At 61.0% G+C, this 56,527-nt stretch carries 55 protein-coding genes, 1 pseudogene and 1 riboswitch (1 of these 57 cut by a window edge); of the genes and pseudogenes, 39 read left to right on the forward strand and 17 right to left on the reverse strand.

Annotation, left to right across the window (positions count from 1 at the left end; all coding sequences use genetic code 11):
- Window positions 1-795 (reverse strand): annotated as a pseudogene (locus ASD31_RS20220) (helix-turn-helix domain-containing protein); the annotation flags it as partial.
- Between the two features lie 133 nt (window positions 796-928).
- Here ASD31_RS20220 and ASD31_RS27125 point away from each other — a divergent pair.
- Window positions 929-1,150, forward strand: a complete 222-nt coding sequence (locus ASD31_RS27125; protein ID WP_413813828.1) for an FCD domain-containing protein — start codon at window positions 929-931, stop codon at window positions 1,148-1,150.
- Window positions 1,151-1,319: 169 nt separating this feature from the next.
- On the opposite strand, the gene ASD31_RS20230 is transcribed toward ASD31_RS27125, so the two are convergent.
- Window positions 1,320-2,009, reverse strand: coding sequence for a FadR/GntR family transcriptional regulator (locus tag ASD31_RS20230; RefSeq protein ID WP_056338301.1), 690 nt, complete (start codon window positions 2,007-2,009; stop codon window positions 1,320-1,322).
- A 156-nt stretch (window positions 2,010-2,165) separates the two neighbouring features.
- On the opposite strand from ASD31_RS20230, the gene ASD31_RS20235 reads away from it, so the two are divergent.
- Genes ASD31_RS20235 through hydA form a run of 5 tightly spaced genes read left to right on the forward strand, consistent with a single transcriptional unit; the run spans window position 2,166 to window position 7,148 of the window.
- A complete protein-coding gene (locus tag ASD31_RS20235; protein WP_056339094.1) occupies window positions 2,166-2,963 on the forward strand; it encodes an ABC transporter substrate-binding protein in 798 nt (265 codons plus the stop codon).
- 55 nt (window positions 2,964-3,018) lie between these two features.
- Window positions 3,019-3,690, forward strand: coding sequence for an amino acid ABC transporter permease (locus tag ASD31_RS20240; RefSeq protein ID WP_056338304.1), 672 nt, complete (start codon window positions 3,019-3,021; stop codon window positions 3,688-3,690).
- Entirely contained in the window at window positions 3,690-4,427 is a 738-nt protein-coding gene (locus tag ASD31_RS20245) for an amino acid ABC transporter ATP-binding protein (protein WP_056338307.1), read from the forward strand. The genes ASD31_RS20240 and ASD31_RS20245 overlap by 1 nt, the downstream gene beginning before the upstream one ends.
- Window positions 4,428-4,452: 25 nt before the next feature.
- A complete protein-coding gene (locus ASD31_RS20250; RefSeq protein WP_056338310.1) occupies window positions 4,453-5,727 on the forward strand; it encodes a cysteine desulfurase-like protein in 1,275 nt (424 codons plus the stop codon).
- 11 nt (window positions 5,728-5,738) lie between these two features.
- Window positions 5,739-7,148 (forward strand): dihydropyrimidinase, encoded by a 1,410-nt coding sequence (gene hydA, locus ASD31_RS20255; protein WP_056338311.1) that lies wholly within the window; start codon window positions 5,739-5,741, stop codon window positions 7,146-7,148.
- A gap of 246 nt (window positions 7,149-7,394) precedes the next feature.
- Here hydA and ASD31_RS20260 read toward each other — a convergent pair whose 3' ends face one another.
- The 3 genes from ASD31_RS20260 to ASD31_RS20270 form a co-directional block, all read right to left on the reverse strand.
- Entirely contained in the window at window positions 7,395-8,603 is a 1,209-nt protein-coding gene (locus ASD31_RS20260; RefSeq protein ID WP_056338314.1) for an MFS transporter, read from the reverse strand.
- Between the two features lie 58 nt (window positions 8,604-8,661).
- A complete protein-coding gene (locus ASD31_RS20265) occupies window positions 8,662-9,651 on the reverse strand; it encodes an AraC family transcriptional regulator (protein WP_056338317.1) in 990 nt (329 codons plus the stop codon).
- Between the two features lie 375 nt (window positions 9,652-10,026).
- Window positions 10,027-10,980, reverse strand: coding sequence for a LysR family transcriptional regulator (locus ASD31_RS20270; RefSeq protein WP_056338320.1), 954 nt, complete (start codon window positions 10,978-10,980; stop codon window positions 10,027-10,029).
- 150 nt (window positions 10,981-11,130) lie between these two features.
- Between ASD31_RS20270 and ASD31_RS20275 the strand changes: the two genes are divergently transcribed.
- From ASD31_RS20275 to ASD31_RS20290, 4 genes are all read left to right on the forward strand, one after another.
- Window positions 11,131-11,733 (forward strand): NADPH-dependent F420 reductase, encoded by a 603-nt coding sequence (locus ASD31_RS20275; RefSeq protein WP_056338323.1) that lies wholly within the window; start codon window positions 11,131-11,133, stop codon window positions 11,731-11,733.
- Window positions 11,734-11,736: 3 nt separating this feature from the next.
- Window positions 11,737-12,312, forward strand: coding sequence for an SRPBCC domain-containing protein (locus ASD31_RS20280; protein WP_082520645.1), 576 nt, complete (start codon window positions 11,737-11,739; stop codon window positions 12,310-12,312).
- Window positions 12,309-13,103 (forward strand): SDR family NAD(P)-dependent oxidoreductase, encoded by a 795-nt coding sequence (locus tag ASD31_RS20285; protein ID WP_056338326.1) that lies wholly within the window; start codon window positions 12,309-12,311, stop codon window positions 13,101-13,103. Before ASD31_RS20280 ends, ASD31_RS20285 begins: the two co-directional genes overlap by 4 nt.
- A gap of 83 nt (window positions 13,104-13,186) precedes the next feature.
- Window positions 13,187-13,684, forward strand: a complete 498-nt coding sequence (locus ASD31_RS20290; protein ID WP_056338329.1) for an SRPBCC domain-containing protein — start codon at window positions 13,187-13,189, stop codon at window positions 13,682-13,684.
- 94 nt (window positions 13,685-13,778) lie between these two features.
- Here the strand turns inward: ASD31_RS20290 and ASD31_RS20295 are convergent, their stop codons facing one another.
- Together ASD31_RS20295 and ASD31_RS20300 are read right to left on the reverse strand one after the other, a co-directional pair.
- Complete coding sequence (locus ASD31_RS20295) at window positions 13,779-14,138, reverse strand: putative quinol monooxygenase (protein ID WP_244483912.1); 360 nt, start codon at window positions 14,136-14,138, stop codon at window positions 13,779-13,781.
- A gap of 7 nt (window positions 14,139-14,145) precedes the next feature.
- Window positions 14,146-15,162, reverse strand: coding sequence for an NADP-dependent oxidoreductase (locus ASD31_RS20300; RefSeq protein WP_056338332.1), 1,017 nt, complete (start codon window positions 15,160-15,162; stop codon window positions 14,146-14,148).
- Window positions 15,163-15,253: 91 nt separating this feature from the next.
- On the opposite strand from ASD31_RS20300, the gene ASD31_RS20305 reads away from it, so the two are divergent.
- Entirely contained in the window at window positions 15,254-16,156 is a 903-nt protein-coding gene (locus tag ASD31_RS20305; RefSeq protein WP_056338335.1) for a LysR family transcriptional regulator, read from the forward strand.
- 286 nt (window positions 16,157-16,442) lie between these two features.
- Here the strand turns inward: ASD31_RS20305 and ASD31_RS20310 are convergent, their stop codons facing one another.
- Window positions 16,443-17,426 carry a LysR family transcriptional regulator gene (locus tag ASD31_RS20310; RefSeq protein WP_056338338.1) on the reverse strand — a complete coding sequence of 328 codons (984 nt, stop codon included), beginning with the start codon at window positions 17,424-17,426 and terminating at the stop codon, window positions 16,443-16,445.
- A 120-nt stretch (window positions 17,427-17,546) separates the two neighbouring features.
- On the opposite strand from ASD31_RS20310, the gene ASD31_RS20315 reads away from it, so the two are divergent.
- The 8 genes from ASD31_RS20315 (at window position 17,547) to ASD31_RS20350 (ending at window position 26,746) form a co-directional block, all read left to right on the forward strand.
- A complete protein-coding gene (locus tag ASD31_RS20315) occupies window positions 17,547-18,176 on the forward strand; it encodes an FMN-dependent NADH-azoreductase (protein ID WP_056338340.1) in 630 nt (209 codons plus the stop codon).
- A gap of 146 nt (window positions 18,177-18,322) precedes the next feature.
- On the forward strand, window positions 18,323-18,943 hold the full coding sequence (locus ASD31_RS20320) for an NADPH-dependent F420 reductase (protein ID WP_056338342.1): 621 nt from the start codon (window positions 18,323-18,325) through the stop codon (window positions 18,941-18,943).
- A gap of 568 nt (window positions 18,944-19,511) precedes the next feature.
- The gene (locus ASD31_RS20325) at window positions 19,512-21,035 is read left to right on the forward strand and encodes an FAD-dependent monooxygenase (protein ID WP_056338345.1); all 1,524 of its coding nucleotides are present in this window, start codon (window positions 19,512-19,514) and stop codon (window positions 21,033-21,035) included.
- A gap of 577 nt (window positions 21,036-21,612) precedes the next feature.
- Window positions 21,613-21,844: riboswitch (cobalamin riboswitch) on the forward strand.
- Between the two features lie 178 nt (window positions 21,845-22,022).
- Window positions 22,023-23,054 (forward strand): ABC transporter substrate-binding protein, encoded by a 1,032-nt coding sequence (locus tag ASD31_RS20330; protein WP_056339097.1) that lies wholly within the window; start codon window positions 22,023-22,025, stop codon window positions 23,052-23,054.
- Window positions 23,051-24,079: a FecCD family ABC transporter permease gene (locus ASD31_RS20335; protein WP_056338348.1), complete on the forward strand. Its 1,029-nt coding sequence runs from the start codon at window positions 23,051-23,053 to the stop codon at window positions 24,077-24,079. Before ASD31_RS20330 ends, ASD31_RS20335 begins: the two co-directional genes overlap by 4 nt.
- A complete protein-coding gene (locus ASD31_RS20340) occupies window positions 24,076-24,894 on the forward strand; it encodes an ABC transporter ATP-binding protein (RefSeq protein ID WP_056338352.1) in 819 nt (272 codons plus the stop codon). The genes ASD31_RS20335 and ASD31_RS20340 overlap by 4 nt, the downstream gene beginning before the upstream one ends.
- A gap of 2 nt (window positions 24,895-24,896) precedes the next feature.
- A complete protein-coding gene (locus ASD31_RS20345; RefSeq protein ID WP_056338356.1) occupies window positions 24,897-25,727 on the forward strand; it encodes a class I SAM-dependent methyltransferase in 831 nt (276 codons plus the stop codon).
- 44 nt (window positions 25,728-25,771) lie between these two features.
- Complete coding sequence (locus ASD31_RS20350) at window positions 25,772-26,746, forward strand: ABC transporter substrate-binding protein (protein WP_056339099.1); 975 nt, start codon at window positions 25,772-25,774, stop codon at window positions 26,744-26,746.
- Between the two features lie 735 nt (window positions 26,747-27,481).
- On the opposite strand, the gene ASD31_RS20355 is transcribed toward ASD31_RS20350, so the two are convergent.
- Window positions 27,482-28,594 carry a LacI family DNA-binding transcriptional regulator gene (locus tag ASD31_RS20355; protein WP_162251173.1) on the reverse strand — a complete coding sequence of 371 codons (1,113 nt, stop codon included), beginning with the start codon at window positions 28,592-28,594 and terminating at the stop codon, window positions 27,482-27,484.
- A 318-nt stretch (window positions 28,595-28,912) separates the two neighbouring features.
- Here ASD31_RS20355 and ASD31_RS20360 point away from each other — a divergent pair, with 318 nt between their 5' ends.
- From ASD31_RS20360 to ASD31_RS20410, 11 genes are read left to right on the forward strand one after another with little or no spacing between them, the layout of a single operon-like run.
- Window positions 28,913-30,037, forward strand: coding sequence for an ABC transporter substrate-binding protein (locus tag ASD31_RS20360; protein ID WP_082520647.1), 1,125 nt, complete (start codon window positions 28,913-28,915; stop codon window positions 30,035-30,037).
- A gap of 28 nt (window positions 30,038-30,065) precedes the next feature.
- A complete protein-coding gene (locus ASD31_RS20365; RefSeq protein WP_056338366.1) occupies window positions 30,066-30,941 on the forward strand; it encodes a branched-chain amino acid ABC transporter permease in 876 nt (291 codons plus the stop codon).
- Between the two features lie 15 nt (window positions 30,942-30,956).
- Complete coding sequence (locus tag ASD31_RS20370; RefSeq protein WP_056338369.1) at window positions 30,957-31,817, forward strand: branched-chain amino acid ABC transporter permease; 861 nt, start codon at window positions 30,957-30,959, stop codon at window positions 31,815-31,817.
- 3 nt (window positions 31,818-31,820) lie between these two features.
- Entirely contained in the window at window positions 31,821-32,582 is a 762-nt protein-coding gene (locus ASD31_RS20375; RefSeq protein WP_056338373.1) for an ABC transporter ATP-binding protein, read from the forward strand.
- A gap of 1 nt (window position 32,583) precedes the next feature.
- Window positions 32,584-33,282: an ATP-binding cassette domain-containing protein gene (locus ASD31_RS20380; protein WP_056338375.1), complete on the forward strand. Its 699-nt coding sequence runs from the start codon at window positions 32,584-32,586 to the stop codon at window positions 33,280-33,282.
- A gap of 33 nt (window positions 33,283-33,315) precedes the next feature.
- Window positions 33,316-34,131 carry an alpha/beta fold hydrolase gene (locus tag ASD31_RS20385; RefSeq protein ID WP_162251174.1) on the forward strand — a complete coding sequence of 272 codons (816 nt, stop codon included), beginning with the start codon at window positions 33,316-33,318 and terminating at the stop codon, window positions 34,129-34,131.
- Window positions 34,128-34,769 (forward strand): glutathione S-transferase family protein, encoded by a 642-nt coding sequence (locus ASD31_RS20390; protein ID WP_056338381.1) that lies wholly within the window; start codon window positions 34,128-34,130, stop codon window positions 34,767-34,769. The genes ASD31_RS20385 and ASD31_RS20390 overlap by 4 nt, the downstream gene beginning before the upstream one ends.
- 19 nt (window positions 34,770-34,788) lie before the next feature.
- A complete protein-coding gene (locus tag ASD31_RS20395; RefSeq protein WP_056338384.1) occupies window positions 34,789-35,682 on the forward strand; it encodes an MBL fold metallo-hydrolase in 894 nt (297 codons plus the stop codon).
- A 31-nt stretch (window positions 35,683-35,713) separates the two neighbouring features.
- Window positions 35,714-36,625 carry a 3-keto-5-aminohexanoate cleavage protein gene (locus ASD31_RS20400; RefSeq protein ID WP_056338387.1) on the forward strand — a complete coding sequence of 304 codons (912 nt, stop codon included), beginning with the start codon at window positions 35,714-35,716 and terminating at the stop codon, window positions 36,623-36,625.
- A 32-nt stretch (window positions 36,626-36,657) separates the two neighbouring features.
- Window positions 36,658-37,818 carry an iron-containing alcohol dehydrogenase gene (locus ASD31_RS20405; RefSeq protein WP_200952239.1) on the forward strand — a complete coding sequence of 387 codons (1,161 nt, stop codon included), beginning with the start codon at window positions 36,658-36,660 and terminating at the stop codon, window positions 37,816-37,818.
- A 27-nt stretch (window positions 37,819-37,845) separates the two neighbouring features.
- Window positions 37,846-39,543: a dihydroxyacetone kinase family protein gene (locus tag ASD31_RS20410; protein WP_056338390.1), complete on the forward strand. Its 1,698-nt coding sequence runs from the start codon at window positions 37,846-37,848 to the stop codon at window positions 39,541-39,543.
- A 183-nt stretch (window positions 39,544-39,726) separates the two neighbouring features.
- Here the strand turns inward: ASD31_RS20410 and ASD31_RS20415 are convergent, their stop codons facing one another.
- The 3 genes from ASD31_RS20415 to ASD31_RS20425 all read right to left on the reverse strand — a co-directional run bounded on the left by ASD31_RS20415 (window position 39,727) and on the right by ASD31_RS20425 (window position 43,250).
- The gene (locus ASD31_RS20415; protein ID WP_056338394.1) at window positions 39,727-40,332 is read right to left on the reverse strand and encodes a carbonic anhydrase; all 606 of its coding nucleotides are present in this window, start codon (window positions 40,330-40,332) and stop codon (window positions 39,727-39,729) included.
- Between the two features lie 159 nt (window positions 40,333-40,491).
- Window positions 40,492-41,739: an MFS transporter gene (locus tag ASD31_RS20420; protein ID WP_056338396.1), complete on the reverse strand. Its 1,248-nt coding sequence runs from the start codon at window positions 41,737-41,739 to the stop codon at window positions 40,492-40,494.
- Window positions 41,736-43,250 carry an FAD-dependent oxidoreductase gene (locus ASD31_RS20425; RefSeq protein ID WP_056338399.1) on the reverse strand — a complete coding sequence of 505 codons (1,515 nt, stop codon included), beginning with the start codon at window positions 43,248-43,250 and terminating at the stop codon, window positions 41,736-41,738. The genes ASD31_RS20420 and ASD31_RS20425 overlap by 4 nt, the downstream gene beginning before the upstream one ends.
- Window positions 43,251-43,294: 44 nt before the next feature.
- On the opposite strand from ASD31_RS20425, the gene ASD31_RS20430 reads away from it, so the two are divergent.
- A complete protein-coding gene (locus ASD31_RS20430) occupies window positions 43,295-43,792 on the forward strand; it encodes a MarR family winged helix-turn-helix transcriptional regulator (RefSeq protein WP_056338401.1) in 498 nt (165 codons plus the stop codon).
- A 61-nt stretch (window positions 43,793-43,853) separates the two neighbouring features.
- On the opposite strand, the gene ASD31_RS20435 is transcribed toward ASD31_RS20430, so the two are convergent.
- From ASD31_RS20435 to ASD31_RS20455, 5 genes are read right to left on the reverse strand one after another with little or no spacing between them, the layout of a single operon-like run.
- Window positions 43,854-44,918, reverse strand: a complete 1,065-nt coding sequence (locus ASD31_RS20435; protein WP_056338404.1) for an AbrB family transcriptional regulator — start codon at window positions 44,916-44,918, stop codon at window positions 43,854-43,856.
- A gap of 14 nt (window positions 44,919-44,932) precedes the next feature.
- Window positions 44,933-45,229, reverse strand: coding sequence for an antibiotic biosynthesis monooxygenase family protein (locus ASD31_RS20440; protein ID WP_056338407.1), 297 nt, complete (start codon window positions 45,227-45,229; stop codon window positions 44,933-44,935).
- A 10-nt stretch (window positions 45,230-45,239) separates the two neighbouring features.
- Window positions 45,240-45,653, reverse strand: a complete 414-nt coding sequence (locus tag ASD31_RS20445; protein ID WP_056338411.1) for a cupin domain-containing protein — start codon at window positions 45,651-45,653, stop codon at window positions 45,240-45,242.
- A 9-nt stretch (window positions 45,654-45,662) separates the two neighbouring features.
- Entirely contained in the window at window positions 45,663-47,042 is a 1,380-nt protein-coding gene (locus ASD31_RS20450) for an NAD-dependent succinate-semialdehyde dehydrogenase (protein WP_056338413.1), read from the reverse strand.
- Window positions 47,042-47,869, reverse strand: coding sequence for a hydroxypyruvate isomerase family protein (locus ASD31_RS20455; protein WP_056338416.1), 828 nt, complete (start codon window positions 47,867-47,869; stop codon window positions 47,042-47,044). Before ASD31_RS20455 ends, ASD31_RS20450 begins: the two co-directional genes overlap by 1 nt.
- A gap of 185 nt (window positions 47,870-48,054) precedes the next feature.
- On the opposite strand from ASD31_RS20455, the gene tam reads away from it, so the two are divergent.
- The 8 genes from tam to otnK all read left to right on the forward strand — a co-directional run.
- The gene (gene tam, locus ASD31_RS20460; protein WP_056338419.1) at window positions 48,055-48,828 is read left to right on the forward strand and encodes a trans-aconitate 2-methyltransferase; all 774 of its coding nucleotides are present in this window, start codon (window positions 48,055-48,057) and stop codon (window positions 48,826-48,828) included.
- 121 nt (window positions 48,829-48,949) lie between these two features.
- Window positions 48,950-49,870, forward strand: coding sequence for a GntR family transcriptional regulator (locus ASD31_RS20465; RefSeq protein WP_056338422.1), 921 nt, complete (start codon window positions 48,950-48,952; stop codon window positions 49,868-49,870).
- A 90-nt stretch (window positions 49,871-49,960) separates the two neighbouring features.
- Complete coding sequence (locus tag ASD31_RS20470; protein ID WP_056338425.1) at window positions 49,961-51,052, forward strand: isocitrate/isopropylmalate dehydrogenase family protein; 1,092 nt, start codon at window positions 49,961-49,963, stop codon at window positions 51,050-51,052.
- 127 nt (window positions 51,053-51,179) lie between these two features.
- Window positions 51,180-52,277: an ABC transporter substrate-binding protein gene (locus ASD31_RS20475; protein WP_056338428.1), complete on the forward strand. Its 1,098-nt coding sequence runs from the start codon at window positions 51,180-51,182 to the stop codon at window positions 52,275-52,277.
- Between the two features lie 100 nt (window positions 52,278-52,377).
- Window positions 52,378-54,102, forward strand: coding sequence for an ABC transporter permease (locus ASD31_RS20480; protein WP_244483914.1), 1,725 nt, complete (start codon window positions 52,378-52,380; stop codon window positions 54,100-54,102).
- Window positions 54,095-55,171, forward strand: a complete 1,077-nt coding sequence (locus tag ASD31_RS20485) for an ABC transporter ATP-binding protein (protein ID WP_056338433.1) — start codon at window positions 54,095-54,097, stop codon at window positions 55,169-55,171. The genes ASD31_RS20480 and ASD31_RS20485 overlap by 8 nt, the downstream gene beginning before the upstream one ends.
- Window positions 55,172-55,232: 61 nt before the next feature.
- A complete protein-coding gene (locus tag ASD31_RS20490) occupies window positions 55,233-55,898 on the forward strand; it encodes an aspartate/glutamate racemase family protein (protein ID WP_056338437.1) in 666 nt (221 codons plus the stop codon).
- 2 nt (window positions 55,899-55,900) lie between these two features.
- Window positions 55,901-56,527, forward strand: partial view of a 3-oxo-tetronate kinase gene (gene otnK / locus ASD31_RS20495; protein ID WP_056338440.1) — the beginning only. 645 nt of this gene lie beyond the right edge of the window; the window shows 627 of its 1,272 coding nt (coding positions 1-627); the start codon lies at window positions 55,901-55,903; its stop codon lies beyond the right edge, outside the window.

The following is a 56,527-nucleotide window of genomic DNA, read 5'->3' on the forward strand; positions in this document are numbered from 1 at the left end:
CCTGGTCGCCTCTTTCTTCAGCGTCAGGTGCATGCGCTCATGCCGGCCATTCTCTTGCGGATGGCCCGGCCTGATGCGCTCGAGCGCGATGCCGAGCCGTAGCCACCAGACTGACAGCTTCGACAGATTGTAGAGGCCGTTGGGGCTGGCGAACGGCAGGCCGTTGTCACTGCGGATCGCGCTTGGCAGGCCATGTTCGGCAAACAATCGGCGGAACGCCTCGAACACACCCACCTCCTTTGTCGATTCGAAGGCTTCACAGCCAAGCAGGTAGCGTGACGCCTGATCGGTGACCGTCAGCGGGTAACAGTAACGGCCATCGCCGAGCTTGAATTCGCCCTTGAAGTCGGCACACCACAGATCGTTCGGCAGCAATGCCTGAGACAAGGCGGTTCCTTCGGCGCGATGGCGTTGCCGTTTGCGGGCATGGGCGACCAGCCCGTGCCGGTCGAGAACGGCATGCACCGTGCTCTTCGACGGCACGCGCACATCACCGGCCAGACGCTTCACCAGCAGTTCTCTGATCTTCCTGGCACCTCAATGCTGCTTCTCCTTCTTGAGCCGCACGATCATTGCCTCGACCGGCTCGGGCAACTGGTTGGCGTAGCGCACCGGCCGGCGCGACCGATCCGTCAGCGCCTCCACACCCTCTTGCCTGTATCGGCTGAAGATCTTGTATCCGGTCTTGCGGGAGATGCCGAACTCCCGACACACATCGCTCATGCCTTCGCCCTCCAGCAGCCGGGCGACAAAACGCAGACGTTCCTCCATCACCGAAGTCTCTCTCCACGGCATCAACACCTCCCGCAAAAAGCGAAAAGTGTTACCGATGTCTCCGGTACAAAACGTCACCTATCTCTCAGGTCGGACANCCGAAGTCTCTCTCCACGGCATCAACACCTCCCGCAAAAAGCGAAAAGTGTTACCGATGTCTCCGGTACAAAACGTCACCTATCTCTCAGGTCGGACAGTGATAAGTCTATCTGGTCGCCATTTGCACCACCACTGCGTATCGGTGCTGAAGGCCAACCGTGATTTTCACACGGCAATCGCGCAAGGATCAGGCAATCCGCGGTTGGCGGCGATGGTTTCGAATATCTCGACGAATGTGCCAAGCTGTTTTATCTTGGCACTCGCAGCCGGGACGTGAATCCGGAGACCGATAACGACCACAGGCGTATCGTCAAGGAACTGCGGTTCAGGGACAGCGAAAAGGCGCGGGCGGCAGTGGTGGAACACAACGAGCATACCCGCCTGGGCGTACTGAAGGCGCTTATTTCGAGCATGTCAGCGGACTGATGGTCTAGCGGCCGCGGCCCTCACGGGGCAAGTCCTGCGCATTGTGCGGTGTTGCGGATATGGGTCTCCATCTCCGCCTTGGCTCGACCTCCGTCATTTGCCGCAAGTGCCGCGATGATGCGCCTATGTTCCGCGATTGAAGCCTTCATCCGATCGGGATCCGTCATGGGGATCGGTTGGCGCTGCGTCTCGGTGACCTGGGCGCGAACGGTCTCATAGAGGGCACGCAGCATGGCATTGGCACAGGCGGAAACGATCGTGCCGTGGAACTCGAGGTCGGCCTCGACATTGGCCAGGCGATCCTGATGCGCCCAGCATTCCTCCATGGTTCGCGTGGCATTTCCCATTCGTTCAAGCTGCAACTGCGTGAGGCGACCGGCCGAGAGACGGGCGATTTCCCCCTCAAGCAGAATGCGGGTTTGAAACACGTCGAAGACCGAATAGCTGTCGGAATAGCGCCATGGCGCCATATGGCCCGACGGAGCTTCCGGATTGCCGACCACGAACGTGCCGCGGCCGGGCTCCGTCTTGAGCAGGCCCAGCGTCTCGAGCGTCAGCAGCGCCTCGCGCAATGAAGCCCGGCTGATGCCGAATTTCTGTGAAAACTCCCGCTGGGAGGGGATTTTCTCGCCCGTCTTCAGGCTGCCATCGGTGATCATGGTCTGGATTTCTCGCGCCACCGATTGGGGGACGAGCGTCCTGGTGAGCATTGCTTTTTCTCCTTGGGCACCGAATGTCCCCGAGTTATTTTTTATTGCCCCTCTTGCAAAGTGGCAAGGCGCGTGATTGTCTGGCCGAACTGGTCAGACCGGTTAGACCGCCAGGTCAGGATTAGTGAAGTCATGCCAAAAAAGCAAGGGGAACTCATGACACGCGCATCCATATTCAAAACAACATTTCTCTCCGCCGTTTTCGCCTCTGTCGGCACATTCACCGCTCATGCCGCCGATCTGAATGTCGGCGCCAATATCGGCAATGTTCCCTGGGAGTTCCAGGATGCCGAAGGCAAGATCGTTGGCTTCGAAGTCGATCTGGTCAACGAGGTGGCGAAAAGGCTCGGAAAATCGGTCGAATTCGTCAACACGCCATTCAACGGCTTGTTTTCGGCCGTCCAGTCCGGGCGGATCAACATCGCGATTTCCTCCATCACGATCACGGACAAACGGCTGGAATCGGTTACCTTCGCGCAGCCCTACTACGATAGCGATCAGTCGCTGACCGTCACCGCCGCTTCGGGCATAACCGGCCTGAAGGACATGGAGGGCAAGGTCGTCGGGGTCGATACCGGTTCGACCGGCGATATGTGGGCGGAAAGCAACAAGGGCAGCCTCAACTTTGGCGAGATCCGCCGCTTTGAGGGCCTTTCCCCCGCCATGCTCGATCTCGTCGCCGGCCGGGTGGATGGTTATATCAGCGACATTCCCGCCTTGCTCTACTACGTCAAGGACAAGCCCCAGCTCAAGGTCGTCGAACGCATCCCGACAGGCGAGAAATACTCGATGATGTTCAACAAGGGCGACCCGCTGGCAAAGGAAGTCAATGACGTCATCACGACATTGAAGGGCGAAGGGTTCATCGCCAAGCTGCACGAGAGCTGGTTCGGCGCCAAGGCCGAGGACACGACATCGTCCGTCGTCGTGCTCGACATGCCCGCCGCTAAGTAACCTCACGCTCCGGCGAGGTGAATAGCCTCGCCGGATCACCAGGAGCCGTCTCGGCATGAATCTCATAAACACGTTCTTCAATGTCGGGGTGCTGCTCGACAGCTTGCCGCAACTTCTCTGGGGGCTCGTCGTAACTCTCCAGATCGGCCTGACGAGCATTGTCTGCGGGCTTGCCGGCGGGCTGTTCCTGGCCATCGCCCGACTTTACGCCCCGGCTTTCTTCCAGATACTCCTTCGCATCTACGTCGATATCTTCCGGTCGATCCCGCTGCTCGTGCTGCTGATTATCGTCTACTACGCGCTTCCCTTCGTCGGAATTCGTCTATCGCCGTTTCTCTCGGCGGTGACGGCGCTCAGCCTTGTTTCGGCGGCCTACACGGCGGAGATTTTCAGGGCGGGAATAGAGGCTATTCCTCGCGGGCAGTTCGAGGCATCGGCGGCATTGGGGCTTTCGAACAGGCACACAATGATCGACGTCATCCTGCCTCAGGCGATCCGTATCGTTATTCCGCCGCTCACCAATAATTGCATCAATGTCTTGAAGGACACCGCGCTCGCCTCGGTCGTCGCCATGCCGGATCTCTTGAAGCAGGCGACGCAGGCGCAGGCGCTTTCGGCGAACCCGACGCCGCTGATCGGGGCTGCTATCATCTACATAATCCTGCTCTGGCCCATGGTCACCGTCGTCGCGAAACTCGAGAGGCATTTCAGCCGGGGAGATCGCTGATGGCGGCCCTGATTTCCATTCGCGGGCTCAAGAAAGCCTTCGGCAGCTTTACCGTGCTGCACGATATCGATCTGGATATAGCCGAAGGCGAGGTCGTCTGCGTGATCGGACCCTCGGGCTCCGGCAAGTCCACCCTCATTCGCTGCATCAATCGGCTCGAAGCTTTCGATCCCGAAAGCACCATCACGGTCGGCGGCATCAAGGTCGAGCAAGGCGCTGCGCTTGCCAAGGTCAGGGCAGAGGTGGGCATGGTGTTCCAGTCCTTCAATCTCTTCCCGCACATGACGGTGCTGCGAAACGTGATGCTCGCGCCGATGCGTGTCCGGGGAACGACTGCGGCCGCAGCCGAGATCAAGGCGCGTGACCTTCTTGCCCGTGTCGGGATTTTGGAACAGGCCGAAAAATTTCCGGGCCAGCTCTCAGGCGGCCAGCAACAGCGCGTCGCAATCGCCCGCGCCCTGGCGATGGAGCCAAAAGTCCTTCTGTTCGATGAGCCGACATCCTCTCTCGATCCGGAGATGGTCGGTGAAGTCCTCGATGTCATGCGCAAGCTGGCAGGGACCGGTGTGACGATGCTCGTCGTCACCCATGAAATGGGCTTTGCCCGCCAGGTCGCCGACCGCGTCATCTTCATGGACGGCGGGCGCATCCTCGAGGCCGGCACGCCGGCACAGATATTCGACAGCCCTCAGGAAGACCGGACGCGCGGCTTCCTGCGCGCCGTACTCAATCATTGATCACGGGTAATCAGAGGACAGCAACATGGCCAATTCACGATTGGACCTCGACTTCGCACGCAGCCAGTTTCCGGGCCTCAAGAGGGGTTGGACCTTCTTCGACAATGCCGGTGGCTCGCAGATCGTCAAAGGCGCGCTCGATCGTATCAATACGTTCCTGATTGAGAAAAACGTGCAGATCGGCGGCTCCTATGCCGTTTCCCAGGATGCGGCAAAGGCGCTTTGGGAGGCCCGGACGGCAGCCATGCATCTCGTCAATGCAAGCCGGCCGGAAGAAATCGTGTTCGGGAACTCAACGACCGCGCTTCTCCAAAATCTGGCGCGCGCCATGGCAAGTCAGCTGACCGCGGGCGACGAGATCGTCGTGACCGTCAGCGACCACGAATCCAATATCGGGCCATGGGACAGGTTGCAGCAAGCGGGCATCGTTCTCAAAATCTGGCCGCTCAACAGGCAAACCCTGACGCTGGACCTTTGCGACCTTGAACCTCTGGTCAGCGATCGCACCAAAATGGTCTGCGTCACCCATGCCTCTAACATTCTGGGCACCGTCAATCCGATCCGCGAAATTGCCGACTTCGTCCATGCGCGCGGCATCAAGCTTTGCGTCGATGCCGTTGCCTATGCGCCGCATCGTGCAGTCGATGTTCAGGCCTTCGACGCCGATTATTACGTCTTCAGCCTCTATAAAACCTACGGGCCTCATTACGCGTTGATGTACGGCAAGTACGATCTGCTCCTCGAACTCGATACGCTCTATCACTATTTTTACGGCAAGGACAAAGTGCCAGGCAAGCTCGAGCCCGGCAATCCGAACTACGAGCTCGCCTACGCGACCTGCGGCATCGTCGATTATCTCTGCGAGCACGCCGCCCGCCTGGGCGAGACCGGCAGTGTCCGCCAGAAGATCGAGCGTGCCTTCGAGGCCATTACCGAGCACGAGGACTTGCTGACGGAGCGCCTCCTGTCCTATCTGCGTTCGCGCAATGATTGCCGGATCGTTGGTGAAGCCGTCAACCGCGACAGCAAACGGGTTCCCACCATATCGTTTCGCTTCGACGGGCGCGATGCCGCGCAGATCTGCAAGGCCGTCGACGCGGAAAAGATCGCCATTCGCTTCGGCGATTTCCACTCCCGCCGTCTCGCCGAATATCTGGATCTCACCGACCATAACGGCATGCTGCGGGTATCGATGGTGCACTACAACACGCTGGAGGAAGTGGACCGGCTGACCGCGGCCTTCGATCGGATACTGTCCAGCGATATCGGAACGGCCGCCGCACTTGAGGCCACACAATAGGGGCGGCTCTGATGGGCTTTGACACGATCATCAGGAACGGAACGGTCGTGACTGCCAGCGACACCTTCCAATGCGACGTGGGTATCGTCGGCGGGCGGATAGCTGCGCTTGCGGCGGAATTGACGGATGCCACCGAGGTCATAGATGCAACCGGCCTGTACGTCATGCCGGGCGGGATAGACAGCCACGTCCATCTCGACCAGCCTTCTGGCGACGGCATCGTCATGGCGGATGACTTCGAAAGCGGCACCCGGTCGGCGGCGATTGGAGGCAACAGTACGGTTCTCACCTTTTGCATGCAGGAGAAAGGGCAGAGCCTTCGCGAGGCCCTGAAAATCTATCATGCCAAGGCCGAGGGGCGTTGCCACGTCGATGTTTCCTTCCACCTGGTCGTTACCGACCCGACGCCGGACGTTCTCGGCCAGGAACTGCCGGCCCTGGTGGCCGATGGTTATACGTCGATCAAGGTCTTCATGACCTATGATGGTCTGCGTCTGCGAGACGACGAGATACTCGCCACGCTCGATACCGCCCGAAGAACCGGTGCGCTTGTGATGGTCCATTGCGAGAACGAGGACGCGATCCGCTATCTGATCGGACGCCATGAGGCGGAAGGGCAGGTCGAACCAAAATATCATGCAACGACACGGCCGATCGCCGCGGAGCGCGAAGCGACCCATCGCGCCCTTTCACTGGCGGAGATCGTCGATACTCCCATCGTCATCGTGCATGTCTCTAACCGCGAGGCGATGGAGGAAATTCGCAGGGCGAGGGAACGCGGGCAGAAGATCGCCGGGGAAACATGCCCGCAATATCTGCTGCTGACCGCCGATGACCTGGATGCCGATGCGCTCGAAGGGGCGAAATATGTCTGTTCGCCACCTCCTCGCGACAAACCCAGCCAGGACGCTTGTTGGGAGGGTATAGAACAAGGTGTATTCGACCTGTTTTCGTCGGATCACTGCCCTTTCCGGTTCGATGATCCGGAGGGCAAGCTCAACGAGAAGGGCAAACGGAACTTCCGCTGGATTCCGAACGGCATACCAGGCGTCGCAACCCGCCTTCCCATCCTCTTCTCCGAAGGCGTCGTGAAAGGACGCATCGACCTCAATCGCTTCGTTGCCCTGACATCGACCAATCATGCAAAACTCTATGGGCTCTATCCGCGCAAGGGTACGATCGCCGTAGGCTCCGATGCCGATATCGCTCTCTGGAACCCGGAAAAACGGGTAACATTGACAAACGATCTGCTGCAGCATGGGGCCGACTACACGCCCTATGAAGGGCTTTCTGTCGTCGGTTGGCCGGTGCGGCTTCTCATTCGTGGAAAAACCGTAACACAGGATGGGACGGTTACGGATGAAAGCAACGGCCTGTTCATCCGCCGAGGACCGTCCGCATTGAGTGCGAGCAGACAATAGCAGGAATGGCTGGAGAGGCACCGCTTCCCGCCTGCTTTCGGCGGACAGTGTATTGGCCCGGCCATAGGATATCCTAAAGCGCGTCCCTCGGATTCGCTTCCGGCCCGAAGTGGCGATTTCGGTGGATCGAGGGAGGCGCCCACCCACGGCATGACGTTATCACCGCGGCGGCGGCGCGCCGAGATCTCGGCGCGTCATTGTTCGGGCGCTTGACTGCCGCGTCTGGTGGTGCGGCCGCAAGCAAGATCAGCCGCGGGGCTGCAGCAGCGCCAGGACGACGGTCGATGCGGCAAGGACGGCAGTGAGGATCAAGGGGCCTGTGGCGCCATAACTGTCGACGACATAGCCGCCGACAACCGCCCCGATACTGATAGCGACCTGGAAAGAAACCACCATCAGGCTACCCGCCGCCTCAAGCGCGTCGGGTGCTCCACGGGACAGATTGGTCGGCAGCACCACCGGTGCCATGCCGAAGGCGAAGCCCCAAAGCGTGGCGAAACCGAAGGCAGCTCCGATGTGGGCGCCCCAAAGCACCAGCGCGAGTGCTGCAAATGCCATCAATGCTGCGGTGACTGTCAGTGCCAAACGAATATTGATGTCGGCCATTCGGCCGCCGGCGACATTGCCGACCACGGCGGCGATGCCAAACCCGAGCAGCGCGAGCGCAATTGCCCCGGTAGCAAGGAGAGTCACCTGTTCGAGAAAGGGGCGCACATAGACCGACCCGGCAAAATGCCCCGTCATGAGTAAAAGAATGGCAAGCATTCCCAACTGCACACGCCGCCGCCGCATCAGCTGAAAGACATCGACGAGACTGTTGCTTGCGCTGGCAGGCAGCGTCGGCAAGCTGAGCAACTGGAGCAGCATGGCAAGTGCGGCAAGCCCGGCGGTCATGGCCATGGCGCTGCGCCAGCCCATCCAATCGCTGATCAAGGCGCCCATCGAAGGTGCTGCTATCGTAGCGAACGAGACGCCGAGCGTAACGATGGCCATGCCCCGACCTGTTGCATTGGCGCCGACCAGCCTTGCCACCACGGCGACTGAAAGTGCCCAGAAGGCGCTCAGCGCGATTCCCAGTCCGGCTCGGCCCAGCAGCAACAGCCAAAAATCGGTCGCCAGGGCCGCAAGGATATTGGAGGCGATCGCCAAAGCACTGAGACCGACCAAGACCGTCTTGCGGTTCAATCTGCCGATGAGGACGTTGCTCAACAAGGCTGCTACGGCGCCGACGGAAGCGGTGGCGGTGACGACCTGTCCGGCTGTTCCCTCGCTGACGCCAAGATCGCGGGCCAATGGAGTCAGCAGGCCTGCTGGCAGGAACTCGGCCGACACCAGGGCGAAACTGGTGGCTGCCATCGAAAGAACCGCGAACCAGGTGGATGCGCTCCACGCAGCCGGCTCTGCCGCATCAAGGTCCATCAGTGGAACGTCAAGTTGTGATGTTGTGTCCGTCATCGAGCTATCTCCGTTGTTGGGAGATGTCATAGATGACTATTACAGGATTATATGTGTCTTAAAATCCGATATCCATGTCAATTCGTCCGGAAATCGTGCGGCGCACAACGCCCGGTGAGACATTCGTGATGCGCTTGAAGGCGCGTGCGAAGGACGCCTCGGATTCATAGCCCAACCGGGAGGCGACCTTGGCCACCGACATGCCGTCCTGTCCCAGCAACTCCCGGGCAAGCTGCATACGCAGACGGGCAAGATAGCGGGCGGCGCCTTCTCCCAAAACGGCGCTGAAGCGCTCCGCGAAGATCGAGCGCGACTGGCCTGCCACCCCGGCGAGGCTTTCGAGAGTCCAGTTATGGCCGGGATCTCGGTGCATGGCTGCCAGCGCCCGACCGATATGGGGGTCGCGGATAGCGGCGAGCCAACCGGTGGTCGAGGCTCCGCTGCAATTGACCCAGCAGCGAATGAGCCGCGCGACGAGCAAATCCGCCATCCGCGACAAGACGGTAGCGCTGCCCATCTGCGGCTGTACAGCCTCTGCCGTCATTGCGGCCAGCAGGGGACCGATGATCGGATCGTTGCCGGCGACGTCGCAGCCCTTGATGATCGGCGGCATCATGGCGATCAAGGGACTGAGGGCATAGGCGCTCAATGCCATGGATCCGCAAAACAGGGTGCTGGTCGCACCCTCTCCTTCCTGCACTACCTCGCAGACATTGCCCCCCAACTTTATTATCCGGCAATCCTCAAGCGAATTGCCCACAACATCCGGCGCGCTGGCCAGTCGATGTGAAATGCCCTGCGGCAACAGCACCAGATCGCCATCGTGCAACTCCCGCCATCCCTCGGCTTCGGTATGGACCCAGCATGGGCCCTGGCTGACAAAGTGAAAGCGAAGCAGCGGTTGTTGTTCAAAGGCGATGCTCCACGGATGTCGCAGTTCGCAGCGCCCATAACTCACGCCACTCAAGCGGAAGTCTTGCAGGACCTCGCTGAGGGCATCCATGGGAATAAGCGGTAGCGAGGCTGGCAGGGACGAATTATCAAGCATCTAGCATAATTATATGCTGCGCGTCCGGCATGCAAGCGCAAACAAGAAACATCATGTCCGCAAAACGAACTGGCAAAAGTGTTATCTGCGGACCTTGCCGCTCCGGTGTTTTGGGTTAGTTGTGTCCCGCATGAATGACAAGGAAATGTAATGTCGTTTGGACGAGGGCCGTTGCTGCAGGAGTCGATCTGATACAGGCTCTTTTCGAGGAGGAACTGCGCCAACCAGCAGCGGATAGAGCCAGGGAGGCCTCCAACGATGTCTTGTTTGACGCTTTCAAGATGAAGTCTCGCCAGACACCGTCGGCTTTTCTCGTCAAAGCTTAGTCAGTGCGTTGCCAGCCAGACAGAGTGCGTTTCTGTAAAGCCGAGGCCTTCACGGCCGTGGGACGTGCTTCAGCTCGGCGTCCGATCTCGCTGCGATGATGTCCGCACCGCGCCAGAGTGTCTTCATCCGATCGACAAACCATTTTCCTGCAGGTCCGGGAGGCTGTGAGGGCTGGTGAAATGCTGACATCGTCAGCATGTATCCGGAAGGCGGCATGTCATCGACATCAAGAATCGAAAGTGTGCCGTCGTAAAGGTCCGTTTCGATCATGTGCAGCGGCATTCCGCCCCATCCGACGCCGTCCTTGAGAAAGGCGCGCTTGGTGGACAGGTCCGCCAGCCGCCAGGTCGCAGGCGATGCGACGGCGAAGTCTCGACCAGACGTCAGATCGGATCGATCCGTAAGGACGAGCTGGATATGCTTCGACAGCTCCCGGCGGGGAATGCGGCCATGAAAGAGCGCGAGCGGATGTTGCGGCGAGGCGACCGCGAGCAATGGAAGTTCGCCTAGGCGCTCGCTGACGAGCGACGGAAACGGCTGTGGCAATGGCGGCAGAATTCCAAGGCTGCATCGACCATCCAGCACTGGCTGATACGCAGCACCCAGGCCTTCGACGAACAGGCGAAGAGGCGTCAATGGAAACTGTTTCGCGAAGTCCTTCGCCACGGCGCTTATAATTGTCGTCGGAAAGAAGACGTCGATCACCACTGACAGCTCCGCCTCCACACCCGAGGTCATCGAGCGCGCCCGCGCCTTCAGCGTATCCACCCCGGCGACGATGTTGCGGGCGTCGGCAAGCAGCAGCACCCCCTCTGAGGTGAGGGACGGATACCGGCTCGAGCGATCGAAAAGCAAGACGCCGAGTTGCTCCTCAAGGGTTCCGACCCACCCGCTCACTGCAGATTGTGCCCGATTGAGCTTTCTGGAGGCGGCAGAGAAGCTACCCTCGTCCACCGCCGCGATGAAAGTCCGCAACTGGTCGAGTGAAACCCCGTCGATCATAGCTCATTTATCCATCTTAAAATCAGATACATTCAATCAGAATATATCATCTTATCAGATGACAAACCAAGGCTTACGTTTTGATCAGCAAGCGATGCCGAAGGACGAGAGACTCGTCCGCACCGCAGACCAAGTCTGTGAGGAGTAAATATGACATATTCGATTATCGGAAGCGGCAGCGTCGGCAAAGCTCTCGCCGGCCGATTTGCCCGCAGTGGCGTCACCGTCGGTGTCGCGAACTCTCGGGGGCGGGAAGCCGTTGCTTCAGCGCTGACGGGATATGGCGAGGTGGTTCATCCGTTCAGTCTTAAGGATGCCTTGGCGGCCGACGTCATCATTCTCGCCGTCCCCTTCTGGGCGCATCTCGACGTCGCAAAGGCTGCTGCGGACTGGGAAGGCAAGATCGTCATCGATGTCACCAACGCATACGGCGTGCCGCTGTCCGACCTCGGCAACGAGCCCTCGTCTGCCGTGGTCGCCAGGTCGATGCCCGGCGCGCGTCTTGTCAAAGCGTTCAATCACTTGCCCGCCCACCTGCTCGCACAAGATCCCCGAACGGCCGGAGGTCGCCGGGTGGTCTTTCTATCGGGTGACGACGACCAGGCGGTTTCGGCAGTTTCTGACATCGCTGGCAGACTTGGCTTTGCACCTGTGAGCCTCGGAAGGATTACGGAAGGCGGCCGCCTCGTGCAGGCGCAGGACAAGAGCTGGGCGCCGCTCATCTTCCAAGACCTCTTCAAGAAGGAGGGCTGATCCGTGTACGATCATGTGATCTGGCCGGAACGCCACGATCCGAAGATCTCGGCAATCTACGCGCTCAACGACATCGACGTGAAGGCCCCTGCCGAAGTGGTGTGGAAGCTGCTGATCGACGCCAGGAACTGGTATCGATATTTCCCCGCCGAAGACCAGGTCAACATCCGGTCAGGAGGCTCGGATCTGGCGCTGGGAACCCGATACAGCCGCGTGACGGTCGGCTACCCCATGAGCTTGGTCGTGACGGAGTTCGTCGAAAATCGCAGGCTCGCCTGGGCGACGACGGTCGATGGCGACACGACAGGTTCCACCGCCTACCACGGCTGGGTCATCACGCCCACGCCGGAAGGATGCCATGTCCTGACCCAGGAGACCCAGCAGGGCGAGTGGTTCCTCGACATGCTGGGACGCCGCCACCCAGGCGGCCTCTATCGCTATCATCAGGATTGGGTCGAACGCCTTGCAGCCGCCGCAGAAGCGGCAGTCGCCTGTGCCGACGTCGAAACAACACGAGATAGGTTCGTCGTGTCCGCACACGAACAACCTGAAGACCATACAAAGGAGACGACATCATGAAGATCGAACTGAAAGGCCGCAGGGCCGTCGTCACAGGCTCGACCGCCGGCATTGGCTTCGCGATTGCAGAAGGGCTCGCACGTGCGGGCGCGTCGGTCGTGATCAATGGGCGTGGGGAAGAGCGCGTCGCCGCAGCGTTGAAGGATCTTCGGCTCCGTCTGCCGCAAGCGGAATTTGAGGGCGTTGCCGCCGACCTCTCGACGGCCGAAGGATCATCCAAGCTTGCAAGCCGGATAACAGACACCGATATCCTTGTGAACAATCTGGGCACGGCTCACCTCAATGGTTTCTTCGACCAGTCGGACGACGAATGGCTTGAACTGTTCCAGTTCAACGTCATGAGCGGCGTGCGTGCCGCCCGGCGCTACATGCCAGGCATGGTCGCGCGCGGCTGGGGCCGCGTGGTGTTCATCAGCAGCGAATCCGCAGTCAACATCCCGAAGGAGATGATCGACTACGGAATGACGAAGACCGCGCAGCTTTCCGTGTCCCGTGGCCTGGCGGAGCTCGTCGGCGGGACCGGAGTGACCGTCAACTCGGTTCTGCCTGGTCCGACACGTTCGGAGATTCTTGGTAACTGGATGGCTGCAACGGCGAGCGAGCAAGGGATCACTCAGGACGAGGCCGAACAGAACTTTCTCAAGACGATGCGGCCGACATCGCTCATCAACCGTTTCACGACGACCGAGGAAGTCGCGAACATGGTGGTCTATGTCTGCTCGGAACAGGCGTCGGGCACAAGCGGCGCAGCGTTGCGCGTCGACGGCGGCGTCCTGCGTTCGATCTTCTGACCCGTCAGACAAACCTGGTGCGATCGGCCCTGACCACGTGGCCGATCGGTCCGTGAATTCTCTCTAAAAGCAATGGATATAGAATGTTCGAAGTCATCAACTGGCCGGCGGATATGGCGCCCAGCCGGTCTCCCATCCACTTTACAAACGAGCTCGAAATAGCGGTGTCGCCGACCACGATCTGGTCTCTCCTGACCGATCCACTGGCCTGGCCAAGCTTCTACCCCGGCGTTTCGCATGTCGATCTCCTCGACGGACACGAGACCATGCAGCTTGGCAGTCGCTTCGAGACCAATCTGGCCGGCCAGGACGTCTCGGCGTCGGTCGTCGAGTTCGAGCCGATGACCCGCATCGCCTGGGCGGGCGGCCCCAAGGCGTCGGCGGCCTCCAGAGCTTACCACGCCTGGATCATCACCCCGACCGCTGGGGGATGTCATCTGTGGACTGAAGAGACCATGCAGGGACCGCTTTGGATCGAACTGGCGAAGGAAGCTCCTGACATCTTTTGGAAAACTCATGAAAAGCTGCTTCGCGACCTCGCGGATGTAGCGGTCAAGCGCGAAGTGGTGATGCAGGGTTAGAGCGGAGCAGCTTGCGGACATATCGGTGATGATCGCTGTGGGCGAGGCGGAAGACCCGTTTGACGGGTCCGGCCCAAAGCGGACTTAACTCAACCTAGACCTCTGTCAGGTCGCGTTCGTTAGAGGCGTCATACTTCCGGATTTGGCCCCGCATCCGCTCCTGCCATCGACGGACGAACGCGACGGTGTCGGGGGCATCAAGATGCGCACTAAGGGCGGATTGATCTGACCAACGCTCCGATATGAGCAACCGTCCGGCTTGCGGATCGTCCACCGCAGCGTCATAGGAAATGTTCCCGACACGCTGCCGTGTGGCGGAGGCAAGCACTTGCAGATCGCGTAGAAATTGCGCCAAATCAGCACGCTCGACGTGCATGTACCCTGTGACGATGATCAAAACATATTCCTCCGGCTTGCTGGCCCGACGGCTGTACTGCCAGTCGATCAGGGCCACGGGTGGATCAGGCGACGATGAGAACAATCTTGCCTTGGATGCTGCGTTGGGAAGCCCGCTGATGAGCAGCGGCAGCTTCCGCCAGCGGATAGGTGCTGTCGATTGCGACGCGAATTGTGCCGTTGTCGAGAAGTCCACCAGCATCTGCCAGTTGTCTCCCATTGGACCGGACCTGCGTCGTTGACACGGTGATCCCGCGTCTCGCGGCTTCATCATGGCCCGAGAAGCCCAGGGGGTTAACCAGGAAGAGCGCTCCGCCCTGCTTGATGATATCCAAGAAGCGTTCCATGTGAGGGCCGCCCGCAGCATCGACCACGAGGTCCGCAGCCTGTGCGACCGCCTCAAGAGAGGTCGTGGTGTAGTCGATGAATTGATCAGCCCCAAGGTTGCGCAGGAGGGTCTCGTGCTTGCCTGAGGCCACCGCGATCACGCGTGCCCCTCTCCACTTTGCAATCTGAACCAACAGGTGCCCCACACCGCCGCCTGCGCCATTGACCAGCACCGTCTTGCCGTCGAGCGGGACAGGCGCATGAGGGAACGGCTGGAACGGGTTGGCTACGTCATGGCCAAGTTCGACCAGAAACTGCCAAGCGGTAAGCAGCGACATCGGCGCAGCGGCGGCCTGCGTATGATCGATCCCCGCGGGCTTCAATGCCAGCTCCGACGCGGGGACACGGACATATTCCGCATAAGCGCTGCTGCCTTTCATCAGGTCATCCGGAAACCGCACCATAGCGTAGACTTCGTCACCGACGCTGAATCCCGTGACGTCGTCTCCGACCGCGGAGACAACTCCCGACACATCCGTCCCCAGGATCAGCGGAAAAGTCGCGTCAGGCTGCCATTCCGGCGGCAACGCCCGATAGCCGTCACGCAGATAAAGATCCGGCGGGTTGAGACCGGCCGCGTGCACCCGAACGAGCACTTCGCCATCCGACGCCTCCGGCCGTGGAGCATCTTCGTAACGTAGGACCTCCGGGCCACCGAATTCGTGCAGTCGAACTGCTTTCATCATCTCACTCATCGTAGCCTCGCATGGAAACAAAATTTCTGGGCTAGACATATGAACTTCTGACTGGGTTGATAATCAGGCTACAGTTCGCTTTAATAGTGCCATGAGGGAACAAGTCGGCTTTGAACGTTTAACTGGACTGATCGCGTTTGCTCGCGCTGGCTCTCTCGGCAGCTACACTGCCGCCGCTCGGTCGCTGTCCGTCTCCCCTTCGGCGATCAGCAAAAGCATCCAGAGACTGGAGCGGCGCCTCGGCCTGTCGCTCTTCACCCGAACGACACGCTCGCTCACCCTCACGGCGGAGGGACGCGACCTGCATGAGCGGGCTCTGCGACTGGTGCGCGACGCTGAAGACATCGAACAAGCCGCGAAGAGTGCGCGTGCTGAGCCCGGCGGAAACTTACGAATTGCGGCATCGCTGCCGATCGGCATACATGTCATCGCGCCTGCACTGACTCGGTTTCGTATCCTCCACCCGAAGGTCACGATTGACCTGCGATTGAGCGACCAATTGGTCGATCTCACCAAAGACGGTATCGATCTTGCAGTCCGGATTGGCCATCTTTCGGACTCTCGCCTCCTGTCGCGTCGGCTCTCGCCACATCGGCTGTCTTGCTATGCTTCGCCGGATTATCTTTCCAGATGCGGCACGCCTAAGCATCCGGATGAACTGGTCGCACACGAGACGGTCAATTTACGCTACCAGAACACGGGCCAGATGTTCCGTTGGCCCTTCCACATCGGCAATCGGGACATCGAGATCGTGCCGTCCTCTGGCATCGTCGTCGATGCGAGTGAGGCCGTTATCGCAGCGGTCGCCGCAGGGGCGGGTATCGGGATCGCGGCAGACTTCATGGCTGCCCCTTGGGTCAAGCGCGGCGAGTTGATCCCGGTTTTGGCCGATTTCGCGGTGGAGCGCCATAACATCACCGCAGTCTGGCCTGAAAGCCGCCGAACCAATCCGGCTGTTCGCGCTTTCCTGGACCATTTGATCGAGTTGTTCTAGCCGAACCAGCATGCTCTTGTGACGCATCAGCGTTGTTGTAGGAAGCTTAGCCAGAGAGAGATATTCGGTTCTCCCACACGGCTGCCGTGCCGCCAAAATCAATTTCCGCAGGATGCTGCATGCCGGGCTCGTCTCACCGTGCTGAGATGTGGGCAAGTGTTATGGGCGGATTGCGGTAGCGACATCGTCCATCCTCACGCGTTGCCGTGAGTGGTACTGGCGGACTGGCATTTTGGAATGAGGGTGGCGTGAATTGGACAAACGCACCGCCTGTCGCCTTTTGTGGTCAGCTTCCATCGCGGGAAGCCGCTCCATGCGATGAACGATAGCCCTGAACGATCGGCTCGTCGGAGTGCTGCTTGCACGCCGCCTCCACCTGCAACAGGATAGTCCGGAACCGCTCGATCATCCACGCCGTTGCGGGGCCGGGTGGTCGTGCGACGTGATGCATGGCGACCAGCGCGAATTTTTGTATCGGGTAGTCCTCAAGGTCGAGGAGGATCAGCCGGCCGTCGTGAATGTCCCTGGATACTTTTGCATAGGGCAGACCGCCCCAACCGTGGCCGGCGAGCGTGAGCTCGTGTTTAAGACCCATATCTGTCATACGCCATGTGCGATCCCCGATGACGCCGAAGTCGCGGCCGCGCGTCTGGTCGGTGACGTCGGTGATGACGATCTGTGTATACTGGCGTGCGACCGAGCGTGGGATCGGCGTCTGTGCCAGGGCAAGCGGATGCGATGGCGCCGCCACTGGCACGAGCGACGCGAAACCCATCGGCTGGAGCACGACCCGCCTGTCGCCACGGTTCGGTTCGCCACCGAAGCCGACATGAGCGATCCGCCTGGCGACCTGGTCGTAAACGACACCGATCGAGCCGACATGGAGACGGATGTCAACGGTGGGGAAATTCTCTTCGAACGTCGAAAGCAGCATGGACAGCACCTGCGTCGGCACGGTCGGATCGACCGCTGCAACGATCTCGGCCTCCAGTCCCTGTTGTAGGGCGCGAGTACGGGCCCGAAGTCCATCTAGCCCGGAAAGAATCCTTCGTGCATCCATGAGTAGCGCCGTTCCTGCCTCCGTAAGCCGGGGTTGTCGCGTGCCGTGGCGTTCGAACAACTTGACCTGAAGCTGGTCCTCGAGATTGGCGATCGCATAACTGACGACGGACTGCGAGCGCTTCAGACGGCGCGCAGCTGCTGAAAAGCCGCCGCTGTCGGCGACTTCCGCAAAGATCGTCAGTTGATCAAGCGTAGGATATGCTTCCATCTATTTTCTCGATCGAAACTACCTATATTTTACCTGTTTTACAGATGAGTGTCGAGTGCCATCCTTCGCTCCAGAGAACGTCACGACCCGCGTGGCGGCGATATACGAAGGAGCCATACCATGTCGTCCATCCTTCTCGTCACATCGAGCCCGCGTGCTAGCGCCTCGATATCGACCCGCACAGCCACGAAGCTCGCGGAACGGCTCGCCGCCTCCCGGCCCGGAACGAAGATCGCCCATCGCGATCTCGTTACCGCACCGCTGCCGCATATCGACGGTGACTTCCTCGGCGGGCTCTTTTCTCCCGAAGGTGAGCGCAGTGCCGTCCAGCAGACGCTTGTCGATGCTTCCGACCAGGCCGCGGAGGAACTGCTTGCCGCCGATACGGTCGTGATCGGGGCGGGAATGATAAACTTTTCCATCCCGTCGGCCCTGAAGTCCTGGTTCGACTATGTGGCGCGCGCAGGCAAGACCTTCCGCTATTCCGAGAGCGGACCGGAAGGTTTGGTCAAGGGCAAGAGGGTCTATGTGATCCTTGCCTCGAAGGGCATCTACACCAATGGTGGTCCGGTCGCCCCGATGGACCATGCCCGGCCCTATCTCAAGACCATGCTCGGCTTTCTCGGCATGACCGATGTCGAGTTCATCGACATCGAGGGCGTCGGTCTCGGACTCGAGCCTGACGAAGATATCCTCGATCGTGCCGAGCGCCGCATCGACGTTGCAGCAGATCCAGCATTGGCTGCATGACGCCACGCCCACGGATGAGCGGCCGGTGTCACGCCGGCCGATGCTTTTCCAGGAAGTGCCGATCGGTCGTCATTCGCCGCAAAGGGGAGGCGCTTCCTCCGCTTGGAAACCACCGGCAATACCGCCCACTCAATAGGAGACTGCACATGAGCACTATCAGCATCATCGGCTCAGGAACCATGGCCGCCGCGATCGCGGGCCGTACTGCCAAGGCCGGACACACCGTCGAGGTTGTCAGCCGGGACTCCGCCAAGGCGCGGGCGCTCGCCGACCAACTCGCAGCCGGAGTGACCACAGGGACGTATGGCGCTGCGCCTGCGGGCGACATTGTCATCCTCGCCGTGCCGTACAGCGCTGCAGCGGCGGTCGTGGCCGACTTTGGGAAAGCGCTCGATGGTAAGGTGATCATCGACGTCGCCAACCCGTTTGCGCCCGACCTCTCGGGCCTCATCACGCCCCACGGCAGTTCTGGTGCCGAGGAGACCGCCAAGGGTCTCCCCACTGGGGCGCATGTCGTGAAGGCGTTCAACACGATCTTTGGCCATGTGCTTGTGAAGGGGGGACGGCTCGACGCGTTCATCGCAGCCGACGATGCGGAGGCGAAAGCGCACGTCTCGACGTTCCTCGAAAGTCTCGAGCTGCGTCCGCTCGACGTGGGCGGCCTGCACATGGCTCGGACGCTTGAGTCTCTCGGTTTTATGATGATCGGACTGGCCAAAAACGGCGCCGGCACCTGGGACTTCGCCATGAACGTCGATAAGGGCTGAATCAGGAACCGCAGGCCCTGCTGCGTCTCTTCCGTCAGTACATGACAACCCGCCTCGGTGGGAGCGATAGCCCAATAATGATACGCCGTTACCGGCTTCGTCGCCGTCGCCACCGTCCTCCATGCAAGCCTGTGGCCGGGCGCGCACTCCGTCATGAAGGCTCATTGGAAGTCGGACCGGCCGCCCGACTGTATCCAGTTCTCGGCGTCGGCGAGGAGGACCCACACTACGTCGGGAGGCGTTTTTCACCTCAATATCCTTGAACGCGTAGATCGCTGAAAATTTCGTGCCGAACTGCCATCCTGCATACGGCTGCGGCCCCATCAGAGACCGAGCGACCGACGTGGTCGTTGCGCCGCCATCGCTGCTGGGCTATGGTCTGTATGTCGGAAAAGGCAGACTTGGTTCGGTAAGCCCAAGTCCTTCTGGTAACGGAAGCTCTGGCCTTTGGCTTCGTGCCAGAAGTCCCCACGACGAACAATGAATGCTTTCGGGCATGCACCGTTCGTCCGTGTGGATTTCGAGTTCGAGGAACGCTCCGGTCGAACATCGACCAAGGAGTATCCTCATGCACACATCCCCTGCCAATATCTATGACGTGATCGTCGCCGGCGGTGGCCCGGTTGGCCTGTTTCTCGCCTGCGAACTGCGGCTCGCCGGCTGCTCGGTGCTGGTTCTCGAACGGGCGCAGGACCCGCATTCGCCGTTGAAGAGATTGCCGTTCGGACTGCGCGGCCTTTCCGTAGCAACCGTCGAGAGCTTCGACCGCCGCGGTCTGATGGATCCCCTCAAGCATCTTATGGTCAGCCGTGACGTCCCGGCGGCAGCACATTGGATGAAGCAGCCGCGCCGGCCCGGCGGCCACTTCGCGGGCATCCAGTTTTTCCACGACCAGATTGACAGCGCGAACTGGCCTTGGCGCATACCGGGCCCTGTCAGCAACTTCGCTGCGGACATGACGAGCATCGAGGCCGTCTTCTCCGCGCGAGCAGAGGCCTCGAACGTCGAAATCCGACGCGGCTGCGGTGTCGACGGCCTCGATCAATTGGACGACCAAGTGATCGTTCACGCGGGCGGCGAAGTGTTCCGGGCGCAATGGCTGGTCGGCTGCGATGGTGCGCGCAGCGTCGTGCGAAAGGCGGCCGGGATAGGCTTCACCGGGACCGATCCCGAGTTCACCGGCTATTCGGCAACGGCCGTCTTGGCCAATCCGAACGTCCTGAAGCCCGGCCGTCACTACACCGCGACAGGCATGTTCATCTACACGCCGCCTGGCACGATTGGGATAGTCGACTTCGACCGCGGGGCGTTTCACCGCACGAATCCAATCACGCGTGAGCAATTCGAGGCGACGCTCCGCAGGATCTCCGGCACCGACGTTTCGGTCACGGCGCTCGAACTCGCAACCACTTGGACCGACCGTGCCTTTCAAGCGAGCCAATACCGGAAGGGTCGCGTTCTGCTGGCCGGCGACGCCGCGCACATCCATTCGCCGCTCGGCGGCCAAGGGCTTAACCTTGGCCTGGGTGATGCCATCAACCTCGGCTGGAAGCTCGCCGCCACGATCCGCGGCACGGCGCCGGCTGGTCTCCTCGACAGCTACGAACACGAACGGCATCCGGTCGGTGCGCTGATTCTTGATTGGTCGCGGGCGCAGGTCGTGCTGATGCGACCATCCCGTAGTTCGCGTGCGCTTGAAGCGATCGTCCGCGATCTGATCGAGACGCGCGACGGCGCTACCTATTTTGCCGAGCGCGTCTGGGGTATCGGGCTTCATTATGATTTGGGCGAAGGCCATCCCTTGGTCGGTCGCACCGTGCCGGATTTCAAGTTCGCCGATGGGACGCGGCTAAACGAGTGTTTTCGGACCGGACAAGCGCTGCTCGTCGATTTCGACAGATGCATCGGGTTACAGGCGTTTGCTGACCGATGTGGCGGTCAAATCCGGTACGTTACGGGAGATGCAGAAGAGCGGCTGGGCCTACAAGCCATGCTGGTGCGTCCCGATGGGGTTGTTGCCTGGGCCAGCGATGCGGTTCGCAATGAAAAGGAAGTCGCCGACGCCGTATCGCGCTGGCTCATTGTCGGCTGAGGACGCTCCGAGCGCTGCCTTACCAACGGCCGCTTATGCTCGTGCCGTTGGTAAGGCCACCCGCCCGCTTCCAACATCGAGGCCGAACTGCCCGGCCAGATACAAAACACCTTCGGTCGGGTTCGTCGCATGATCCTGCACAAAGAAGCCGATTGACGAATGTAATAACATTACATATTGAGTCGCTGTCAATTCGGAGGACGCGATGATCGACATTTGTCTGGAACGCCGAAACCCAACACTCGACTACCACGGCCACGCGGCCGTTCATCACCTACCCCGGGTGCGGCGAAGTTCCTTCAGCGGAGGCATTGACGACGCATGGTCGGGCACGCCAACCGTTCGAGATCAAGCAGAAGCTCCCGCACGAATGCGAGGCTTTGCAGATCACCTGCCGAAACCCGTTCCGCCCGTCGATGATGAAAGGCAGGCCTTCCGGATTTGTTGGTCACCCACGACCGGAATCTTGCAGAAAATCTCTGGATGCGGCTTATCGATCTAGGACGCACGCATAAACAAATCGCGTGAAATGGACCGTATTGGCTCCAAGTACGGCCTTGACCGGTTGCCAACTTCTCCCTTAACTGGCCTCGACGGTTCCCCTACCCATGAGGTGGAGGGGAATAATAGGGAACACGGTGCGGACGACCCGCATGGGACCAAAACCGTGGCTGCCCCCGCAACTGTAAGCGGATTGCCGTCCATCCTCGTGGCGCATAGCGCCATGCCACTGTGCGGACAGCACGGGAAGGCAGATGGACAGCGGATATTCGTGAGCCAGGAGACCTGCCGTCACCTATCGATCCATCGTCACGGGCGGGGAAGCCCGGAACAGGAGTATGCAATGAAGATCACCAGCCCCTCGCGGCGTCGACCGACGCTGCCTTTCCCCCAACCTGTCGATTGTTCGATCGTTCGGACGGCCTGACCGTCCTTCGTTCCGCTCTGCCGCCCTGCGCGGCTTTCAATCCGTATTTGGGGCACATCATGACATCACTTTTCAAAACGCCGCTTCGAGCCGGTTTCCTGTTCGCGTCGCTTGTCGCTGGCACCCTTGCTGGTCACGCGCAGGCCGCCGAGACCGGCTATCCGTTGACACTGCGAAATTGCGGTCGACAGATCACGATTAACAAGGCACCAACAAAGACCGTATCGATCGGTCAAAGCAGCACCGAAATTCTCTATATGCTCGGCCTCGCCGACAGGGTCGCAGGCACTGCACTCTGGGTTGGTCCTGTTCTGAAGGGTTATGAGGAGGTCAACGCCGGGATCGATCGCCTCGCCGACAACGATCCGAGCTTCGAAAGTGTGCTTGCCAAGAAACCGGACATCATTGCAGTTCAGTTCCAGTGGCAGGTCGGCCCCGAGGGTGTGGTTGCCAAGCCGGAGCAGTTCGAGGAACTGGGAATCCCGGTCTATACCTCCCCGTCCGATTGCACCGGTAAGGAAAATTCCGCCGCCAGCGATGGCGTGCGCCACCAGGTCTTCACCATGAATCTCGTCTACCAGGAGATCCGCGAACTGGCGCAAATCTACAACGTGCAGGACAAGGGCGAAGAAGTCGTCGCAGAGTTGAAGAAGCGCGAAGATGCGGCCCGAGCCAAGGTCGCGTCCGCCGAGGGCAAGCTGTCGGCCGTGTTCTGGTTCTCCAGTGCCGCCGATGCTGATCCCTATGTCGCGGGAAAGAACGGCGCTCCGGGCTATATCATGTCGGCCCTTGGCATTGAAAACATTATCAAGACAGACGATGAATGGCCGACGGTCGGATGGGAAACGATCGCCAAGGCCGACCCGACAATCATTGTCGCAGGCTCGATGGAACGCCGCCGCTATCCGCTGGACGGCCTTGAAGCCAAGCTCGACTTCTTGAAGACCGATCCCGTCGCCAGCCTCATGTCGGCGGCGAAGAACGGCCATGTCTTCAACATGGACGCCCAGGCCATGAACCCGACCATCCGAACGATCGAGGGCATCGAGGTATTAGCGGACTCAATCGCCGAAGCGGGCCTTGCCAAGTGAGCAGGACGCTGACATCGATCGGGCGAACGGGCGCGGCATTCGCCGCGCTTGCCATCCTGCTGATCGCGCTTTGGCTCGGTGCGGCGATCGGGGAGACGGCTATCCCGTTTTCAACCGTGGCACAGACGGTGGCAAACCGTCTCTGGAACGCTGGTTATCCACTGGAGCCGATCGACGAAGGCATCATCTGGAGCTATCGCCTCAGCCGTGCCGTGGTCGCCGCGTCCTGCGGCGCAGCACTTGCGCTTTCCGGCGCCGTGCTGCAGTCGCTGCTGCGCAATCCATTGGCCGATCCCTATATTCTCGGCATCTCCGCGGGCGCCTCGACCGGTGCGGTCAGCATCGCCATCCTCGGGTTCGGCGCTGGGATGTTGACCATGCCGCTCGGCGCCTTTCTCGGCGCACTCATCGCCTTCCTGCTGGTCAGTGTGCTGGCGGTGAAGGCAGGGCGCGGCACGGCGGCGATCATTCTGGCGGGCGTTGCCGGTTCGCAACTCTTCAATGCGCTGACATCCTTCATCGTCACCAAGGCAGCGACGGCCGAGCAAGCCCGCGGCATCATGTTCTGGCTGCTCGGGAACCTCTCGGGCGTGCGCTGGCCGGATGCCTGGCTGGCGGTGCCAGCAGCACTCGTCGGCCTCGCCGTCTGCCTCTGGCACGCGCGCGCGCTCGACGCTTTCACCTTCGGCTCGGAAGCGGCCGCCTCGCTCGGCATCTCGGTGAGGCGCACCTATCTGGCGCTTGTCGGCGTCTCGGCGATGATGACCGCCGTCATGGTCTCGATCGTGGGGTCGATTGGCTTCGTCGGGCTGGTCATTCCCCATGCCGCGCGGATGCTGGTCGGCGTGCGGCACGGTGTCCTGCTTCCCGCCGCTGCATTGATCGGTGCGGTCTTCATGATCGTCGCTGACATCCTGTCGCGGACACTGATCCCCGGCCAGGTGCTGCCGATCGGTGTGATCACCGCACTCGTCGGCGCGCCTGCCTTCGCACTCATTCTCGGACAAAGGAGGGCGCGGGCATGACGCTTTCAGCTGATCACGTTTCCTGGTCTGCCGGCGGCTCAGACATCCTGAAGGGCGTGTCACTCGCCGTCGAGACGGGCGAATTCCTTGGCATCATCGGCCCGAATGGATCGGGCAAGACGAGCCTGATGTCGCTGCTGGCCGGTATCCGCAAACCGAGGTCGGGCGCGGTCCTCCTGGACGGCACGCCGATCGGGGAGCTTGGTCGACGTACCGTCGCGCAGCGTCTGGCGTTCGTCGAGCAGCAGGCGGACACAGGAGAACGGATCACGGCACGGCAAGCGGTCGAGCTCGGCCGCACCCCCTATCTCGGACCATTGTCGCCGTGGTCGTCGCAGGATGACGGTATAGTCGACGCGGCTCTCGAAAATGTCGATATGGCTCACCTCGCCGGAAGGTTCTGGCACACGCTGTCCGGCGGCGAACGTCAGCGCCTGCACATTGCCCGGGCACTTGCCCAGGAGCCGAGGATCCTGTTGCTCGACGAGCCGACCAATCATCTCGACATCGGTCACCAGATCAGTCTGCTCGATCTGGTTCAGCGCCAAGATCTGACCGTGGTGGCGGCACTCCACGATCTCAACCATGCCGCCATGTTCTGCAACCGGATCGCGGTCATGCAGGGCGGCCGCCTCGTCGCTCTCGGCCAGCCGCGGGACGTGCTGACCGAGGCCCGGATACGCGACGTGTTCGGTGTGGATGTCGACATCGAACAGGATAGCGGCGGCATCTGCCACATCCGCTTCCTGACGCGGCGTTCGCAAGGCAGAACCAACGTCACTCGGCCGGCATCTCTTTCCGTCATGGGGGCTTGAAGATGGACTTGCGCAACCACGACCTCAAGGAAGACATCAGGGAGTACTGGTCGAAGCGGTCGGCGACATTCGATCTGGCATTCGGCCACCGTATCCCGCAGGGTCCGGAACTGGATGCCTGGGCGGCAGCCGTGCGCGACGCGATCGGGCCGGAGCCTCGCCGCGTGCTGGAGCTTGCCTGCGGCACGGGAGAGGTGACGAATGTCCTGCTCTCGCTCGGCCACGAAGTGACGGCGCTCGATTTCTCCGAGGATATGCTTGGGGTCGCCCGAATAAAGCATGCCGGCAATGCGAAAGTTCGGTTCGTTCTTGCCGATGCCGAGCGCACGATGGAACCCGACGAAGCCTACGACGCGGTGATATGCCGGCATCTGGTCTGGACACTGACGGAACCCGAACAGGCGCTGACCGACTGGTTGCGGGTGCTGAAGCCGGGCGGCAGGCTGCTCGTCTTTGATGGCGATTGGACGAAACCGACGCGACTGGGCCGGCTCGCGGGCCTTGCTGTGGGCCTGATCGAACGATTCGTCGGACACGATCCTTACTATGACGGCGCCATGAGCGAGAAGCACGCGAATATCATGACCAGATTGCCGTTCAGCGGCGGATTGACTGCCGAACGCCTCGAACCGATGGTCCAGGAGGCTGGTTTTATTGAAATAACTTTCCCCTCCCACCGGCCGATCGCCGCGGCTCAGCGCAAGAATGCTGATCTCAGGAACAGATTGCGAACCCGGTTTTACCGGCGATTCGTACTAGTGGCGTCCCGCCCCGTCGATGTCGCGTCGCGACAAGTCGGTCGATCAGACAGCTTCAAGGGACCTCAATCGTGAAGAACGGTTTCATAGCATCCCTTTCATGCGCACTCGTCGCCGTCATGTCGATAACGATTCCTTCTGCGGGCATGGCTCAGGAAACACGTTACCCGTTGACGATCGAAAATTGCGGTCGAGCGATCACCTTTGACAATGCGCCCTCGCGTGCCTTTGCCGATGGGCAAAACTCGGCGGAAGTATTCTACCTGCTGGGACTTGGTGACAAGGTCGCCGGCACGGCACTCTGGATCGGGCCGGTGCTCGAAGGCTTTGAAGAGGTTGACGCACGGGTTCCCCGTGTTGCCGAACTTGATCCGAGCTTCGAAGGCATTCTGGCGACAAAACCCGATTTTGTCGCGACGCAGTTCCAGTGGCAGATCGGTCCTGAAGGTATGGTGGCCAAAGTCGAACAATTCGAGGAACTGGGTATCCCGGTCTATACATCACCGGCTGATTGCCATTTGAAGGGCAAGACGGCGGATGGCGACGAGCCGCCAAAGTTTTCAATGGATCTGATCTATCGGGAAATCGACGAGATCGGGCGCATTTTCAATGTTGCCGACCGGGCGAAGACGATCATTGCCGAGATGAAGGCACGGGAGCAGGCAGTGAAAGCGCGGATAACAGCGCTGAAGCGTGATGTCTCCGCGGTCTTTTGGTATTCCAGCGCAAAGCTCAATGCAGACCCGTATGTGGCGGGCGAGGGCGGTGTTCCTGCATATCTCATGTCGGAGCTCGGTGTTCGAAATGTTGTTGAGAGCAACGAGGAGTGGCCAACAGTCGGTTGGGAGACCATCGCGAAATCCAACCCGACAATCATCGTAGCAGGCGATATGGCGAGACGGCGATTCGACGGGGATGGCATTGCGGAAAAGCTTGAGTTCCTCAAGCATGATCCGGTTGCCAGTGTCATGGAGGCCGCGCAACGGGAACGGATTGTAGGGATGAGCGTCCAGTTGATGGACCCGACTCTCAGAACCATTCGTGGATTGGAGGTTCTTGCAGATGCGCTGGAGAAGTTTGAATTCGTCCGGTAAAATCATCCCTTCTCAATCTGATCAATGAGTTAGTTTCATCATCGCGATCGCCTGTTTCGGAGGGTTACGGGTCTTTGGTTCGAATCACTTCAAGGCGAGGTATTTTGCAAGTCTCGATGCCATCGAGGCCCGCAACCAAAAATAGTCGCAAAATCCCCTGCCTTGCCCTAGGCAGGGGTTTTTGCGTTCAAGGACACACCCCGCGACGGAAACCGCCATCCGCCCGGAAAGCCGTCGATAAACGCTCCTCTGCTCGATACGGCCTTGACCTGAGACCATAAACCGTCTCGTCCGCAACTCGGAGAAGTGCGGAAGAGAGTAGCTTTTCCCAATCTGGCCAACATGTTGCGCGTCTTCGACGGGCGCTGGCCCACGAGCTTCCCACCTGAGCGCCTTCATGCGCGCGGCTCGCTCATGGAATCCGCCTCCTGCCGAGAGATTCGTTTAGGCTCACGGACGCGTGGCGGAACGTCGGAGGTTGGGAGCGTTAGCAGTTCCGCTGCAGGACTGAATGGCAGCTATGCATCGTAGCCGTGCCAAAGTCGCCAGTTCGTTCCCAATTTCGGTCAAATAAATACACTCAGTCTCTTGGGAGAAGTGAAAACATTTCCGCTTCATCTGTCCGGGCATGCCAAATGTACGGGTCTCCGTAGGCTCAGGCCCGAGTTCGCCACCTGGGGAATTTTCAAGGCGGTAAATCATTTCCGCTTCTAGCCGATACAGCGGAAGAGCCCGTCAATCTGGTCGGGCGACAGACTGCCGGAAATTGACCCGGGCGTCGCAGCGGATCGTCACCGCCTCGTCTAGTCCCCCGGCCACCCGCCGGCTAAGCAGATCCCAAGAAATGCGGGCGAGCTCGCGCGTCGGCTGCTGGATACAGGAAAGACTCGGCCATGCGGCGACGGCCCAGTCGGGCTCTTCCGCGGAGAGAAGCGAGATTTCTTCCGGGCACCTGAGCCCCAGCTCGCGGAATGTCTCTATGCTCCACGCCGCTAGCAGGCTGCTACTGGCGACCAGCACCGTCTTGCACGGAGGACCTTGAAGTTCGGCGGCCAGCATGCGTTGGAAGTTCTCTCTACTGGAACCGCATTTCATGATCGACAGATGCACGTCCTCGCCGCTCTCCTCGATCGCCTGCCTGATGCCGGCGATGTTCTGCTGGACGACAGAGAAACTTGGGAACTGGGTGGCGACGAGAACCCGGCGATGCCCCCACTCGATCAACTGACGGGTGGCGCGGGAAAAAGCACCCCGATGATCGACCAGCACCTGGTCGAAGCTCCGCTCGTACGCGACGAAGCGGTTGATGACGACGGTCGGCATATTGGCGCGGCGCAGCAGTTCGAGCACCGGCTCCGCCTCCAGCGTCGGCAGCAGCAGCACGCCGCTCGCCCGCGAGGCGATGAGCCGCTCGATGCGCTGATATTCCCGTGCGTGATCATGCCGCGTGATCATCTGCACGAGTTCGAAATTGGCGCCCGCGGCATGTTCTTCCAGCATGTCCGACATGGAGACGAAGTTCGAGGAAGTGGCGTTGGGCACGCAAAGACCGACCACAGGATAGCGCTGCGCCCGCATGCCCTTTGCAAGCAGGCTCCCAGTAAAAGACAGGGTCTTGATGGCCTCATTGACCTTCTGGCGCCGCTGTTCGGTGACGTTGGCGCGCCCGTTGATGACGTTCGACACCGTTCCGACCGACACACCGGCAAGCGCGGCAACATCGCCGATAGTCACATTGCGGTCCTGTGCCAGCTTCACGTCGATAGCCACGCGTTCCTTTTTCGCCACATTCACAATCCTGTATAGTCCGCCCGATCGATGTATGAAACGGTTCAGTGCGTTTTTCAAGGTGCTATCGCTGGGCTGAAATACAAAAGGGGGGGCATTGCGCATATGAGCGGTCACATCATCCAGGACTGTTGCCGCAAATATTGGTGCTTATGCTCTGATCTGCACGAAAGCTATTATCGCGCGGTTTCTGGCCATACGTGAAGGCAGGCATCCCGTTCCATCATAAGCGTTTTATGTTCCGGGTACCTAATCAACTGCGCTGCACCATGTGCATTGACTTCAAAAACCTGTTGACAGCCCAACGAACCGGCATCATTCTGGGGCTTGAAATGAACCGGTTCAAAATGACCGCCTGAGTCCTGGGGAGGATATGCGATGAATTGGAATACGACTTTAAAGGGTCTTCTGGCCAGTGTGATAATGGTCTGCGCGGCGGGCTCGGCCCATGCGCAGAGCAAGGAACTGGTGATCGGAGCGCTACTGCCGCTGACCGGGCCGGCGGCGCCGATCGGGCTGGAAGAGCAGCAGGGCGTTCAGTTCGCAATCGATCAGATCAATGTGAAGGGCGGGCTCAACGGAACGCCGGTGCGGGTGATCTTCGACGATAGCCAGGGCAAGCCGGATCAGGCCGTGCTGGCATTCAACCGCATGGCCGATCTGCAAAGCGTTCCGGCACTGATCACCGCTTTCTCGTCGATCTCGCTGGCGATCGCCCCGCTGGCCACCCGCCGCGAAATCCTGGTCGTCAACCCGGCGGCTCAGACCGACAAGCTGGAAAATGCGTCCCCGTTCCTGTTGAACACCATTCCGCTGGTCAAGGCCGAGGCGCAGGTGCTTGCGAAATATGCCATCGAGAAGGTCGGCAAAAAAGCAGCGATCGTTTACGAAAATGCTGCTGCCGGCATCGATGGGCGCGACGATTTCCGCAAATATTTCGAGGAAGCCGGCGGCGAGATCATTGCCGAGGAGCCGGTCGAATTCGGCCAGACCAACTATCGTGCGACGCTGCTCAAGACCGCCAGTGCCAAGCCGGACTTCGTCTATATCGCGATCACCCAGAGCCATGAGACCATGGCCGACCAGGTCGGGCAGATCCCGGATTTCCCGGTGGCGATCGGCAACACCTTCTCGCGCCCCTTCTTCGGCTATCCATCGACGGAAGGCTGGTATCAGACGGCAATCCAGTCGGGCTATCCCGATGCCGCAGTGCTCGATGCGTTCAAGGCGGAGTTCAAGGTCGAGGACATGGGTTTCTTCGCCCGTGAATATTACAACGCGACCAATATCGTGATCCAGGCGGCCAAGCAGGTGGCCGACACCGGCGGCGACCTGACCGGTACCTCGATCAAGCAGGCGATCCTCGACATCAAGACGTTCAATTCGCCGATCGCCGATATCGTTTTCGAGACCAATACCGCCTCGCGCCCTGTGGAAATCCAGCGTTACGATGGCAAGGAGCGAAAGGTGATCGAAGTTTCGACGCCGGCGACCTCGAACTGATCCGATCATCGGGAAAGTGGAAAATCCAATGCTTTACTTGCAGCTCGTGGCCGATGGTGTCGTTACCGGATGCGCCATCGGTCTGGTGTCGGTCAGCTTCGCCTATTTCTATGCAACAACCGGAATCTTCCACGTCGCCCATGCCGGCATCTACACCCTCTGCGGCTATGTCGCGTGGTATCTGACAGGTATAGGTGTGCCCTTCCCGCTGGCCCTTCTCGCGAGCATCGCCTGCGGTGCGCTCGTCGGGGCAGGGATCCAGGCGACGCTCTACCGGCAGCTGGACAAGAAGGGGGCTTCGCCGCTCGTCAAGCTCATCGCGTCAATCGGCGTGCTGACGACGCTGCAGAACGTCGTCGCCATCCTCTTCACGCCAAATATCGTGCAGTTCGATCTTCCCTGGCGGCTTGCCCGGGTCACGATCGGGGGCCTCGCCTTCAGCGTGCCGCAGGTGCTGGTGCTGGTGTTCAGTGTCGTCCTGTTTGCCGGGATCGTTGCATTCTCCAAATATACCACTCTCGGTAAACGCATCCGTGCCGTTGCCTCCAATCCGGCGCTTGCGGAAATCACCCATCTCCATCCGCAGAAGGTCTTCATCTACGTAATCGCCATCGCCTCCGGGCTCGTGGCCGTGCCGGGGGTACTGATCGGCGTCGATCAGGCGCTCCAGCCCTACACCTCGCTGATCATCCTTCTGACCGCGGTCATCGCCATGATCGCCGGCGGGATCGGCAGCCTCGGCGGCGCCTTCATCATGTCGATCGTGCTGGCCGTCGTGCAGAGCCTGTCGGTGGCCTTCGTCTCCGGTCGCTGGAGCGTGGCGGTCGTCTTCGGGATCTTCGTGGTCTTCATCCTCATCCGGCCGGAAGGTCTTTTCCGCCACAAATTCAACCGTGCGATCTAAGGGGAGAACAGATCCATGAACTTCTTCCTCAGTTTCGTCGTCCTGGCGGAAATCTTCTCGATCGTTGCGCTCTCGACCAATCTGCTGATGGGCGTCGTCGGCATCTTCTCGGTCGCCCAGGCCGCGATCATGGGCATCGGCGCCTATGTCTTCGGCCTGCTGTCGATGATGGGCGTGCCATTCCCGCTCGCGATGGCGGCGGTCATCGTCGTCTGCGCCTTCATCAATCTCCTGTCGTCGCTACCGTCCCTGCGCCTGGCCGGTGACTATTTCATCATCACCTCCTTCGGCACGCAGCTCGTTGCGACAGCGGTGTTCATCAACTGGTCGTCGATGACCGGCGGCGCGTCCGGGCTCAGCGGCATCCCGATCATTGAGCTGTTCGGTTTCACCTTCGCTACGTCAAAGCAGTTCGTCGTGCTGTCCACGGTGGCGCTGCTTCTGGTCGCCGTCAGCTTCTGGCTGATCCTGCGCTCGCCTTACGGGCGGATGCTGAATGCCATCCGGCTGGACGAGATTGCAGTGGTCGCCTCAGGGCGGCGGGTATTGCATGCCAAGATCGGCGTGTCAGCCGTATCCGGCGCCTATGCGGGCATCGGCGGAGCGCTCTACGCCGCCTATATCAGCTTCATCGACCCGGCTTCGTTCGATATCCATGTTTCCGTGCTGGTCGTGACCATGGTGGTGGTCGGCGGCGCGCGAACCCTTGCGGGCTCGATCATCGGCCCTTTCGTGCTGATGGCTATCCCGCAGCTTCTGACGATGATCGACATTCCCTCGACGCTTCTCGGTCCGGTCCGCCAACTCAGCTACGGCCTCATCCTCATCGCCTTCATGCTGTGGCGCCCGCAGGGCATCGCCGGAAGGAGCCTCTGAACCATGACCTATCTGACCGTTACCAATGTCAACAAGCGCTTCGGCGGCATCCGGGCGCTGGCCGATTGCAGCTTCAGCATCAATCAGTTCGAAGCGAGCTGCGTCGTCGGCCCGAACGGCGCTGGTAAGACCTCGATCTTCAATGTCGTCACCGGCTTCATCACACCCGAGACCGGCCGGATCGAGTTCAAGGGCGCGGATATCACGGCCATGGACCGGCATGCCCGGGTCAAGGCCGGCATCGCCCGGACATTCCAGAACCTTCGGCTCTTCGATACGCTGAGCGTGCTCGACAACGTGATGATCTGCCTCGGCGACGAGGCTGCCAATGATCCGCTCACGGCTGTGTTCCGCCCGTTTCATACCCAGGCGGTGCTAAGGCGCAAGCGTGACGCCGCCATGCATCTGCTCGAACAGGTCGGCCTTGCCCACAAGGCGAACGACCAGGCGATCAATCTCAGCTACGGCCAGAAAAAGCTTCTCTGCATTGCCAGGGTGCTGGCGACCGAAGCCGAGCTTCTGCTCCTCGACGAGCCCACTTCGGGGCTGGCCGCGGGGGCTCTCGACAGCATGGTAGAGCTCATCCACAACCTCAAGGCGCAGAAGAAGACGCTGCTCGTCGTCGAGCACAACACCAAGATCGTCAAGCGTATCGCCGACGAGGTGCTGTTCTTCCACCGCGGCACCCTGCTGGCCAAGGGAAAGCCCGACGAGATCATCGCCAACAAGGAACTCGGCAAGATCTATTTCGGGGAGGGAGCGTGACATGACTCTCGAAGCACGCGGCCTCGTTGCCGGCTACGGCGACAAATCCATTCTCGACAAGGTGTCCTTCACGCTGAAGGACGGAGAGATCCTCGCCTTCTTCGGTCACAACGGGGCGGGCAAATCGACGACCCTCAAGGCCGTCCTGGGGCTGCTGCCGGCGCAGGAGGGCGAGATCCTGCTGGACGGCGAGCGCATCGAAAAACTCTCGGTCAGCGCCCGGCTGAAGCGGGGGCTCCGGCTGCTCCCCGAAGGCCGAGGCGTGTTTCCCGACCTCAGCGTCGAGGACAGCATCGAGATCGTCGCCCGCAGCAACCGTGATCCGAACGGCAACAAGATCTCCGGGGACGACGTCTACGAACTGCTGCCGGTGCTGAAAGACCGACGCAAGATTGTCGCCGGCGAGATGAGCGGTGGCCAGCAGCAGATGCTCGCCTTCGGCCTTGCGCTTCTCGGTTCGCCGAAATGTGTGCTGCTCGAAGAACCATCTGTTGGGCTGCAGCCGGATCTGGTGGAGGAGCTGTTTGCCAAAATGTCCGACATCTGCAAGCAGCTCTCGATTTCCGCGATCCTGATTGAACACAAGATCGTCTCGGCGATGAAGATCGCCGACCAGGTGATGATTATCAACAGCGGCAAGCTCGTCTTCAACGGCACGAAAACCGAGGCCGAGCAGATCGATCTCTGGAACTATTTCTGAGGAATCCGCCGCCTTCCGGCATGAGGTATGAATATGAATTGGATTGACGCCAACGGGGTTGGGCTGCGCTATGACGTTCTGGGAACGACGGGGCCTGTCCTGGTCCTCATTCACGAGATGGGCGGCACGCTGGAGTCCTGGGATCGTGTTGCCCCGGAACTGGCCCGCACCCGCCGCGTGGTGCGCTACGATACGCGCGGCGCCGGATTGTCGGAAAAGATCACCGGCGAGATCGATCTGAAAACCATGGCGTCGGATCTCGCTGCACTTCTCGGTGCGCTCGGCATAGACGAGCCTGTTGCGGTTGGAGGCTGCGCCGTCGGCGGCGCGATCGCGCTTCGCTTCGCGCTTGATTATTCCGAAAGAACCGCTGCCGTCATCGTCCTCAACCCGGCAATCGACGCGCCGGGAGAAGCGGGCGAGAGGCTGATTTCCCGCTCTCATATACTGCCGGAAAAGGGAATGCGATCGATCGAGGCGGCGTCGCTTGATACCGGTTATCCGACGCGCTTCCGCGAGCGTGACCCGGCGCACTACGCGAGTTTCCGGGTCCGCTGGCTCGGCAACGATCCCGCCAGTCTCGGCGCTCTGTTCCGCATGCTGGCGCGCACCGATCTCTTTCCGGAGCTTCCCCGCATCGAAGTCCCTGTCCTCGGCCTTTCAGGCGTCCACGACCCTCTGCGGCCGCCGGCCTATGTCCGCAAGGTCTTGGAGGCCATCGGCCCGCACGAGGTCATCGAGATCGATGCCGCCCACCATGTTCCCGATCAGGCTCCCGATCTGGTCACCCGACACATCGGCAGCTTCCTCGATCGAGTGCAGCCGGTGGACCGGAGGGCGGGGACATGAAGCTGCTCGGTTCGCTCCGGTCGCCCTATGTCAGGAAAGCGCTCGTCGTCGCATCCGAGACTGAGTTGCGTGGGGACATCGAACTCGTGCTGCATTCCGTGCATCTTGCCGCGCATGAGCCGGAAGTGATGACGGTCAATCCGCTCAACAAGCTGCCGACGCTCGTCCTGAACGATGGACGTGTGCTGTTCGATTCCCTTGTTATCTGCGAATTCCTTGCCTGGAAGGGCGGTCGCAACGATCTTATGCCCGCCGAACCCGAAGCCCGGTTCCGCGTGCTGACGCGCCATGCGCTGGCAAACGGCCTGCTGGATCTCGCGATCATGCGGCTGGTCGAGGCCGCCAAGCCTGCGGAACGCCAATGGCCGGAGGTTCTAGCAGCCTGCGACATCAAGATAGCGGCGGTGCTCGACGGGCTTGATGCGGACGATGACGCCCTCGCCGCGGAAGGCTGCACGATCGGCACGCTGGCCTTGGCCGTCGCCCTCAATTATCTCGATTTTCGTTTCGCGTTCCTCGAATGGCGCAAGACACGTTCGCGGCTTGGTGCATGGCATCGCGACTTTACCTCTCGTCCTTCCCTTCGCGACAACCCCTTCGAAGATACGTCGCCGGCACTTGCCGGCATGGTCCGCTAGCCGCGGCAGGAGACATCCAGTGATCTATACCCGCATGATCGGCGATATCCGCGTCACCAACCTGATCGAATATGTTGGCCCGACGCACGATCCCGCCGTGACCTTTCCGGATTTCGACCCCTCCGTGATCGAACGCAACAGGGACTGGCTCACCAATGCCCACTGGTACGAGAACCTGCAGCGGATGGTGATCGCGATCCAGATCTGGATCGTGCATGCCGGCGACAAGGTGATCCTGATCGATGCCGGCGTCGGCAACCAGAAACGGCGCGGTGCGGCCCGGATGAACATGCTGAACAGCCTCGTGCCGCAATGGCTGGCAGCTGCCGACGCCTCCTTCGATCAGGTCACCCACGTGGTGATGACGCATCTGCACGGCGATCACGTCGGCTGGAATACCGTTCGGGATGGCGCACGCTGGGTGCCCGCCTTTCCGAATGCGCGCTACCTGATACCGCGCACTGATTTCCAGTATTTCCAGGATCTCCACGAGAAGAATCCCGAGGCCGATCCGTCATTCGGCGACAGCGTCGTGCCGGTGATCGAGGCGGGGCTCGTGGATTTCGTCGATGATGGCGATGTCGTGGCCGATTGCCTGCGGGCCGTCTTCGCGCCGGGCCATACGCCGGGTCAGATGAACTACTGGCTCGGCTCCGACAGGGAGGCGGCCGTTTTCAGCGCCGACATCTTCCACCACCCGCTGCAGATCACCGACCCGCATCTGAACACTGGCTTCTGCGTCCTCCCGGACGTCGCGCGCCAGACGCGCCGCGCTTTTCTGGAGCGGGTTGCCGATACGGGCACGCTGATCATGCCCTGCCATTTCGGGCCGCCGCATTGCGGCTTCGTACGCCGCAAGGATGGAGGCTTCGCCTTCGTGCCGAGCGAACCCGATCTCCCGCAACGCTACTGAGTTCAAAACGCCCCAAGGAGGAGCCAAACTCATGTCCACCAAGAAAACCATCGTCACCTGCGCCGTGACGGGTGCTTCGCTGACACCGTCCATGTCGCCAAACCTGCCGGTTACGCCGGCAGAAATCGCCGATCAGTCGATCGATGCAGTGAAGGCCGGCGCGTCGGTCCTCCACCTGCATGCGCGCCTGCCCGACGGTCGCCCCACCAACGATCCCGCCATCTGGGGCGAGTTCGTTCCGCGGCTCCAGAAGGAGACCCCGGCGCTCATCAACATGTCCGCCTCGCTCGGCAAGTCGGCCGAGGAACGCCTCGAAGCGGTGCTGGCGCTGAAGCCGGATATCGCCACCGTCATCGTCGGCTCGATGAACTATGGTCTCTTCAACAAGTCGAGGAACCAGGGCATCTTGGAATTCTCGCAGACCTGGGAAACCGAAGCCTTCGGCGAGAAAGCCTACCAGATCGTCACGCAGAACAGTTTTGCGACCATTCACCGGATGATTGACATACTGGTCGAGCACGACATCGCGATGGAATTCGAATGCTATGACGTCGGTCACCTCTACATTCTCGACCACCACCTCAGCCGCAAGCAGAACATCAAGCGGCCGATCATTCTCCAGTTCCTGACCGGCATCCTCGGCGGCATTCCCTCGGATATCGATCACCTCGTGCATCTGAAGCGCACATCCGAGCGGCTGTTCGGCGATGCTGTCGAGCTCTTCACCCACGGCACCGGCACCGGCAACATCAAGGCAGCCACCTATGGCGCAATGATGGGAACCCATATCCGCGTCGGGCAGGAAGACAACCTGTTCGAAAAGCCCGGCGTGCCGTTCAAGTCGAATGCGCATCAGGTCGAGAAGGTGATCGGCATCCTCTCGCAGCTCAATATCGACATCGCTTCGCCCGACGAGGCGCGCAAGATCCTGGGACTTGCCTGATTTAAACAACCGCCGCCGAGGAGGGACTGGTCATGTCAATGAATTTCACGTTCGAGAATCGCACCAGGATCGTCTTCGGGCCGGGGACGATCTCCAGGCTCGGCGCGCTCGTCGGGCCGCAGGAGCGGGTGCTGCTTCTTTTCGGCGGCGGCAGCATCAAGCGGAACGGCGTCCATGACGCCGTGCTGCGCGGCTTGGCCGACCGGTTCGTCGTGGAATTCGGCGGCATTGAGCCCAATCCGGAATATGCAACCATCCTTCGCGCCACCGATCTGGCCAGGCGCGAAGACATAACCTTCATCCTCGGCGTCGGCGGCGGTTCCGTCATCGACGCCGCGAAATTCCTTGCTTCGGTCGTCACGATCCGCGACGGCGACGCCTGGGACAAGCTGGTTCGCGGCGACGACGTTCCGCCGCCGCTCGATAACGGCGCCATCCTGACCTTGCCGGCGACCGGCTCCGAGAGCAATCCGGTCTCGGTAATCTCGCGGCTGGAGCGAGGCCTCAAGCTGCCGTTCCATCGGGAGGCGACACGGCCCAGCTTTGCCATTCTCGATCCATCGACGATGAAATCGCTGCCGCGGCGACAGCTGGAGAACGGCGTCGTCGATGCCGTCACCCATGTTCTGGAGCAATATATGACGGCACCGGTAAATGCCCCGGTGCAGCACGGCTTCAGCGAAACCCTGCTGGAAGTGCTGTTCGAATGGGGCCCGCGGCTTGTCGAGGAAGACAGCGACGAGGCGCGCGAGAACGTCATGTGGGCGGCCAACCAGGCGCTCAACGGGCTGATCGGCGCCGGCGTGCCGCAGGACTGGTCGACGCATATGATCGGCCACGCGCTGACGGCGCTGCACGGCGTCGATCACGCCCGCTCGCTCTCGGTGGTCATGCCGCATCTGATGCGTCATCGGCTTCAGGCAAAGCAGGCGATGCTGGCCCGCTATGCGCGCCGCGTGTGGAAAATCGACGAACCTGACGACGGCAAGGCTGCGCAGGCTGCCATCGCCCGCACCGAAGCCTTCTTCCGCCGGATGAATTGCCCGGTGACCTTCTCCGACCTGCCTGGCATCGCCATCGATCCCGAGCAGGTCATCCATCACCTCGTCGATGCCGGCCAGCTGCCCCTGGGCGAGGCCGGCGACATCGGCGCCGAAGACGTCCGTGCCGTGCTGCGTGCGGCCGGCGCCTGATGTTCCAACAGATCCGTGAGTGACACCATGAAGAAGCTGATCAACGACCCGAAATCCGCTGTCCGCGAAATGCTGGAGGGCGCGGTGACGCTGACGCCGTCGCTTGCGCTCCTGAAGCACGAGAACGTCGTGTTGCGCAACGATCTTCCGGACCGCGGTATGCGCAAGGTCGCGGTGATTTCCGGCGGCGGTGCCGGCCATGAGCCGGCGCATGCCGGTTATGTCGGTGCCGGCATGCTGTCGGCGGCGGTGGTCGGCGATGTCTTCACCTCGCCAAGCGTCGATGCGGTGCTTGCCGCCATTCGCGCCGTTTCCGGTCCGGCAGGCGCCGTTCTGGTGGTCAAGAACTACACGGGCGACCGGCTGAATTTCGGCCTGGCCGCCGAGATCGCCCGCGATGAGGGCATCCCGGTCGAAATCGTCGTCACGGCCGACGATGCAGCTCTGGCGCAGACCGTTCCGGTCGAGCGGCGGCGCGGTATCGCCGGGACCGTGTTGGTCCACAAGCTCGCCGGTGCTGCGGCGGATGAAGGGGTTGCCCTTGCCGAGGTCGCAAGCCTTGCCCGGCGCGCTTCTGCCGATCTGCGCACCATGGGCGTTGGGCTCGGCGAGTGCATCGTGCCCGCGGTCGGCCATCCGGCCTTCACGCTCGGGGACGGCGAGATGGAGCTCGGTCTCGGCATCCACGGAGAAAAGGGCGTCAGCCGCAGCCGGATCAAGCCGGCGGATGCAATCGTGGACGATGTTCTCGACGTCCTGTGCTCCGAGCTGAAGGCCGGCCACGGCGACCGGTTCGCGCTGCTGGTCAACGGCCTCGGTGCGACGCCGCAGATGGAACTGGCCATCGTGCTTCGGCGTGCGCTGGCGAATCTGTCGGGCCGTGACATGGAGGTTACCCGCGCCTGGTGCGGAAATTTCATGACGGCGCTCGAAATGCCCGGCATGTCGCTTACCCTGCTGCCGATCGACGACCGGCGCATTGCCCTGCTCGACAGGCCGGTCCAGGTACCAGCCTGGCCGGGTGAAGGCAGGCTGAAGGCGCAGATCACCGTGCTGGAAGGTGCCGCCGTGCAGGAGGAGGCCGCTCCCGATGGTGAAAGGCTGCCACCGAGCGAACCTCTGCGCCGTGCCGCCCTCGCGGTGGCCGATGCGCTCGATGCGGCGGAAGCCGAGCTCGGCGACCTCGACGGCAAGGCGGGCGATGGCGATCTCGGCGCCAGCATGGCGCGCGGCGCCGCGGCGATCCGCGCTCTGCCGGAGGAAAAATTTGCCAACCCGGAGATATTGCTGACCAGCCTCGGGCATGCAGTCCGGCGTGCCATCGCCGGCAGTTCCGGCCCGTTTTATGCAACGGCGATGCTGCGCGCCGCAGGCCAGCTGCGCGGCCTTCAGGATCCCGATGAGCAGGACTGGCGCAATGCGTTCGCCGTTGCCATCGGTGCAATCTCGGATCTCGGCGGCGCAAAGCGCGGCGACCGCACCATGCTCGACGCGCTGATCCCCGCACTGCGGGCATGGCAAGAAGCGAGCGCCTCCGGCTGCACTCCGTCGGATGCCTTCGCCAGAGCGACTGATGCAGCCGCGCGCGGCGCGGAAATGACGTCGACGCTCATCGCGCGCGTCGGCCGGTCGAGCTATCTCGGCGAACGTGCGATAGGAGTGCCGGACGGCGGCGCAGTTGCTGTGTCCCTGTGGATGCGCGCTATTGCCAACAGCGTGGAATAAGCGGCTGCTGGCCCGGCCAACCAATAATAATCGTAAACCCCTGCCTCGCCATAGGCAGGGGTTTTGGCGTTCAAGGACACTGCGTGACGGAACCGTATTCCGCCCGGAATCCGCCTTCGATAAACGCTCCTCTGCGAGAGACGGCCCGGTTCTTCCCACCGGAAACCGCTATCCGCATGGCAGTCAGCCGTTTGGCCTGACGCCGCTGACGGTGCATCGGAGATCTGAAAGCAGTCCGTCTTTCAGGCCATAGGCCCAGCCATGGACCGAGACCTCCTTGCCGGCCGCCCAGGCGGCCTGCAGGGTCGGCGTGCGCGCCAGGCGTTGAACCTGGTCCTCGATGGATGCCTCGCAGAGCCGGTCGAGAGCGACGTCGCTCCAGGTCTCGCATTCCTGGCATTCGAAGCGCCTTTCCGCAACGTCGCGGACAGGCTGCAGCCAATGGTCGATCAGCCCCAGGCGCTCGCCGCTGACGGCCGCGCGGATGCCGCCGCAGCCATAATGCCCACAGATAATGATGTGCTTCACCCTGAGCTGATGCACGGCGAACTCGACCACGGACAGCATGTTGAGGTCGGCTGGGTGGATGAGGTTGGCGACGTTCCGGTGGACGAACACTTCCCCCGGCTCCAGTCCCGCAATCACATTTGCCGGCACGCGGCTGTCGGAACAGCCGATCCACAGATATTCCGGTTGCTGCAATTGCGACAGTCGCTCGAAATAATCCGCCTTCTCGGCCTTGCGCTCGGCAGACCACGCCCTGTTCCTGCGTAGAAGGTCTTCGATCATCGCTTAGCCTCGCTCCTGGATAACAGCGGAGATATCTGCCTCTCTCCGCCACCTGTCAAACGAGAAGCGTCACACGCGCAACCAGCATCAAGCCGATGGTGAGGAACGGCGATCAGGGAGGCCCTCCATGTCACCGGCCTGCGGAAGGCCAAGCCGCACTCATCCGTAGGGCGTCCGCGCAACCGCCTCGCGAGGGCCTTGCTCATGAAGGCGGGTGGCCGCGAGATAGGCGCCGGTCATCGCGATGGCCACCACCACGCCGATCCATAGTCCATAAAAGCCCGATCCGAGAATGACGCCGGCCAGGACCGGCGAAACGACATCCGTCATGGCGCCCAGTGCCTGTCCGGTTCCCATGACGACCCCCTGCCGCTCCGACGGGACATGGACGGACAGCGCTGCCATATAGGTGGGCTTGGCAAGCGCATCGGCGGTGCTGATGCAAAGCACGGCAAAGGCGAGATGAGGAATCGCGGTCGCCAAGCCGGCGCTGACGAAACCGATGCCGATGATGGCGAAGATCAGCAGGATCAGCCGGCGCTCCGAAAAATAGCGGCCGAGCCATCTGAGCAGGAAAAGCTGAACCAGGATATTGATCACGCCGTCCGCGGCTATGAGGTAGCTCAGTTCGCGCGGTCCAAAGGCGCGACCATTCCAGACGAAGGTGTCGCCAAGGAACACCGGGAGCTGGGAGGTGTACATTCCATAGGCGAAGAAGTGGCACAGCATCACGACGACAAGCACGCGGATGACCGGAGCGCTGGTCACCGCCCGCAACGAGATTTTCTCTCGATCGGCCGCGACCTGCGCCAACGCCTTGCCGCCTTTGAGGCCTAAAGCCGTGACGGCGATACCGATCGCCGACAGGGACAATGCCATGAAGATCGGCGCGGCAAGCGAGAGATCGGAGAGCAGGCTGGAAAGGCCGGCTCCGACGATCGCCCCGAAACCGCCCCCGGCGCTGACAATGCCGATCGCCTGCCGCCGTGTCGCGGTCGAACTGTTGTCCGCGGCATAGGCGGCCACGGCCGAGAAATTGCCGGCGGTGAGTCCGAACAGAAAGCGCGCGACCAGGACGGTGGGAATAGTCTGGGCAAGGGCGAGCAGCAGCAGACTGACGACTGCCAGGGCCTGGCTCGCCAGAAGAACCCTCTTTCGTCCGAAGCGGTCCGAGAGCTGCCCGAGCAAGGGCGATGCGGCGAACTGGCTCAGGGCTTCCGTGGCCAGGACGAGGCCAAAGACAAGGGGGCTCGCGCCCATCTCACGCAAATAGAACGGCAAGACCGGCAGAACCGCACCGATGCCTGCAGCGTAGAGGCTGATGATGACGAATGCCGGCAGCATCAGCCGCCAGTCGAGCCGGGCTGGCGCAACAGCCTCGTCGTTCCGATGGGTCTCGGCGGTCATTTCGGCTCTTCCCCGGTGTGAGGCATGCCCATGCAGGCGAGATAGGTTTCAAGCGTCGACGTCCGGCTCGCATCGAAGGTTGCGCCGACATATCCGTCGGGGCGGATGAGCACGGATTCGCCCGGCGCCAATCCATATGCGTCGCGGATATGCCCCGCGGTATCGATGACGTCACCCTGCGGGCCAATGTAATGGACCTGCAGTCCAGGGCGCGGCGGGATCATTTCCCGGTCGGCTTGATCGACGAGCAGCGTCCAATGCGGTCCCTTGAACAGTTGAAACAGCCGCGAGGACTGGCCGGCCGCGCCCCTGAACGGGGCATCAGGTGCGCGATCCCCGGCACGCAGGCCGCCGCAGCGTTCGGAGAGTTCCATGGAGAGCGCAGATCCCGGATAGCCGATATCGAGTTGATGCACCTCGCGGCCGCGGCTCATCTCACCCTGTTTTTGCGCGTCGAGCAGCCGGGTGGAAAGGCCAAGAACGGCCTCCGCAATCGGGCGCCGCTCCTCCTCATAGGTGTCGAGCAGGCGGTCCCGGGCGCCACCGAGCACGGCGGCAAGCTTCCATCCGAGGTTATAGGCATCCTGCACGCTGGTATTGAGGCCCTGGCCACCGGTCGGTGGATGGATGTGGGCGGCATCGCCAACAAGGAATACCCGGCCGGTCCGGTAGCGCTCGGCCAGCCGGGCGTTCATCGCATAGGCCGACGCCCAGGCCACCGAATGCAGCTGAATATCGGTGCGGCCGGTCCGTTCGCCGATCATTCGCCCAAGGCCTTCGGTCGAAAGGTCGATTTCGCCCTCCAGCGGGATGGGCGCCTGAATCTGGAAGAGATCGGTCCCGGCGAGCGGGCAGATCGCGACCATTCGCTCCATGTCGCCATCGTTGAACTGGTGCCACGCATCGCGGTCCAGCCCGGCCAACAGGACATCCGCCACGATCGCGCGCACGCCCAGCGTCTTGCCGGGAAAACTCATGCCGAGGGCGTCGCGAACGAAGCTGCGCCCGCCGTCCGCGCCGACAAGATAGCGGGCGTGAAAAATGTCCTCGCCGTCCGGGCGCCGCAGGCGTGCCGTGACGCCGTCATCGCCGTGCTCGAACCCGATCAGCCCACATCCGAACTCGACCGCATGACCGAGTTCGGCCAGCCGCTCGCGCATGATCCGCTCGGTGATGAATTGAGGGACCATCAGCGCGAGATGATAGGGCTCCGCCGGCGTCGAATCGGGCCGCTCGACCATGTCCTTTTCGACATGGCTGCCGTCCTCGCGGTAGATTCTTATCGGCGGATAGAGGCCACCGGCGGCAACGGTCCTGTCGAGGATGCCCAGGTCTTCGAAAATTTCCTGCGTCCTCGGCTGGATGCCCTTCCCGCGCGAGCCATGGAAGGGCTCCGCCTGCTTTTCGATCAGCCGGAAAGACACCCCGCGCCGCGCGAGGTCGATGGCCAGGGTCAGGCCGGATGCGCCCGCGCCGCATATGAGCACGTCCGCCGCGAAATCATTTGTCATATTCATCTCCATATGTGTACTATGCACATAGTAGGAGAATCGGAATGCCGTCAAGAAAAAATGTGCAAAATACACGTATATCCAGCCGCCAGATCCGTGAACTTCACGGCGCGCTGATCGATATCGTCATTCTTATGAACCGACCGCAGCGTGACGAGGAGATGGTGCGCGAGGCCGGCATATCGCTCGATCGAGCCCTGTTTCCCTTGCTGGTAGGGATCGAGCGGCGCGGGCCGATCGGCATCGTTGATCTCGCCGAGGGGGTTGGGCGCGATTACACGACCGTCAGCCGCCAGGTGACCAAGCTGGAAAGCCTTGGCCTGGTCGAGCGCAGGCAGAGCGCGGCCGACCGCCGCGTGAACGAGGCCCTGGCGACGGCGAAGGGCAAGGCGATGACCGACAAGATCGACGCGGCACGGGAAAGGTACGCCGCCGCCATCTTCGAAACATGGGAGGCGCATGACATCGATGAATTCGTGCGGCTTATGCGCAAGTTTGCCGACGCAGCGAACAAAGGACCGGAAGGCTCCAGTGCATCCTGAGGGGCCGCATATTCCTGCATCCGTATGTCGCAGGCCTCTCGATACAATTCATGCAGAACCGTCAGCGAAGGCCTGACGTCGCGTCCGGGCGCGGTTTTATCAGTCGAAAGGCCAAAGCCGATCCGGCGACCACGACCAGTACGCGGACAATGTGATGGAGCACGACGAAGGGAACCTCGACGCCGAGCGAAAGCGCGATCAGGCTCATCTCGGCAAGGCCGCCGGGGGAGTAGGCGAGGACCAGCCCGACAAAGCGGTCGCCGGTCCACAGAGACAGGAGAAAGGCGAAGGCGAGGGACGTCGATAACAGCAAGAGCGTCGATCCGACGGACAATCCGATGACCCGTAGAATTGTCCGCGGCGGTGTATTGACGAAACGGCAGCCGACGGTGGCACCGATGACCACCTGGGCAGCACTGAGTGCGACACTCGGAAGCAGGAAATCGGTCAACTCCGCATAGTGAAGGACAGCACTGACGGCCATCGGTCCCATGAGATATCGGGCCGGAAAACGAAGAAGCGTGCCGAGTACGACGCCGGTCACCATCGCCGTGAGGAACCAGGCGATATCTTCGAGCTGCACGGAGGAGAGCGGAATGAAATTTGCGCCGCTGCGGCCGATCGACTGGCCGGTGAGGAACTGGATGAGGAAGGGGAGGGTGAGGACGACGAGAAAGATCCGCGCGGCATGGATCAGGGCGATCATCTTTTCCTCGCCGCCGCGCTCGGTCCCCAAAATCACCATTTCGATGAGGCCGCCCGGCATGGCGGAAAAGAACGCGGTCGGATGATCGAAGCCGGCGATGCGCCGGAAATAGAGGTAGACGATCCCGCCGGCGGTCGAGATGAAGATCGCAAGACCGCAAAGCGAGGCGATCCACAATCCGATGTGATCAAAGACGGATGGCGAAAACGACGTGCCGAGCATTGCCCCGATCATCGCCGTCGTGGGTGGGCGCGCGATGGGTGGGAGCGTCAGGGGAAGGCGCAGCAAGGCTCCAACGCCGCAGGCGATCATCGAGCCGAGCAGCCAGGCGAGCGGCATGTGGCAATACCACATGATCCAGCCGCCGCTGGCACCGACCGCCAGTGTCAGGATGAACCGTGCGAGAGAGGAGAGGTGCATGTCGCCAAGCCGGTTCAATAATCTGCGACCAATCGTGAATGGGTGACGCTGGGCGCCGCGCTGAAATGGGAGCCGACCAGACGCCGCCATTCCTGAAAGTCGTCGGAGTTTCGAAAATCGACCATATGATTGTCAACCGTTTCCCATCTTACGAGAAGACGATAGACGCCTGGATTTTCAACGACGCGATGCAGCGAGACGCCGTGGCAGCCCCTGGCGCGCAGGAAGAGAGGGGCCGCGCTCGCCACGCCTGCCTCGAATGCCGCTTCTTCCCCGGCCTTTATGGAAATTTCGGCGGTTTCGACAATCACTGGATTTTCCTCATTTTGCTTTGTGCTCGGCATCGATGGCGCGCTCTTCTCCGGTCGCCATCATGGTACGGGTGGCATCGATCGATGCGTAGATCCAGAAGATACGCATCGGTTCGCTTTCGGATGCATTGATGAAACGGTGGGGGACATTGGCTGGAATCCAGGTCGTGTCGTTGGGGCCGAGCAGATGCTGCACGCCGTCGATCTCGGCGATCGCCTGGCCGTCCAGCACCATGACGCTTTCCTCGCAATTGTGCTTGTGCAGGCCGATCGACGCGCCGCCTTCGAAAGCGGTGATGCCGTTGATCATGCTGGTGGAGCCGCATTTCCGTGTCACGAGCGGGATGGTCTTTGCGCCGCCGCCCCGGTCATTCGCCTTCAGGTCCTTTGGCCGCAGAATGGCGGGCTGTGCTGGGGATGTCATGGGGTCTCCTTACCTCGCGGCCTTTGCCGGGCCGATCCAGACGGTCTTGATGTTCACAAACTCACGGATGCCGTAGACGCCGAGTTCGCGGCCGTAACCGGACCGCTTGATCCCGCCGAATGGATATCTCGGATCGGAGGCGACCATGCCATTGATGAAGACCGCCCCGGCATCGATCTCACCGGCGAGCTTTCGGGCACGTGGCAGGTCTTTCGTCCACAAGGCCGAGCCGAGGCCAAATTCCGTCTGGTTCGCCAGCCGGATAGCCTCGTCGACATCCTTCACGCGAATGATGGCGGCCACCGGCCCGAACGTTTCCTCGCAGAACGCGACCATGTCGGGCCGGACATTGTCGAGAACGGTGGGCGGGTAGTAGAAACCATCGCCTTCGATCGGCTTGCCGCCCATCTTCAGGCTTGCCCCCGCGGCGACCGTCTTCTCGACCTGGGCATGCAGGCCGGTCATCAGGTTTGCGCGCGCCATTGGTCCGATATTGGTGTCGCGTTCCATCGGGTCGCCGATCTTCAACGCGGCGGCGCCCTTGCAGAACAATTCGACGAAACAATCTGCGATGCTGTCCTCGACGATGAAGCGCTTGGCATTGACGCAGGACTGGCCGACATTGATATAGCGCGCCTTCACCGCAACCGTGGCTGCTTCTTCCAGATCCGCATCGGCCAGCACGATGAACGGATCCGATCCGCCGAGTTCCAGCACCTGCTTCTTCAAGGCCTTTCCTGCCTGGGATGCGACGATCGCTCCGACTTCGGTGGAACCCGTCAGCGTCACGGCTGCAATCCGGTCGTCGGCGATGATGCCGGCGACTTTCGACGGTTCGATGAGGAGTGTCCTGAATAGGCCTTCCGGGCAGCCGGCCTCGTGCATGATCTCCTCGATCGCCAGCGCGCATTGCGGAACATTGTTGGCATGTTTGAGAATTGCTCCATTGCCCGCGGCGAAGGCCGGGGCGGCGAACCGGAAGAACTGCCAGAACGGATAGTTCCAGGGCATGATCGCCAGCACCACGCCGAGCGGGTCGAACGCGGCGAAGCTTTCCGTCGCGTTCGATGAGAGGAATTCATCCGCCAGATATTGCGGCGCATGCTCCGCGTAGAAATCGCAATTATAGGCGCATTTTTCAATCTCGCCTTCGGCCTCCACGATCGGCTTGCCCATTTCCAGGGTGATCATTTCCGCATATTTCGTCTTGCCCGCCCGCAGAACCCGCGCCATGGCAGTCAACAGCGTCACCCGCTGTTGGGTCGGTAGCTTGCGCCACTCCCTTTGGGCCGCAACCGCGCCGGAAAGAGCGGCATCGACATAGGCATCGTCATGCGGCTTGTATGCGGCAATCACCTTGCCGGTGGTGGGGTTGACCGCTGTGATCATCATGTTCTCCTGGTTTCAGTCCATTCCGCGGGCCGGGAATGTTGCCTGCTTTTCCAGCCCGGCAGGAAGGCCAGACTCTGCGCAGTCGATATGGATGGGATGTATTCGAAGCCGATCGCCTCGCGGTATTGATGTTCCGCCAGTATCTTGAGGATTGTATCGAAGTCGATGAAGCCCGTGCCGGGCTCATGCCGACCCGGATAGTCGGCCATATGGATATGGCCGATGCGATGGATATGCTGCGGAATCCAGTGCTCGATGACGATGCCGTCTGCGGCGGCATGGAAGGTATCGACCAGCAAAGAGAGGTTTCCGGGGCCGAAAATGTCCTGCACCTTGCACGCCTGCTCAAGCGTCGAGATCGCATAAGCCGGAATTGCCTGCTGGCTGATCGCTTCGATCAGCACTTTGACATTGGTGCCGGATGTCTGTTCGACGGCGTACTGAATGTTGTCGAGATAGACCTCCAACGCTTCCTCAGCGCTCAAGTTCGTCGCGATACCCGCCATCGGGTGAATATAGGGCGCGCCTATGGCGATGGCGTATTCCAGTGCCACATCAAAACTTCGTTGAAAATCGAGGCTCCGGCCGGGAAGCGCCGCCAAGCCTTTTTCGCCTTTGGCCAGGTCGCCGGTGCCGGCCGCGACCTGGCTGAACGACAGGCCATTCTCCAAGAGCGCCGCGCGCATGTCTGCTTTCGGAATGGAAAACGGCTGCGGATGCTCGATCGCCGTAAAACCAGCCTTCGCGGCGGCGGCTATTCTGGCCACCAGGGGAAATTCGTTGAAAAGATATCCGATGTGAGCGGAGAGCCGGTTCTGTATCATCGCGTCGCCTCCTCCGGAAACCGGCGAGGCGGGCGACGCCTGTCGTCCAAACGATCGCTTGCGTACATTGAATTCTCCAGGCATCCGCGTCGATCAGAAGCGACTCATGGGGGATGCCATCGATAAACTTGCATTTTAATAACTAAAAATGCAATAAATCGAAAATTGTCAAGGAGGCATCTCGCATGAAACCGGAATGGTCGCCCACCCAGTATCTCAAATTCGAGGACCATCGCACCCGTCCTGCGGCCGACCTTTTGGCGCGCGTGCCCGGGGCCGGCATCTCATCCGCGGTGGATATTGGTTGTGGGCCGGGAAATTCGACCGAGTTGCTGGCGAACAGATTTCCCGGAGCGAATATCCGCGGAATGGATTCGTCCCCTCAGATGATCGATGCGGCCCGCCGGCGATTGCCGAATGTGCGGTTCGAGACGGGCGGCATCGAGACCTGGCAGCCGTCCGCGCCACAGGACCTGTTGTTCGCAAACGCCGTCCTGCAATGGGTGCCCGATCATAGGAAGTTGTTCCCGCAATTGCTTTCATGCCTTGCGGATGGCGGATCCCTTGCGGTGCAGATGCCGGACAATCTCGATGAGCCGACGCATGTCGGCATGCGCCGCGCGGCACAGGATGCGCGTTGGCGGGCGCGGCTCGCAGCTGCCGACAATGAGAGAACAACCATCGAAACGGCGGAGACATATCATGAAATCCTGAAGCCGCATTGCAGCCGTGTGGACATCTGGCGCACCACCTATTTCCACCCGCTTCAAAAGCTGGAAGGTATTGTCGACTGGTTCAAGAGTACGGGCCTCCTCCCCTATCTCTCAAGGCTCGAGGAAGACGAGAGGGAAGCCTATCTCGACATCTATCGGGCGCAGCTTGCGGAGCATTATGTCGAAACCCGCGATGGCACGGTGCTGTTGCCGTTTCCCCGCCTCTTCATCGTCGCCACCAGATAGAAGATTGGTTTTTTGGGGCGATTTAGTGCAAAACGCGATCTTCGCCCGTTTCCAACGGCCAGCACCTCGAATAAATAGGAGTGACACCGGGCGACCTTCCGCTCTCAACATCGGGTAAATCATGGCCGCCAGTCCGCTTGCATTGAAGATCGCCAATGAGATCACGCTTCTCGTCACCTCGGGAGAGATCGCCGCTGGCGAACATCTGCGGGCGCAGCATCTCGCCGACAGGTTCGGCGTTTCGCGTCAGCCCGTCCGGGATGCTTTCCAGATCCTGTCCGAGCAAGGCCTGGTCGAATTGAAGGAGAACCGCGGATTCTTCGTCAAGGATACGGCCGGTGGCGTGGTCGAGCCAGTCAGCAACGAGGCCAAGCCCTTCGAGGTTGCCAACGACTACCAGCGATTGGCCGAGGATTGGCTGACCGACAAGATTCCCGCCGAAGTCACCGAGCAGATGCTGCGCGAGCGATATGATCTGACGAAGGCACAGCTGAACGACATTCTCATGCGTGCGGCGCGAGAAGGATGGGCGGAACGCAAGCAGGGATATGGTTGGCGATTCCTGCCGGTCGCCAAGACGGCCGAGGCTTTCGAACAGATCTATCGGTTCCGCATGCTGATCGAACCGGCGGCGATGCTCGAGCCGGAGTTCCGTCTCGATCGGGCCATCATCGACGAGCAGCGACGAATCCAGATGCGCATGCTGGAAACCGATATCGAGCGGCTTCCCGCCGAACGTCTCCTTCACAACGGTGCGCTCTTCCACGAAGAGCTCATCAAAATGTCCAACAACCCGTTCTTTCACCTGTCGCTCGTCCGCGTCAACAGAATGCGGCGGCTTCTGGAATATCGCTCCCGCGTGGATCGCAGCCGCACCGTACGCCAATGCCAGGAGCATCTCGCGATACTGGATCTGCTCCAGCAAGGCGAAATCGTCGAGGCCTCCTTCGCAATGCGCCGGCATCTCGGCGGTGCCCTGTCGAAAAAGTCGCCGATTACATGGTCTTGGTCACAACACGCGCAGGAAAATCAATCCAGATAAATTTTCCGATTGCATTTTTAGATCAAAAAAGCCAATAGTCTCTCGTGATATTCAGCGACGCCTGATCGTCGCTTCATGGGAGAGCAATCAATGAAGATCTTTGTGACGCCGTGCGATGGCATCGGTCCGGAAATCACCGCCGCGACGATGGAGGTGCTGAAGGCGACCGATTCGGCCTTCGCGCTCGGGCTGGAATACCATTTCGAAGACACCGGTTTTGCCAGCCTCGAGAAGTTCGGCACCACGCTCCGCGATGAGACGATCGAGCGCGCCCGGACCTTTGACGGCATCATCCTCGGCCCCCAGTCCCACATGGATTATCCGGCGCGCGACAAGGGCGGCGTGAACGTCTCGGCAGGTTTCCGTGTCAAGCTGGATCTCTACGCGAATGTTCGTCCGGCACGGTCGCGCAGCTTCCTGAACAATTCGAAGACGATGGATCTCGTCATCATGCGCGAGGCTACGGAAGGCTTCTATCCGGACCGGAATATGTATGCGGGCTCGGGTGAGTTCATGCCCACTCCGGAGATTGCGATTTCGATGCGCAAGATCACGGCATCGGCCTGCGAACGCATTGCGCGCCAGGCATTTATCCTTGCAATGAAACGCGATAAGCGCGTCACCGCCGTCCACAAGGCCAATAATTTCATCCTCACCGACGGGCTCTTCCTGCAGCAGGTCCGCAAGGTTGCAGCCGAATTTCCGGAAGTGAAACTCAACGATTTCATTATCGACGCCATGGCCGCGCATCTCGTTCGCGACCCTTCGCGTTTCGATGTGATCGTGACGACCAATTTCTATGCGGACATCCTTTCCGATCTCGCCAGTGAACTGTCCGGAAGCCTCGGCCTTGCCGGCTCCATCAACGCCAATTCCGAACTGGGCCTCGTTTGCGCTCAGGCACAACACGGATCGGCGCCCGACATACAGAACCAGAACATCGCCAATCCGACATCGTTGATCCTGTCGGTCGGAATGATGCTGCGCTGGCTCGGCGAGCAGAGAGGCCTGCCCAATTTCGAGGCTGCCGGTGCGGAAATCGAGCGGGCCGTCGATGAGGTTCTTTCGAACCCGCAGACCCGTACGCGCGATCTCGGCGGAAGCGCCAATACGGATGCATTCGGCGCAGCGGTCGCGAAGGCAATCCAGGGCGACAGCGCCAGGGAGACCGCTGTCGCCTAGTGTCGATCTTTGGATTTGATAACTCGAAAATCCAATATCGCTTTACGCATACTCCAGGAGCGGATCGTCGCTGCTGGAGGACCCGCCCGGAGGAGCATGGAGCACGGGCGCAACTTGGGAGATGAGCATGAATACGACGACATTACGGAGTTTCGCAGCCGCTACGGCACTGCTCGGCTGGGCCTCCAGCGCAGCGATCGCGCAGGATATTCCAGCCGGATATCCTGCCGACTACGCTGCCGTCATCGAGGCGGCCAAGAAGGAGGGAACCGTTTCGATCTATACGTCGACCGATGCCGCACAGTCGCAGAAGCTGCAGGACGGGTTCACGGCGAAGTACGGCATCAAGATCGCTTACAATGACCTCGGCACCAACGGAGCCTATAATCAGGTGATCTCGGAAGCGGCGGCCAGCCAAGTAACGGCTGATGTCGTCTGGAGTTCGGCCATGGATCTGCAGATGACCCTGGTCAAGGAAGGCTATGCCGCGGAATATGCCTCGCCGGAAGCCGCAAACATTCCGGCCTGGGCGAACTACCAGAACATCCTTTACGGCACGACCGTCGAGCCGATCGGCGTGATCTACAATACCAAGGCCTTGACGGAAGATAAGCTTCCCAAAACCTATGCCGACCTGATCACTTTCTTGAAGGATAACAAGGCCGAGCTGCAGGGCAAGGTTGCCACCTTCGACCCGGAGAAAAGTGGGTCCGGCTTCCTGCACCACTCCAACGATGCCCGCAACCGCTCCGACTTCTGGGACCTGGCGAAAGCGATGGGCGATGACGGTGCGAAGATCTATTCGAGCTCGGGTGGCATGAAGGAAACGGTCGTTTCCGGCGAGAACGTCATCGCAATCAATATCATCGGCTCTTATGCCCTGGATTGGGTCAAGGAAAGCCCCAATCTCGGCGTTCACTTCTCGAGCGACTACACCCCGGCCTTCTCGCGGCTGGCACTGGCGACCAAGGATGCCCCGCACCCGAACGCTGCAAAGCTCTTCATCGATTTCATGCTCTCCAAGGAAGGCCAGTCGCTTCTCGCCGAAGGCGGATTGCCCTCCGTGCGCGAAGACGTAACCGCCGGCCTCAACATCAAGACGCTCAACGAGCGCGTCGGGGGCGGCCTGAAGCCGATCGCCGTCGATGATGGCGTCCTCGAATACATGGATCAGATGAAGCGCGTCCAGTTCATGAACGACTGGAAGGCCGCTCTCGGCCGCTGACGTCCATGCTGCTACGGCGCGTATGGTCGCGCCGTAGCCTCCGTTTCCTATGCGAGAGGCAATTATGACGACCCATGCACCAGCCCCGGCTACGCTCCCGATGACCAGGGCAGCGGCCGAGAAGAAATATCCGGCGAAGATGCCGCGACATGGAAATGCGAGTGTCTATCGCATCGTGGTCATCGGCCTGCTTGCCATTGCCGTCCTGGCCCCGGTCGGACTTATCCTCTACCAGAGCTTTCTGTCGGCCGCCTTTTTCAGCCCGCGCGCCACCTTTGGTCTCGACGCCTACCGGTATGTCTTCACCGACAAGAATTTCTACGAAGCGCTCGCAACCACGACAATCTTCTCCTTCGGGATGGTGGCGATCGCCGTGCCGCTCGGAGCGCTGGTGGCCTTTTTGATCACCCGGACCGACATCAAGGGCAAACGGCTGCTCGAGATTCTGGTCCTCGTGCCGATGTTCATTTCGTCGATCGTGCTGGCCTTCGGCTATACCGTTTCGGTCGGCCCGACAGGCTTTGTGTCGCTGTTCATCCGCAGCCTGATCGGTTTCGTGCCCTGGAATATCTACAGCCTGCCGGGCATGATCCTGATCGCCGGTCTCAGCCATGTTCCGCATGTCTATCTTTACGTGTCGGCGTCGATGCGCAACCTGCCGTCCGATCTCGAGGAGGCCGCGCGTACCACAGGCGCATCGATCTGGCAGGTCTCACGCGATGTGACGTTGCCGATGGTTCTGCCGTCGCTGATCTTTGCTGCTTCCCTGAACATCCTTCTCGGTTTCGAGACCTTCGGCATTCCGCTGGTCCTTGGCGATCCGAACGGCATCATGGTTCTGACCACCTATATCTACAAGCTGACGACCCTGTTCGGCACGCCGACCTATCAGCTCATGGCCGTCGTTGCCGTGGTGCTGATCCTGATCACGCTGCCGCTCGTCTGGGCGCAGCGCAAGCTTCTGCGCAATGCACGCAAATATGTCGCGATGGGCGGCAAGGGCGCGCGCGTCGCGACCTTGAAATTGGGCGGCAGCGGCCAGTTGATCGCCCTTTTCATCATCGGTCTGTGGCTGTTCGTCTCGGTCCTTCTTCCTATCGGCGGTATCGCCGTTCGCGCCTTCGTCGATGCATGGGGAGAGGGCGTCAATCTGTTCGATCAACTGACACTCGCGAATTTCGACCATCTTCTCGAAGTGCCCAGCCTGGTGCGCGGCATCGTCAACACCGTCATCCTGTCGGTTGTTGGCGGCGCGGTTGCCGTCGGCATCTATCTGATGGTCGGACTTGCCGGGCATCGCAACTGGGGGGCCTCGAATACACTTCTGGACTATATCGTCCTCCTGCCCCGCGCCCTTCCGGGCCTCGTCATCGGCCTTGCTTTCTTCTGGGTGTTCCTGTTCGTGCCGTTCCTGACGCCGTTGCGTCCGACGCTTGTCAGCATCTTCGTCGCCTATGTTGTCGTCGGCCTGTCCTATGGCCTGCGTCTCCTGCAGGGAACGCTGCTTCAGGTCGCCCCCGAGCTCGAGGAATCGGCCCGCACGACAGGTGCCACCATCGGCCGTACCTGGAGGGACGTGGTCATACCCATCGTCCGTCCCGGCCTTGCCGGTGCCTGGGCCCTGATCATGATCATCTTCCTTCGCGAATACGCGACGGGTGTCTACCTGATGGGTGCCGGAACCGAAGTGATCGGATCGCTGATGGTCTCGCTCCTGCAGACCGGAGCGATGAACACGATCGCCGCGCTCGCCCTCATCAGTGTTGTTTTGACCGGCGCAGGCCTCGCACTCGCCCTTCGACTGGGAGCAAAAATCCATGACTGAACTCGTCGTCAACAACGTCCAGAAATGGCTGGGCGGCCTGCACATCCTGAAGGGCGCATCCTTCACCGCGGAACGTGGATCGATCGTCGCTCTGCTTGGCGCTTCCGGCAGCGGCAAGACGACGCTTCTGCGCTGTATCGCCGGCCTCGAGCAACCCGAGATCGGAACGATCGTCATCGGCGGCAAGACCGTTCTCGACAATGAAAAGAAGCTTGCACTGCCGCCCGAGCAGCGCAATATCGGCCTGGTTTTTCAAAGCTACGCGCTTTGGCCTCACCGGACGGTCAAAGAGAATGTCGGCTATGGTCTCAAACTTCGCAACATTGCCCCGGCCGAAGCCGGCAAGCGGATAGAGGCGATCCTTGAGCGCATGGGGCTCGGCCATCTGGCCGAACGCTATCCGTCCCAACTTTCCGGCGGCCAGCAGCAGCGCGTGGCGATCTGCCGGGCGCTCGTCTATGAACCCCGCGTCCTTCTTCTCGATGAACCCTTGTCCAATCTCGACGCCAAGCTGCGCGAAGAAGCTCGCTACTGGATCCGCAAGCTCATTCTCGACCTGCAGATCTGTGCCATCCTTGTGACGCACGATCAGGGCGAGGCCTTGGCCGCTGCGGACAATATCCTGCTCCTGCAGGATGGCCGGATCGTTCAGCAGGGCCGCCCGCAGGAAATCTATTCCAATCCGAACAGTTTCTATTCGGCCGACTTCCTCGGCGCCAACAATATCGTCAACGGCAAGGTGAAGACGGTCGATGGCACGTCGGCCGTCATCGGAGGCGAGGGATGGTTGTTGGACGGGACCGTCCGGGAAACGGCGGGCCTTGCGCAGTCACAGGATGCCCGCGCCGTCATACGCGTCGAGCAGATCACGGTAACGGACACGCCGGCTACGGACGGGATCGAGATGCAACTTGATGACAGCGTCTATCTTGGCGACCGCTGGGAGTATCGTTTGAGCCGGGGCGATTTCATCGCCAAAGCCCATGGAACCCGGCAGATGGCGACGGGCAAGGTCTGGGCGCAGATTCCCAAGGAAAGCATCTGGGTTTTCTCCGGCACCCAGAAATAGGTGTCTCTCCGGCGGTCCTTCATGCCTCGCGACCGCCGCCATCCTTCAATCTGGTGATTCCATGACCCGACCACGCATTGCGCTCATACACGCAACGACCATTGCCATCGATCCGATCAAGGCCGTGTTTGCGTCGTCCTGGCCGCAAGCCGAGCCGATAAACATTCTGGAAGATAGCCTGTCTCCCGATCGGGCAAATGTTGCGGATGTCACCGATGCGCTCACCGACCGGATCGTGGCGCTGACGAAATATGCCTGTCTGGCAGGTTGCGACGCGGTGCTTTTTACCTGCTCCGCTTTCGGCCGGGCGATCGAGCAGGCGGCAACAATGGTCAGCATTCCGGTGCTGAAGCCGAACGAGGCGATGTTCGAAGCGGCGATCCGCAAGGGCGGCCGGACCGCGATGCTCTATACTTTTCCGCCGGCGCGAGCGGGAATGGAGGCGGAGTTCCGGGAAGAGGCGCACAGGCTCAAGGCCGCCGCCGAGATCGAAAGCGTGCTCGTTGAAGGCGCCATCGAGGCGGTGAGGGCAGGGGATGTCGAAACGCATAATCGGCTTGTCGTTGCGGCGGCGGCACGGCTTGAAGGTTTCGACGCCATCACGCTTGCCCATTTCTCGACGGCCCGCGCGCTGAAGCCGGTTCAAGGCGTCACGGACATTCCTGTTCTCAGCAGTCCGGATGCGGCCGTCGCCAAACTGAAACATCTGCTCAGCGAGAGGACTTAAAAATGTTGCTCGGCGTCATTGCTGACGATTTCACCGGAGCGAGCGATATCGCCAATACGATTTCCAAGGGTCTGCCCGGGCAGGGCGGCCTGAGGACGGCGCAGTTTCTGGGCATTCCTTCCGCAGATGCGCCCGCCGATATCGAAGCGGGCGTTGTTTCGCTGAAAAGCCGGTCGATCCCGGCAGGTCAGGCGGTCGAACAGTCACTGGCGGCGCTCTCCTGGCTGCTCGGCCAGGGATGCAGGCAGATCGTCTTCAAATATTGCTCGACCTTCGATTCCACGCCGGATGGCAATATCGGGCCGGTTGCAGAGGCGCTGGCCGCTGTTCTGGGCGTCAGGGGCGTGGTGGCGTGCCCGGCTTTTCCGGAGGCAGGCCGCACCGTCTATATGGGGCATCTGTTCGTGAAAGACCGGCTGCTCAGCGAATCAGGACTTCAGGACCATCCGCTCAATCCGATGACCGATCCGGATATCCGCAGATGGCTGGCAAGGCAGGCGAAAGATAAGGTTGGCCTTGTGACTGAGGATACCGTGCGACATGGCCCAGCTGCCATTCGACACAGCCTCGATGCAGCCGCCTCGAACGGCGAAACACTTGTCATTGTCGATGCCATATCAAGGGACGAC

Origin of the sequence: Rhizobium sp. Root482 (assembly GCF_001426565.1) — a bacterium.
Lineage (GTDB): Bacteria > Pseudomonadota > Alphaproteobacteria > Rhizobiales > Rhizobiaceae > Pararhizobium.

Excerpts from the sequence above, each read along its gene's own strand:
- ASD31_RS20370 (WP_056338369.1), top strand. The coding sequence starts at position 30,957 with ATGAACTTCTTCCTCAGTTTCGTCGTCCTGGCGGAAATCTTCTCGATC.
- ASD31_RS20250 (WP_056338310.1), top strand. The coding sequence starts at position 4,453 with ATGGCCAATTCACGATTGGACCTCGACTTCGCACGCAGCCAGTTTCCG.
- ASD31_RS20385 (WP_162251174.1), top strand. The coding sequence starts at position 33,316 with ATGAATTGGATTGACGCCAACGGGGTTGGGCTGCGCTATGACGTTCTG.
- ASD31_RS20360 (WP_082520647.1), top strand. The coding sequence starts at position 28,913 with ATGAATTGGAATACGACTTTAAAGGGTCTTCTGGCCAGTGTGATAATG.
- ASD31_RS20310 (WP_056338338.1), bottom strand. The coding sequence starts at position 17,426 with ATGGAAGCATATCCTACGCTTGATCAACTGACGATCTTTGCGGAAGTC.
- ASD31_RS20485 (WP_056338433.1), top strand. The coding sequence starts at position 54,095 with ATGACTGAACTCGTCGTCAACAACGTCCAGAAATGGCTGGGCGGCCTG.
- ASD31_RS20325 (WP_056338345.1), top strand. The coding sequence starts at position 19,512 with ATGCACACATCCCCTGCCAATATCTATGACGTGATCGTCGCCGGCGGT.
- ASD31_RS20270 (WP_056338320.1), bottom strand. The coding sequence starts at position 10,980 with ATGATCGACGGGGTTTCACTCGACCAGTTGCGGACTTTCATCGCGGCG.
- ASD31_RS20405 (WP_200952239.1), top strand. The coding sequence starts at position 36,658 with ATGTCAATGAATTTCACGTTCGAGAATCGCACCAGGATCGTCTTCGGG.
- ASD31_RS27125 (WP_413813828.1), top strand. The coding sequence starts at position 929 with ATGTCTCCGGTACAAAACGTCACCTATCTCTCAGGTCGGACAGTGATA.
- ASD31_RS20400 (WP_056338387.1), top strand. The coding sequence starts at position 35,714 with ATGTCCACCAAGAAAACCATCGTCACCTGCGCCGTGACGGGTGCTTCG.
- ASD31_RS20430 (WP_056338401.1), top strand. The coding sequence starts at position 43,295 with ATGCCGTCAAGAAAAAATGTGCAAAATACACGTATATCCAGCCGCCAG.
- ASD31_RS20305 (WP_056338335.1), top strand. The coding sequence starts at position 15,254 with ATGAGGGAACAAGTCGGCTTTGAACGTTTAACTGGACTGATCGCGTTT.
- ASD31_RS20260 (WP_056338314.1), bottom strand. The coding sequence starts at position 8,603 with ATGACGGACACAACATCACAACTTGACGTTCCACTGATGGACCTTGAT.
- hydA (WP_056338311.1), top strand. The coding sequence starts at position 5,739 with ATGGGCTTTGACACGATCATCAGGAACGGAACGGTCGTGACTGCCAGC.
- ASD31_RS20340 (WP_056338352.1), top strand. The coding sequence starts at position 24,076 with ATGACGCTTTCAGCTGATCACGTTTCCTGGTCTGCCGGCGGCTCAGAC.
- ASD31_RS20275 (WP_056338323.1), top strand. The coding sequence starts at position 11,131 with ATGACATATTCGATTATCGGAAGCGGCAGCGTCGGCAAAGCTCTCGCC.
- ASD31_RS20230 (WP_056338301.1), bottom strand. The coding sequence starts at position 2,009 with ATGCTCACCAGGACGCTCGTCCCCCAATCGGTGGCGCGAGAAATCCAG.
- ASD31_RS20480 (WP_244483914.1), top strand. The coding sequence starts at position 52,378 with ATGACCAGGGCAGCGGCCGAGAAGAAATATCCGGCGAAGATGCCGCGA.
- ASD31_RS20240 (WP_056338304.1), top strand. The coding sequence starts at position 3,019 with ATGAATCTCATAAACACGTTCTTCAATGTCGGGGTGCTGCTCGACAGC.
- ASD31_RS20315 (WP_056338340.1), top strand. The coding sequence starts at position 17,547 with ATGTCGTCCATCCTTCTCGTCACATCGAGCCCGCGTGCTAGCGCCTCG.
- ASD31_RS20375 (WP_056338373.1), top strand. The coding sequence starts at position 31,821 with ATGACCTATCTGACCGTTACCAATGTCAACAAGCGCTTCGGCGGCATC.
- ASD31_RS20445 (WP_056338411.1), bottom strand. The coding sequence starts at position 45,653 with ATGACATCCCCAGCACAGCCCGCCATTCTGCGGCCAAAGGACCTGAAG.
- ASD31_RS20455 (WP_056338416.1), bottom strand. The coding sequence starts at position 47,869 with ATGATACAGAACCGGCTCTCCGCTCACATCGGATATCTTTTCAACGAA.
- ASD31_RS20420 (WP_056338396.1), bottom strand. The coding sequence starts at position 41,739 with ATGACCGCCGAGACCCATCGGAACGACGAGGCTGTTGCGCCAGCCCGG.
- ASD31_RS20330 (WP_056339097.1), top strand. The coding sequence starts at position 22,023 with ATGACATCACTTTTCAAAACGCCGCTTCGAGCCGGTTTCCTGTTCGCG.
- ASD31_RS20300 (WP_056338332.1), bottom strand. The coding sequence starts at position 15,162 with ATGAGTGAGATGATGAAAGCAGTTCGACTGCACGAATTCGGTGGCCCG.
- ASD31_RS20475 (WP_056338428.1), top strand. The coding sequence starts at position 51,180 with ATGAATACGACGACATTACGGAGTTTCGCAGCCGCTACGGCACTGCTC.
- tam (WP_056338419.1), top strand. The coding sequence starts at position 48,055 with ATGAAACCGGAATGGTCGCCCACCCAGTATCTCAAATTCGAGGACCAT.
- ASD31_RS20415 (WP_056338394.1), bottom strand. The coding sequence starts at position 40,332 with ATGATCGAAGACCTTCTACGCAGGAACAGGGCGTGGTCTGCCGAGCGC.
- ASD31_RS20245 (WP_056338307.1), top strand. The coding sequence starts at position 3,690 with ATGGCGGCCCTGATTTCCATTCGCGGGCTCAAGAAAGCCTTCGGCAGC.
- ASD31_RS20290 (WP_056338329.1), top strand. The coding sequence starts at position 13,187 with ATGTTCGAAGTCATCAACTGGCCGGCGGATATGGCGCCCAGCCGGTCT.
- ASD31_RS20285 (WP_056338326.1), top strand. The coding sequence starts at position 12,309 with ATGAAGATCGAACTGAAAGGCCGCAGGGCCGTCGTCACAGGCTCGACC.
- ASD31_RS20490 (WP_056338437.1), top strand. The coding sequence starts at position 55,233 with ATGACCCGACCACGCATTGCGCTCATACACGCAACGACCATTGCCATC.
- ASD31_RS20450 (WP_056338413.1), bottom strand. The coding sequence starts at position 47,042 with ATGATCACAGCGGTCAACCCCACCACCGGCAAGGTGATTGCCGCATAC.
- ASD31_RS20380 (WP_056338375.1), top strand. The coding sequence starts at position 32,584 with ATGACTCTCGAAGCACGCGGCCTCGTTGCCGGCTACGGCGACAAATCC.
- ASD31_RS20465 (WP_056338422.1), top strand. The coding sequence starts at position 48,950 with ATGGCCGCCAGTCCGCTTGCATTGAAGATCGCCAATGAGATCACGCTT.
- ASD31_RS20365 (WP_056338366.1), top strand. The coding sequence starts at position 30,066 with ATGCTTTACTTGCAGCTCGTGGCCGATGGTGTCGTTACCGGATGCGCC.
- ASD31_RS20320 (WP_056338342.1), top strand. The coding sequence starts at position 18,323 with ATGAGCACTATCAGCATCATCGGCTCAGGAACCATGGCCGCCGCGATC.
- ASD31_RS20345 (WP_056338356.1), top strand. The coding sequence starts at position 24,897 with ATGGACTTGCGCAACCACGACCTCAAGGAAGACATCAGGGAGTACTGG.
- ASD31_RS20410 (WP_056338390.1), top strand. The coding sequence starts at position 37,846 with ATGAAGAAGCTGATCAACGACCCGAAATCCGCTGTCCGCGAAATGCTG.
- ASD31_RS20350 (WP_056339099.1), top strand. The coding sequence starts at position 25,772 with ATGTCGATAACGATTCCTTCTGCGGGCATGGCTCAGGAAACACGTTAC.
- ASD31_RS20470 (WP_056338425.1), top strand. The coding sequence starts at position 49,961 with ATGAAGATCTTTGTGACGCCGTGCGATGGCATCGGTCCGGAAATCACC.
- ASD31_RS20265 (WP_056338317.1), bottom strand. The coding sequence starts at position 9,651 with ATGCTTGATAATTCGTCCCTGCCAGCCTCGCTACCGCTTATTCCCATG.
- ASD31_RS20425 (WP_056338399.1), bottom strand. The coding sequence starts at position 43,250 with ATGACAAATGATTTCGCGGCGGACGTGCTCATATGCGGCGCGGGCGCA.
- ASD31_RS20235 (WP_056339094.1), top strand. The coding sequence starts at position 2,166 with ATGACACGCGCATCCATATTCAAAACAACATTTCTCTCCGCCGTTTTC.
- ASD31_RS20435 (WP_056338404.1), bottom strand. The coding sequence starts at position 44,918 with ATGCACCTCTCCTCTCTCGCACGGTTCATCCTGACACTGGCGGTCGGT.
- ASD31_RS20390 (WP_056338381.1), top strand. The coding sequence starts at position 34,128 with ATGAAGCTGCTCGGTTCGCTCCGGTCGCCCTATGTCAGGAAAGCGCTC.